The sequence below is a fragment of the Microbacterium sp. A93 genome, from assembly GCF_051842835.1.
This window is the reverse complement of sequence record NZ_JBPXMT010000013.1, coordinates 112726-170396: the sequence shown is the minus strand read 5'-3', so window position 1 is coordinate 170396 and position 57671 is coordinate 112726. Positions and strand designations below refer to the sequence as shown.

The following is a 57671-nucleotide window of genomic DNA, read 5'->3' as shown; positions in this document are numbered from 1 at the left end:
GATCGCCACTAACGGCACTGTCACGCTGAAGATGGCCGAGAACCTCAAGGACATCTTCACCGAGGTCATCGTCGCTCCGTCGTTCGAGCCGGCCGCGCTTGAGGTGTTCAAGGCGAAGAAGAACCTGCGTCTGCTACAGCTGCCGGATGACTGGCAGCAGGAGCCGATGGACGTACGCCTGGTCTCCGGCGGTCTGCTGCTGCAGGATGCCGATCGCTTCCCCGATGAGATCGGCTCTGTTGCGAAGAACTGGGAGCTCGTCACGGGTGATCGCCCCGACGAGTCCGAGATGGAGAACATGATCTTCGCGTGGAAGGCGTGCCGCGCGGTTAAATCCAACGCCATCGTGCTCGCCAAGGGCAATGCCACCGTCGGCGTCGGCATGGGCCAGGTCAACCGTGTCGACTCCTGCCGCCTCGCGGTGGAGCGTGCCGGCGTCCGTGCGGTCGGATCCGTCGCAGCATCCGATGCGTTCTTCCCGTTCGCGGATGGCGCTCAGGTGCTCATCGATGCCGGCGTCACCACGATCGTGCAGCCGGGTGGATCTGTGCGCGACGAGGAGGTCATCGCTGCGGCGAAGGCCGCGGGCGTGACGATGTTCTTCACCGGGGAGCGTCACTTCTTCCACTGAGTCAGGTGCCTCGCGACGGCCGGACTGGGCGCTTCACAGTCATGTCTGAATTCCGCTAGCCGGTCGTCGCAGCGCGTGTCAGAGTGGAGGCATGACCTTCCCGGCGATGAGCTTCGATGAGCGGTACCGTGCGATCGATGCGCGCGACACCCGCTTCGACGGCCAGTTCGTCACGGCGGTGCACTCGACGGGCATCTACTGCAGGCCGTCCTGCCCCGCGCGCACACCCAAGCCGGAGAACGTCAGCTTCTATCCGACCAGTGCCGCAGCGCACGAGGCCGGCTTCCGTGCGTGCAAGCGCTGCCTTCCCGAGGCGGCTCCTGGCTCGCCGGCATGGGACCTCCGCGGCGACACCGCTGCGCGCGCGATGCGCCTCATCGCCGACGGCGTCGTGGAACGCGAGGGCGTCCCCGGCCTTGCCATGCGCCTGGGCTACTCGTCGCGCCACCTCACCCGGCTACTCGCGACCGAGCTCGGCGCCGGCCCGCTCGCTCTTGCCCGCGCGCACCGTGCCCACAATGCGCGGATGCTGCTTGTCGGAACCGACCTTGCGATCGCTGACATCGCGTTCTCGGCCGGGTTCGCCAGCATCCGCCAGTGCAACGAGACGATCCGCGAGGTGTTCGGCCTGACCCCCACCGAGCTGCGCGCACGTCGCCGCATCTCCTCGATCGTCGTCCCGGGAACGATCGACCTGATCCTCCCGCACCGCGAGCCGATGGATGCCGCGGGCATCTTCGTCTGGATGGCCGCACGCGCCCTGCCCGGCGTGGAGAGCACGACGGAGAACTCGTTCGCCCGGCACGTGCGCATGCCGGGTGGAGCCGCGTGGTTCGAAGTGCGGCAGGACGAGAACGCCCGGCTTCGCCTACGCGCCCAGGTTACGCATCTCAGCGACCTCGCCCCGCTCGTCGCGACCGTACGTCGCATCTTCGATCTGGATGCTGACCCCATCGCCGTCGACGCCGCGTTGTCGTCGCATCCGGAGCTTTTGCCGCTGGTCGCGCGGATTCCCGGCATCCGTGTGCCTGGCGCCGCAGACCCGCACGAGATGCTCATCCGCGCGATGATCGGCCAGCAGATCACTGTTGCTGCCGCCCGAACGGCGCTCATGAAGCTCGCCGAGGCGTTGGGGGAGCCGACGCCTGACTCGGAGGGCCACCTGTTCCCGACGATGACGGCGATCGCCGAACACGGTACCGAAGTGCTCCGGGGGCCTGCGGCGCGGATAAGGGCCATCACCGGAGCAGCCGCAGCGCTGGCAGATGGTTCGCTGACGTTGACCGTCGGTGACGATCGCGTCGAGCAACGACAGGCACTCCTGGCTATGCCCGGCATCGGACCCTGGACCGCCGACTATGTGCGGATGCGCGTGCTCGGCGATCCGGATGTGTTCCTCCCCGGAGATGTCGCCGTGCGCGCCGGTGCCGCGGCCGCAGCCCTCCCCGCCGATCCCGCACCGCTTGCTGTCTGGTCAGAACGCACCGCCCCCTGGCGCAGTTACTTCACCGCCCACCTCTGGCGTGCCCCACGCCCCACCACCCCCACTACGTCCCGCGAGACTTCACGTGTGTCACTGAAAACCGCGATTTCTATGACACACGCGAAGTCTCGCGGAGGAAAGAGTGCATGAAAATGAGCATCATCCAGACCATCGACACTCCTGACGGTCCGTTCACGCTCCTCGTCGACAGCGAACAGCGAGTTCTCGCCTCCGGGTGGACCGCCGACCCCGATGCGATCGTCAATCGGCTCGCAGAGCGATTCCGCCCCACAGAGATCCGAGAAGGCGAGATCCGAGAGGGCGAGACGGATGCTGCGGCCGCCGTCCGTGCGTATTACGACGGCGACCTCGGTGCGATCGACACCGTCGCGGTGCACCAATTCGGCACTGAGATGCAACGGGCCGGCTGGGCGGCGCTGCGGCAGATAACGCCAGGGGAGCCGTTGACTTATACGTCTTTCGCCGCAGAGCTGGGCAATCCGAGCGCGGTGCGCGCTGCGGCATCCATCTGTGCACGCAACGCGCCTGCGCTCTTCGTGCCCTGCCATCGCGTGCTGCGCGCCGACGGGACGCTCGGCGGCTTTGCTTGGGGGCTGTCCGTGAAGGAATCGCTGCTCGCCAGGGAATCTGCGCTCTGAGATCCGCAGTCCTGGGCGCCGATCGGGAATAGCTCTTGCATTCAGCCTGTTCACAGCAATAGGCTGGAGGGCTGTCGCGCCGACCGGGCGACGAAGCCGAGCCTGAGGAGGACACCATGATTTTGATCGCCGTCGCGCAGATCACCGTTCTTGGCTCGAACCCGGCGGATCTTCACCGGTAGCGCCCGCCCCACTTTGCAACTTCCGGGGTCAGCGCCACAGGTGCGCCTCGTCAATTCCCTTCCGTAACGCAACTCATCTGAGAGTCATGTCTTCCTCGTCTTCATCGCAGAATTCGTCTGCTTCGCTGTCCACTCCCGCCGCACTGTGGCGCCTGAAGCCCTTCGTCAGGCCGGCCCTGGGGCGCATGATCGGCGGTGCCGCGAGCGCGCTCGCCGCAGCCATCATCGCCCTGATGATCCCCATCGTGCTCGAACAGATCATCGCCGGACCGGTGATGTCCGGTCAGGTCTCTGCGATCGTCTGGGGTGCGGTCGCCGTGCTTGCTCTTTCGCTCGGGGAAGCCGTGATGGTCTGGCTTCGTCGGTGGTTCATCTTGAAACCTTCCACCGAGATCGAGTACCGGATGCGTTCGGATCTGTACTCGCGCCTGCAGGCGCTGCCTGTTGCCTTCCATGACCGTTGGCAGTCCGGACAGCTGCTCAGCCGCATGATGCAGGACATCGGCCTCATCCGCCGATGGCTCGCCTTTGGCTTGATCCTGCTCGTCGTCAACATCCTCACGATCATGATCGGATCCGTGCTGCTGTTCCGCTGGCACTGGCTGCTGGGGGTCATCTTCCTCATCACAGGCATCCCACTGTGGATCCGCGGCTATCTTTTCGAGAAACGCTACGGCGTGCTCACGCGCCGTAGTCAGGACCAGGCGGGCGACCTCGCCACCAGCGTCGAGGAGAGCGTGCACGGCATCCGTGTGCTGAAGGCTTTCGGCCGCGGAAAGCACGCGCTCGGCCGCTTCAGCAACCAGGCCGAGACTCTGCGCCAGACCGAGCTGAGCAAGGCCCGTGCCGTCGGTTCGCTATGGTTCTTCCTCGACCTGATGCCGCAGATCGCCTTCGGGCTGAGCCTCATCAGCGGCATCTGGCTGATCTCCCAGGGTGCCATCTCGGTCGCCGAGCTGTTCGCATTCTTCGCGATGGCGACCGTGCTGCGCTGGCCGATCGAATCGATCGGCTTCCTGTTCTCGTTCGCTCTGGATGCGCGCACCGCGACCGACCGTGTGTTCGAGATCTTCTCTGAGACCAACACCATCACCGACCCGGAGAACCCGGTGCACATCAACCAGCCGCGCGGAGAGCTCGCTTTCGAGAACGCGCACTTCCGGTATCAGGACGCCGGGGCCTCCGAGCGTGACCTCCTGGACGGCATCGACCTGGTTCTGCGCCCAGGCGAGACCATGGCGCTGGTCGGTCTCACAGGCAGCGGCAAGACCACGCTGACCACTCTGCCGACGCGTCTGTACGACGTCACCGGAGGCAGAGTGACTCTGGACGGCGTCGATGTACGAGATTTGCCGGTGGCAGAGCTGCGCACACACATCGCGATGGCGTTTGAGGATGCCACGCTGTTCTCGGCATCCGTGCGAGAGAACGTGCTTCTGGGTCGCGCTGAGCTCGACATCCACAGCGACGAGGGCGAGCGCGTGCTGCGCGAGGCGCTCCAGATCGCGCAGGCCGAGTTCGTCGACGCACTGCCAGAAGGCGTCGAGACCGTCATCGGTGAGGAGGGGCTCAGCCTGTCCGGTGGGCAGCGCCAGCGTCTCGCACTGGCACGTGCCGTCGCCGCCAACCCCAAGGTTCTCGTGCTCGACGACCCCCTCTCCGCGCTGGATGTTGATACCGAGGCGCTGGTGGAGCGGGCGTTGCGCCGTGTGCTCGCCGACACCACCGCGCTGATCGTCGCACACCGTCCGTCGACCGTCGCGCTCGCTGACCGGGTGGCGCTGCTGGAGCGCGGCAGAATCACCGCCGTCGGCACACACTCCGAACTGCTGAAGACCAGTGCACACTACCGGCACGTGATCTCCAGCCTCGAGGCTGAGGAAGCCGCGCGCACCGGGGCGATCCCCATCATCCGCGAGGATGCCGCGACGGATGCCGCGACGGATGACTCCGCCACCGAAGACGATACGAACAACGCCAAGAAGGAGGTGCAGGCATGAGTGCAGCACTCACCGGAACCCAGGGCGAAGACCGCTCGAACTACACGCGCGAAGAGAGCAAGGCGATCCGCCAGCGCTCGATGCGTCTGCTCGGCTCTCTCGTTTCTCCGCTGCGGGCGCAGATCATCGTCGCGGCAGTATTGCTCGTGATCTCAACGGCTCTGCAAGTTGCGGGCCCCATCCTCATCAGCATCGGAATCGACCGGGCGCTGCCCGCTGTGCTCGACCACGCAAACTGGATGCCGACCTTCATGATCGGGCTCATCTACCTACTCGCGGGTGCGTTCGGTGCCGCGCTGATCGGCCTGTACGTCGTCGTCGCCGCGCGCATCACCCAGGCGGTGCTGATCGATCTGCGCAAGCGCATCTTCCTGCACACACAGCGGCTGAGCCTCGAATTCCATGAGACTTATACGTCAGGGCGCATCATCTCGCGTCAGACCAGCGACCTGGACTCGATCCGCGAACTCCTTGACGGCGGCCTCAACAACCTCGTCTCAGGCGTGCTGTTCGGTGTGTTCACCTTCATCACCCTGCTGGTGTGGGACTGGCAGTCGGGCGTCATCCTCGCGCTCGCACTCGTTCCGCTCTTCTTCCTGATGCGCTGGTTCTACTCGCGTTCTCAGCTCGTCTTCCGAGAGTCGCGTGTCATCAGCGCGAAGGTCATCGTGCAGTTCGTGGAGACCATGACCGGCATCCGTGCGGTCAAGGCATTCCGCAAGGAGCCGCGCAACGACGTCACCTTCCAGAAGGTCGCCGGTGACTACCGTGATGTGAACCGCCGCTCGATGCTGCTGTTCGGCACATTCGAGCCAGGGCTCATGGCTGTGGCCGCGTTCACTCTCGGGCTCGTCGTGCTGTGGGGTGGCATCCGCGTCTCGACAGGAGCACTGACTGTCGGAGTCCTGCTTTCTGCAGTGCTGTACGTGCGCAACTTCTTCGCGCCGATGCAGGAGATCGCGATGTTCTTGAACTCCTACCAGTCCGCGACTGCGGCGCTGGAGAAGGTGTCAGGTGTGCTGGACGAGGTGCCGACGGTTCCGGATCCCGAGAAGCCTGTCGACCTCTGGGAGTCGCACGGACACGTGAACTTCGACGAGGTCACGTTCGGCTACTCGGGGGAGAAGACGATTCTGCCGAACTTCTCGCTCGACATTCCAGCCGGGCAGACGATCGCCCTGGTGGGAACCACAGGTGCCGGAAAGTCGACGCTGGCGAAGCTCATCTCTCGGTTCTACGATCCTTCGCTCGGCCGAGTGATGCTGGACGGCGTGGATCTGCGTTCGCTGCATCCGAAGGACCTGCGGCGCGCGATCGTCATGGTCACGCAGGAGGCGTACCTGTTCAGTGGGACCGTCGCAGACAACATCGCGCTCGGTAAGCCGGATGCCACGATGGACGAGATTCAGTCTGCCGCTCGCGCGGTGGGGGCCGACGGGTTCATTTCGGCCCTGCCGGACGGCTACAACTCGGATGTGAACAAGCGCGGCGGGCGTGTGTCTGCAGGGCAGCGTCAGCTGATCTCGTTCGCACGTGCGTTCCTGGCGGATCCCGCGGTGCTCATCCTCGATGAGGCCACGGCATCCCTCGACATCCCGTCGGAGCGGCTCATCCAGGATGCGCTGCAGACACTGCTCGCCGACCGAACCGCCATCATCATCGCGCACCGGTTGTCGACGGTCGCGATCGCCGATCGGGTGCTCGTGATGGAGCACGGGAAGATCATCGAGGATGACACACCTGCGACCCTGATCAGCGGCACCGGCAAGTTCGCGCAGTTGCACGCGGCCTGGCAGCAGACGCTGGTCTAGGCGGTCCGGCCGCGCGCGGCCGGGTCGGGGCCGGGAGGAGGCGCGGGTTGCCGCATTGCGGTTGTTGATGCGGCAATCTGCGATGTGCGACCCCTGCGGATGCTGCAGGCCGGGCGCCCCGACAGCCCTAGCCTCGCTACCATGAAGGGGTGGACCCCCTCTTCTTTCTGGCGACCGAGTGGTGGTGGATCGCGCCGACCGCGGTCGGTGCAGGCGCCGTCACGGCGGTTGGTGTGCGTCACCGGAGCAGCACCAGCGGCCGCCGACTCGCATTCGACGCCGCGCGCGACGACCTGAAGGAAGCTCAGCATGAGCTTGGCGAGCGACGACGCGCCGTGAAGATCGCGCGCGCAGAGCATGCCCGCCTCGTCGCCGAGCGCACCGCATCGCGTGCCACGAGCGCCGACGTCGCGAGCGTGCGGCGCACACTGAAGCAGGCCGAGCAGAACGCCAAGGCCGCTGCGGCGGACGTCCGCGCTCGCCGCGTGCACCTGAATGTGGCTCGAGCCGAGATCCCCGCTGCATCCAAGCGCGAGCGGTTTCCGGTGGCGCGCTTGCATCGCGCGCACGACACGGTCACGGCGCGCTGGATGGATTACGAGACCGACCCCGCGAAGCTCATCGCCTATCCCACGATGAGTGATGCGAAGGACCCGGCGACAGCCGCCTTCCTGGGCGCGTCACGCCGCGCGCAGGAGCTGCGGCCGGTAACCGGGACACGCATCAAGACCGAAGAGTTCGCTGCGTATCGGGATGCCGTCGCGCACCTCGAACGCACATTCGATGTCGCCGAGTTCACGGCGAAGGCGCGCGCGAACGGTCTCGACCCGAACGCGGCGCCCGCATGGCAGGATACGGCGCAGCAGGTGTTCACTAGGTCGGCCGAGGCTTTGGATAAGGCTGCCGAGGCGGCGGCGTCCGCCTTCGCGTCATGGAGCTCCCGCCATCAGCCGAGCAAAAACGACGCCGCCGAAGAGCCGGAGACGAACGCGCCGAAGCCGGAGACGAACGCGCCAAAGCCGCCGTCGAGCAAGATCTGGCCGCCGCCGCGCCGCGACAACTCCTAGCGCTCACCCGGGCAGAGTGCGTGTCCGCACCAACTCCTGGTACCAGCGGCCGGAGTCCTTACCCGTCGGTGAACCTCACGGATGAACCTCCTCGGAGGGGAATGAACGGGCATCGAGGCGGGTGTCGTGCTCCGTATCGATGTGGACGGTGATCGTCTGGCCGCGCCAGCGCACCCGGTGCGATCCGACGGCGGCAGGATGCCGGGCGCGCAGGGTCGCGCTCAACAACTGCGCATCGCGCCACTCCAGCCCGACGATGACGCCGGGGCGGGCAACGAGCCCGGTGACGCTGCCCGTACCGAGCTCGGCGGGAAGGGCGGGAAGGAGATGAATGCCATCGACGGATTGCAGGAGCGCCTCGGAGAGCGCACCGACGATTCCTAGGTTTGCGTCGATCTGGAATGGCGGATGGGCGGCGAACAGGTTCGGGTACAGCCCGCCGGCCCAGGGACCGGAGACATCGTCCGCATTGCGAAGAGCGAGTTCCAGCAGGTCGGCGACCTTATCGGGGCGGTGCAGTCGCGCCCACAGCGCGAGCTTCCACACCAGCGACCAGCCGCTGGAATCGTCGCCTCGGCGCTCGAGCGTCGTCGTCGCGGCGGCGCGCCGCGACTCGTCCCAGTGCTCCGTTCCCGGAAACAGTCCGTACAGCGCACTGACGTGACGGTGGTGCGGGTCCTCCTCGGGGCGAGGAACGTCCCACTCAACGATCGTGCCGTCCGGGGTGAGCGCCGGTTGCTCGGGCAGTACGCAGAGCCGTTCGCCAGCGGCTTTCACGACATCGTCGTCGGCGCGGCCCAGAGCCTCGGCCGTCCGGACGGTCGCGGTGAACAGGTCGCGCAGCAGCGCGAGATCCATCGCTGTCGTCGCGGCGAGCGACCCCGATCTGCCGTCCGGTGTGAGGAATGCATTCTCCGGGGAGGTTGCGGGGGAGGTGTGCTCGTCGCGATGCCAGGCGAGCGCGAACTCGGCGGCGCCGCGAAGAGTGGGCCAGATGTTCTCGAGATCTTCGGCATCTGCCGCTCCGAACTCCCATGCCTGGGAGAGGAGACTGGCGAGCCACGCGCCGCCCAGCGGCCAGAAAGCCCACCGAGGGTCGCCCGCCCCGCGGCCGGGAGCGGTGGCATACAACCAGGCGTCACTGTTGTGATGCACCGTCCACCCCGGGGTGCCGTACAGCCGACGGGTGTGCGAGGCTGCGGCATCGGCGATCGCGACTGTGAAATCGGCCAGCGGCTGCGCCCGTGCGCTGAGGTCGGTAACGTGCGCACCCCAGTAGTTCATCTCGGTGTTGATGTTGAGCGTGTAGCCGCTGCCCCACGGCGGGCGAAGCTCGGCGTTCCAGATCCCCTGCAGGTTGGCCGGGAGACCGCCGGGCCGGGAGGAGGAAACGAGCAGATAGCGACCGTAGTCGAAGAGCAGCGCAGCAAGGCCCGGATCGCTTGTCAGCACGCCACGGGGATCGGCGCGCGCGGCAGCGAAGCGCGCGGCGGTGTCTCGAGCTCCTGGGGCTGCGGCGACGGCAGACGGCGATCCGAGTGACAGCGTCACGGTGCCCAGAAGAGCGCCCATCGCCCGCTCGGTTTCGCTGCACAGCGCGTCGACGCCGATCTCCGTTGCGCGTTCGATGCGTTCGAGCGCATCGGCCAACGCATCGGATGCCGTGCCGACCGGAGTCTTCCCGAGGCCGGCGAACGTGGTGGCAGCGGCGACGAGAATGACGGTCCGCCCGGACTCCTGGATGACCCGCGCACCGATCGCGGCGCGAAGAGCAGCCCCGGGGGTCGTGTCCCAGAGCGCGCCAGGCAGATCCGGTTCATGACCGGGTGCGACATCGCTGGGCAGGCGCAGGAGGAGCCCGACGGTGTCGGCACCGATCGAGTGCTGCTCGGGGTTATCGCCATCAGGGGAGCGCAACGGGGAGTGCAGGCTGACGATGGCCGGCGCAGCAGGCTCGATCACGTGTACGAGCACGCTCTGCTCTGCGGCGATGAACGTCGTCGTGCGCATCGATCCCGCAACAGAACGATGGACGCCGGTGGCCAGATCGAGCTCGCGGGTGAGCGCAGCATTCGGGTCTGCACCCGCGACGTCGATCACGACGTCCCCTAGGGGTACATACGACTGCGCGTAGCGGGTCTGCATCGCCCGCAGCGGCGCCTCAGCCCCGACATGGTCGCCGGCAGCGATGGCGGCGCGGGACGCTGCGAGCAGGCGCGCAGATTCCGCAGCATCCGTCAGAGGATCCACCGCCTCGCTTGCCGGCGACCCCGACCATGCGGTGGCATCGTTCAGGTGCAGGGTGGTCGTAGCCACACCGCCATCGCTCATGGCGCCCAACCGGCCGTCGCCGAGCGGCAGGCACTCCAGCCAGGATTCGGCTGTCCCGGTGAATCGGATCGTACTCATTGCTTAGCCGCGGCTGACGCGGTCGCCGTTGACGAAGGTTGTACGGGGAGACCAAAGATCGACAGATTCCCGTCCTTCCCGAGAGTCGTTCTCGCGATTTTGTTGCATCATGCAACGAAATACTAGGTCGTCATCAAGGAGAAGGCGACGGGGCCTCGGTGGGGGAGGGGATCCGAAGCCCCGCCGCCGCTATTAGGGCGCGAGGCGAATCTCTGCGATGACCTCTGCATACTCCGTTTCGCCGACCGGGGTGAAGCCCACTCGGCGGAAGAATGCCTCAGGTCCGCCGTCGCCGGCTTCGTAGATCACGACGACACGATCCATATTGCGGGTGCGCGCCTCAGCTAGGAGGCCAGCTACCGCGAAGCGACCGAGGCCGCGGCGCTGGTCGTTCGCGTCGACGTTGATGCGCCACAGTACAGAGCGGAAGTGCTCTTCCGGGGCGTCAACGTCGAAGTTGGCGCTGACGAAGCCCACGACTTCGTCGCCGTCGAGGATTACACGCTGCCACGACGTCTGAGGATTGATCACGGTGGCAGCGATGCCGTAGGAGACCGGGGCGAGGTACTGTTCCTGACCCGGTTTGAGGGACAGGTTGTTCACTGCGACGATCGTCGCAGCAGAGAGTTCCACCATGCGCAGTTCCGACATAAGCCCAGGGTAACCTCTCGAACCAGATCGCGGGCGGAAAGATGTCTGCGAACGTCATCGAGGGCACTCAGGTATCTTGGTATCGAGACAAATTTGACTCGTGAACGGAGAATCTCCCGGTGACCGACGACGCCATCATCTACACGCACACGGACGAGGCACCGGCTCTGGCCACTGCATCGTTCCTTCCGATCGTCCAGGCCTTTGCGGGCCAGGCCGGAATCGAGATCGAGACCCGCGACATTTCGCTCGCCGCACGCATCCTCGCCGCGTTCCCGCAGCGACTGAGCGCGGACCAGGAAGTGTCCGATGCGCTCGCTGAGCTCGGCGGTCTTGCCACGCTCCCCGAGGCCAACATCATCAAGCTGCCGAACATTTCGGCATCCATTCCTCAGCTCAAGGCGGCCATCGCCGAGCTGCAGGGCCAGGGCTACGACATCCCGAGCTTCCCGGATGAGCCGTCCTCTCTGGAGGAGAAGGACATCCGCGCCCGGTACGACCGCATCAAGGGGTCGGCGGTGAACCCGGTGCTGCGCGAGGGCAACAGTGATCGTCGCGCGCCACTTGCGGTGAAGAACTACGCGAAGAAGCACCCGCACACGAACAAGCCGTTCGCTGAGGGTTCGAAGACCCGCGTCGCCACCATGACCCAGGACGACTTCAAGCACAACGAGAAGAGCTGGATCGCCGCTCACGACGACGTCCTCACGATTCGTCACACTGCGCAAGACGGCACCGTCACGGTACTCAAGGACAATCTCAAGGTGCTGCCGCGCGAGATCATCGACGCGACATTCCTCTCGGCATCCGCTCTTGACGCATTCCTCGCCGAGACACTGGAAATGGCGAAGTCCGATGACGTGCTGTACTCGGTGCATCTGAAGGCGACGATGATGAAGGTCTCCGACCCGATCATCTTCGGTCACGCAGTGAAGGCTTTCTTCGCCGACGTGTTCGCTCGATTCGGCGACGAGCTGGCTGCTGCCGGCCTCAGCGCCAACGACGGACTGGGCTCGATCCTCTCCGGCCTTGCCGACGTCGAGGGTGGTGCAGAGATCGCTCAGGAGTTCGCGAAGGCGATCGGCAACGGCCCGCGCCTGTCGTACGTCAACTCCGACAAGGGCACCACGAACCTGCACGTGCCTTCTGACGTGATCGTGGATGCTTCGATGCCAGCGCTCATCCGTAACGGCGGCAAGCTGTGGGGCGTCGACGGGGGCGAAGACGACACGCTCGCTGTCATCCCAGACTCCTCCTACGCAGGCGTCTACCAGGCAGTCCTCGACGACGTGATCGCGAACGGGCCGCTCAACCCGGCAACGATCGGCACTGTGCCTAACGTGGGCCTGATGGCTCAGGCCGCTGAGGAATACGGCAGCCACGACAAGACCTTCGAGATCGCGACCGCTGGCCGCGTCGAGGTCGTCGACGGTGAGGGCACCGTGGTCATCGAACACGAGGTCGGCGCCGGCGACATCTGGCGTGCGACGCAGACCAAGCACATCCCGGTCATCGACTGGGTGCGCCTTGCCGTCTCGCGGGCGCAGGCGACTGGCGTTCCAACCGTGTTCTGGCTTGACCTGAACCGTGCACACGACGCGCAGCTCATCGCCAAGGTGCACCAGGCGCTCGCAACGCTCGACACGAAGGGCGCACAGATCTCGATCCTCGCCCCCGAGGAGGCGACGCGCTACACGCTGGCACGTCTCCGCCACGGGCTCGACACCATCTCGGTGACCGGCAACGTGCTGCGCGACTACCTGACCGACCTGTTCCCGATCCTCGAGGTCGGAACGAGCGCCAAGATGCTCTCGATCGTCCCGCTGCTCGCTGGCGGTGGTCTGTTCGAGACCGGTGCGGGTGGTTCTGCTCCGAAGCACGTGCAGCAGCTGGTCGAGGAGAACTACCTGCGTTGGGACTCGCTGGGCGAGTTCTTCGCGCTGGCAGCCTCACTCGAGCACTTCGCCGACCGCACCGGAAACGAGAAGGCGCGCGTTCTCGCGGCGACTCTGGATGCTGCGACCGGAACGTTCCTCGAAGAGGACCGCTCGCCGGGACGCAAGCTCGGCACGATCGACAACCGCGGCAGCCACTTCTACCTGGGCCTGTACTGGGCACAGGAGCTGGCCGCACAGACGAAGGACGCCGAACTCGCAGCGGCCTTCGCTCCGATCGCCGCAGACCTCGCTGGCAAGGAGCAGGAGATCATCGCCGAGCTCGCCGCAGCCCAGGGCAGCGCGGTCGACATCGGTGGGTACTACCGTCCTGATGTTGCCAAGGTCGCGAAGATCATGCGTCCGTCGACGACTCTGAACGGGATCATCGACGCGCTGTAGGCGCTGAACGACGAATGGGGCGGATGCTACGGCATCCGCCCCATTCTCGTTTCATGGCTTAGTCGCGGGGCACTGCTCACCAGTGAACGGCGACCTGGGTTCCCATAGCAGTCCACTCGTAGACGTACTCGGCCTGCCACACCGGCATATTCACGCAGCCGTGGCTCATCTGCTGGCCGAAGTTTTCGTGCCAGTACGCGCCGTGGAAGGCGATGTCGGGGGCGAACCAGGTGTTCCACGGTACGTCCGGGGTGACGTAGTCGTTTCCGACCATGTCCTGGATGCTCGTGTAGCCGAAGACAGTGAAGTTCCCCGTCGGGGTCGGCGTGTTCGGCAGTCCAGTCGAAACCGGCCAACGCTCTATCACGGTTTCGTTCTCGTACAGCGTTACCGTCTGCGTGCTGAGGTTGAGATCGACGCGGCGGAACAGGGCTGTCGTCTCAAACGCGGTCTCGTTGACGTTGAGCTCGTACACGGCGTTGCCGTTCTCGAGCTGCTGGGCGAAGTCGGATGCCGCATTGCTGACGTCGCCGACCTCACGCCCGGTGGCGCCCTCGGTGAGAGTGCGCAGCACGTCGCCGGAGGAGTTGGTGACGACCTCGGCGTTGACGGCGGCGCGGTTCACGGCGGCGGGGAGCGTGTCGACGACGCCCTGGATCGCGGATGCATCGGCGGTGATGGTCAGAGCGCCGTTCTCGTCGACGACCTCGAGCCACGTCGCGGCCACGTCTGGAGCGACCGGAACCGTGCGCTCTTCGCCGACGTAGAAGCCGATGGAGCCGAGCATGGTGTTCAGCGATTCAGCGGTGCTTGCCGCCTCGTCGTCGCTGACCGCGGCGGGGGCCTCAGCGGGCGCGCCGGAGTAGTTCAGAGTGCTGTCGCCATCCGCAAGGGCCGTCGTCACAGCGGTGGTCAGGTCTTCGAGGTTGATGCCGGTTCCAGCAACAGCGGGGGTCGTCACATATGCAGCGGTGGCTGCATCGAAGACGACCTCTGCGTCGATGGCATCCGTAAAGCTGGCAGGAATCAGCGCGCGCAATGTGTCACCGGCGAGCACAGTGTCGAGGGTGATCGCGCCGGTGATCGGCTCAGGCATCCAGCTGCCGAGGTTCCACATCGGATGTGACGTGAACGCTTCATCGGCGAGCGTACGCGCGTCGATCGAGGCGCCGAGATCGGCACCGGTAATGACCTGTTCATCGCCAATATCAGTGATCGTGATCTGAAGGTTTGCGAGATGCGAGCTGACAACATCGGCGGCGGCGCCGGGCGTGAGCCCGCCGACCTGAACTCCGGCGATCGACGTTCCAGGTGCGATGAGGAGCACGGATGCAGCACCGGCAGCGAGCAACAGCACACCGGTTCCGAGGCCGACCCAAAGTCCCACGTGGCGCTTCTTAGGAGCGGGCTCGCGCGGAGCCCATTCGACAGGACGTCCGCCATCGTTCGGCGGCAGTGCTGCTGCGACGACCGTGGTCTGGGCAGTGTCTGCACCAGGTGCAGCAATGAGATCAGTCACGAATTCACCCCCCGGAGATATCAACGCGACATACCTATTTATCATACGGGCTCTCGGGTAACAGCGCGGCAACGGTTTGACGCGGCTCCAGACAGACGAAGACCCCGCGGCCGGTCAGCCACGGGGTCTTCGAAGAAATGGAGGAAACTCAGCTGCACAGTTCCTGCAGTACGGTCGCCGACTCGGTCATATCGGTGGTGATGGTGCCGAGGTCGGAGGTTGCCGTGAGGTCCTGGTCGACCAGGACCTTCGACATGACCTCGCTGAGCGCCGCGAAGTCGTCGTATACCGCGGTCGTGGCATCCTTGACCTCGGTGTTGGAGACCTTATCGATGGTTCCGCCGAGCGTCTCGACGAAAGTGTTGAACTGGTCGACGGCGGCCTGAGGGTCTGCGCCTGCGGCAGTCGGGTCGATTTCACCCATTGCGGTGCTGGCCTCTGTCAACTCAGGGATGACGATGGCGCAGGCGTCCGCGACCGACTGATTGGGCTGTGCCTGCTCTGCGGCTGCACCATCTCCGGATGCGTCACCAGAGCCGCTGGGTGAGCCAGAGCAGGCGGTCAGGCCCAGCACGGCGACGGTAGCGATGGTCAATGCCGCGATACGACGGTTCATATAATTTCCCCTCAATGACGGCACCACAAACTGCGGTGCGATTCTCCGGTCGGCGATAAGTTAACCACACGCCGGGGACTCTCCCCATGGGGAGAACGACCCATGCGCGCGGGACGACTCCAGCGTCAATCCGCGATGATGGCGACCCCGTCGATCTCGACGAGCATCTCCGCACGGGGCAGACCGGTGAAGACCGTAGTGCGCGCGGGCAGCACGCCGCTGGAGGTGTGCGCGCTGACGAACTCGCCGTATGCGTCGTTCATGCTCGCGAAGTCCGATCGCTGCGTGAGGTAGACACGCAACATCACGACGTCATCGAAAGTTGCGCCGGATGCCTCGATGATCGCCTTGACGTTCTCCAGGGTGCGAGTGGTCTGGGCGGCGACATCACCGGGAAAGAGATACTCACCTGACACCGGGTCGACCGGGCCCTGACCGGATACCTGGACGAACGGGCCCTTGCGGACGCCCTGCGAGAAAGTGTGCGCGGGGGCCGGCGCAGCATCGGTTGTGACTCGGGTTTTCAGGCTCATGCGACCAGGTTAGTAGCCTGGTCAGATGCCGCTAAGAATTCCGAATCCCGTTCTCGGGCCGTGGGCGAAGGCCTTTCCTGCTCGCTCGCACGGTCTCCGCCTCTCCGATGTGCCTGCGGCAGGATTGCGGCTCTCGGAATTCAGCACACCCGTGATGACCGTGCACGAGGACGCGCTCGCACACAATGAACGCGTCGTCTTCGACTGGGCGGCCGCGCAGGGTGTGGTGATGGCCCCGCATGGCAAGACCACGATGGCTCCGGCTCTGTGGCAGCGGCTGCTCGACGACGGGGCGTGGGCGATCACCGTCGCCACGGCGTGGCAGGCATCCGTCGCGATCGACGCCGGGGTGAGCCGCGTGCTGATCGCGAATGCCGTGACGGATGCCGCTGCCGCCGCCCGTCTCGGCGAGCAGCTCGCAGCATCCGCTGACCTGCAGGTGCTGACCTGGGTCGATGCGGTCGACTCCGTAGAACTGCTTGCGCGCGCGGTCACCGACCCGCAGCATCCGCTCGACGTTCTTGTCGAACTGGGCGGAATCGGCGGACGAACGGGAGCGCGCACCATCGAGGAGGGCGAGCGGATCGCTCAGGCCATCTCCGCGGCGCCTGGCCTCCGTCTCGCCGGCGTCGGCGGCTATGAAGGCCCGTTCGGCCCCGACCGCAGCGAGAACTCGGTGCGCGCCGTGGATGCCTACTTGAGCACGATCGTCGAGTTACATCATCGGCTGTCGTATCCGGCAGGAGTTCGTCCGGTGCTCACTGCCGGGGGCAGCTCTTTTCCCGACCGCGCAGCCGCCGTGCTCGCGCCGCTCCGAGACGAGGCCGAGATCGTGCTGCGATCAGGGGCGTTCCAGATCCACGATGACGGCTTCTACTCGAGGATGTCGCCCTTCGGGCAGGTCACCGGCACCGCGCCGCTTCGATCCGCCATGCACGCCTGGGCGCGTGTTGTCTCACAGCCGGAGGACGGCCTTGCGCTGCTGGATGCAGGTCGGCGTGACGTGCCTTTCGACCTCGGACTCCCCATCCCGCAGACGGTCGAGGGCGAGATCACCGCGCTGAACGACCAGCATGCGTTCCTGAAGTTCGCGCCGGGCGCGCAGGTGCACCTGGGCGATGTCGTGCGCCTCGGGCTTTCGCACCCCTGTACGGCATTCGACAAGTGGCGGGCCATCCCACTGATCGACGATCCTGACGCGGATGATCCGCGCGTGATCGGCGCGGTGGCGACATGCTTCTGAGCGCCGAGCATGCCGCCGACGGACGTGTACGCGTCTACCGCGGCGCCACCGTCGTAGACGGCACTGGCGCGCCGCGATACGACGCAGATGTCGCAGTCGAGGGGGCGCGGATCGCCTTGATCCTCAGTCCGGAAGACGAGCGAATCCTGGAACTGCCGGAGGGGGCGGTCGAGGTGGATGCGCGGGGACTCATCCTCGCGCCGGGATTCATCGACATGCACGCGCACAGCGATCTGGCAGTGCTGGAGGGCGCCGCACACCTGGCCAAGATTCGACAGGGCGTGACGACCGAGGTCATCGGGCAGGACGGGCTGGGCTACGCGCCGTTGGATGATGCCACGGCATCCGTCATCCCGGCGCAGATCGCGGGCTGGAACGGCCTGCCGCACGACACCCCATGGCGCACGATGGACGATCTTCTCGTGGCCATTGACGCGGCCACAGCCGCACACGTGGCGGTGCTCGTGCCGCAGGGGAACCTCCGCATGATGACCGTCGGTCACGAGAACCGGGCGGCGACCCGTGCCGAAATGAGGCAGATGGTCACGCTGCTCGGCGCTGCCCTCGACGCGGGCGCCTTCGGCATGTCGAGCGGACTCACCTACACACCGGGCATGTATGCCTCCACGGCCGAACTTGAGGCGCTCTGCCGTGTCGTGGCCGAGCGCGGCGGATACTGGGCTCCGCACACTCGCAGCTATGGCGGGGGAGCGCTGCAGGCGTACCGGGAGGTGCTCGATATCGGACGACGCACCGGATGCCCCATCCATCTCACGCACGCCACCATGAACTTCGCACCCAATCGGGGACGCGCAGCAGATCTTCTTGCGCTCATCGATGAAGCCGTCGCCGACGGCGTCGATGTCACGCTCGACACCTACCCCTACCTGCCCGGTGCGACCACGCTGGCTGCGCTGCTGCCGAGCAGTCTTGCCGAGGGTGGCGACCTCATCGCCACCATCCGCACCCTTGACGCCGATGCTCGCGAACGGGTGCGCGTTGAGCTTGAGGATGTCGGCTGTGACGGCTTCCACGGCGAACGCGCGGACTGGTCGACGATCGAGATCGTTGGCACTGCGAACTCCGCGCTCGCCTCTCTCATCGGACGGACGGTCGCTCAGATCGCCGAGGACGAGGGCAAAGGCGCGATCGACGTCGTGCTCGACACGATCATCGCGGATGCCGGAGCCACCGGCATCCTGATGCACATCGGCGACGAGGACAACGTACGCGCGATTATGCAACATGAGCGACACACCGGTGGCAGCGACGGCATCCTCGTTGGCGCGAAGCCGCATCCGCGCGGCTTCGGCGCGTTCGCCCACTATCTCGGCCACTACGTGCGCGAGCTCGGCATCCTCACACTCGAGGACGCCGTTCGCCATCTCTCCGGCACACCCGCTGCTCGCCTTGGCCTGAACCGTGGCGACGCACCCCGTGGCGTAATCCGTGAGGGGGCCATCGCCGATCTGGTGCTGTTCGACGCCGAACGGGTGGCCGCCGGCGCGACGTTCGACGCACCGCGCGCCGGACCGGTCGGCATCGTTGAGGTGCTCGTCGCCGGTACCCCGGTGATCGAGTCGGGTGCGGTCACCGGGGCGACTCCCGGGCATGCCCTGCGGATGCCGCCACCGGCCCACCGGGCGACGGTGCCGCTGATCGAAGGACAAATCGACGCTGCCGCGGAGCCATTCGTCTGGACGTCGGCGACCGCCGTTCACGCGCCGGACGAGCTCGCTGCGATCGCGGTATCGCTGCACGGAGCGGTTTCAGTGCACGGAGGTGAGGCATCCACCGCACCGGCGATCACCCTCACGCTCGATGCCGAGGTCGGTTCTGATGCCGATGCTGAGGGTCGGGTGGGCGCCGAGGCGTTCCGCATCACGGTCGCGGCCACCGGTGTCGAGGTGCGTGCAGCGAGCCAGGAAGGCGTCTTCCGCGGCGTCACCGCGCTGCGGCAGCTGCGCCCGCCGGAAAACGTCTCGGATGAGGGCGTCTCGGATGAGGGCGTCGTCCGGATGCCTGCGGGTGGATGGCACGGCGCACCCGCGTACGAATGGCGTGGTGTGATGCTCGACGTGGCTCGCCACTTCCGTCCGGCCGAGGACATCCGTCGCCTGATCGATCTGCTCGCGCTGCACCAGTTGAACGTGCTGCATCTGCATCTCACAGACGATCAGGGCTGGCGCTTCGAGGTTCCCGAATATCCGCGGCTCACCGAAGTCGGTGCCCGCCGGGAGGCCACGCAGCGCGGTCATGGCCCGCTCGCAACCGTCGAACCCGGCGTGCATGAGGGGTTCTATACCGCGGCCGAGCTGCGATCACTGGTCGAGTATGCGGCCGCGCGCTTCATCACGCTGGTGCCAGAGGTCGAGCTGCCCGGTCATGTGCAGGCAGCGCTCGCCGCATACCCCGAGCTTAGCAACACCGACGCTTCGGAGCCGGTGACGTCGTCGTGGGAGCGCTTCGGTGTGAACTCGCGCACGCTTGCACCCACGGAGGCCTCACTCGCCTTCGGACGTGCGGCGATCGATGCCCTGTGCGACATCTTCCCGTCGCCGTGGATCGGTATCGGGGGCGACGAGGTTCCGGTCACGGAGTGGGCTGAGAGCCCGGCTGCGGCCGCGCAGATGCAGCGACTCGAGCTCGACTTACCGCACGACGTGCAGCCATGGTTCACTGGCCAGTTCGTGGAGCACGTCCGTTTGCGCGGGCGCACGGCGCTCGCCTGGGACGAGGTGCTCGAGGCCGAGGTGCCCGACGGCGTGCGCATCCTCGCCTGGCGCGGGCCGGTCGCGCTCCGGGAGGCCATCCGGCGGGGCATCCCCGTTGTGGGGTGCCCTGATCTTGAGACCTATCTGGATTACCGGCAATCCGAATCGGCCGATGAGCCGGTCCCGGTGGGACCGCCGCTGACGGTCGAGCATGCGTACACGCTGCGCCTGCCGGATGGCGTCGTGGGCGGTCAGGCGAACGTCTGGACCGAGCATCTGCCCACCCGTGATCGGGTGGACTTCGCGATGTTCCCGCGGCTCAGCGCGATCGCCGAACGACTCTGGGCGGGCGGCGAGCCGGGGGAGACCGATTCATTTCTGCGCCGGCTCGGCGTGCACCTGCGGCGGCTCGGTGAGGCGGGGGTGCGGTATCGTCCAATCGATGGGCCTGCGCCTGATCAACGCCGACCAGGCATCCCCGGAAAACCGATGACGACCCAGGCTCGCGAACAGATCGTGGCTGCACTCGTCGAGGGGCTTCCTGCTCCTTCGCGGGAGCCGAGGAATCACCGCGAAAGCTAATGTAACGTTTCGGTAACCCTCCCGCTCATGTGGTGGAGCAAAGGTTGCGGAATTTTTGTTCGTAAGGTCTACTAACAAATATGTCCGATTCGGATGAGCTGTATCAATCGACACCGGCCGGCTACACCGGCGTCAATTCGCATGGGTTCGGACCGGCCCGCCAGCTCCGTTCGCGGACCAAAGTTCTTCCCGAACAGGCCCGTGGCCACAACCGAGCGCTCGTGCTGCAGACGCTGTACCACGCCGGCTCGATGAGCAGAGCCGACCTTTCACGCGAAACCGGCCTCACCCGTGTGACGATCTCGGATCTTGTCGCAGAGTTCATCGCCGACGGCATCGTCATCGAACTCGGCGTGCGCGAGAGCTCCGGTCCTGGCAAACCAGCCATTCTCGTCGACATCGACCGGCTGGGCCATCAGATCGTCGGCCTTGATCTCTCTGACACCGAAGTGTTCCACGGTGCCGTGCTCAGCCTCGACGGTGATGTGCTGGAACGGCGCGAGATCGCACGCCCCGCGCAGCCCGACGGCGAGGCGGCATACTCCGCTGTCCTTGCGCTCAGCCGCGAGCTCGTCGCGGCATCCACCGCAACCTTGCTGGGTGTCGGCGTTGGCACGCCGGGTGTCGTGCGCCCGGATGGTGTTGTGCTGAACTCTCCGAACCTCGGCTGGACCGACTTTCCTCTTGAAACGATGCTCGGTCGCGACCTCGACCTGCCCGTACTTGCACGAAATGACGCGAATGCTGCCACGCTTGCCGAGTACACCTTTGGTGAGGCCAGAGCGGACTTCATGCTGATCAAGATCGGTGTCGGTGTTGGTGCTGGTCTCATTTCCGGAAGTCAGCCGATGCTCGGCAGCCGCTTCGCCGCGGGGGAGATCGGTCACGTCGTGGTGGGTAACGACGGCGGACCACGCTGTGCCTGCGGCAAGGACGGCTGCCTGGAAGCATGGCTGAGCGTCCCCCGTCTGCGTGACGAGATCGACGCGCGCCCCCATGCACGGGAGGAGATCCTGCGCGACGCGGGAACTCGCTTGGCAATCGCGAGCGCGCCGATCGTCACCGCGCTCGACCTGTCGGAGGTTGTACTCTCCGGGCCTGGTGATCTGCTCGAGGGCACTTTCGTCGATGCTGCCACTGAGACACTTCGCCAGCGGACTCTTGAGGGAGTCTTCGATGACGTGGTGATCCGACTCACACGCCAAAACGACATCGTGCTGCGCGGAACCGCGGTCATGGTGCTGTCTGGCCAGCTGGGAGTTTCATAGTGGCATCAGTGACTCCGGCCGGCCTGGCTGGCCGGTCCATTCGTGTGGGCCTGGACATCGGCGGAACCAAGACGGATGCCGTCGCAGTGACCGTCGCCGGCGAGATCGTCGGTCGCATCCGCCGCGACTCAGGGCAGGGCGATGACGCAGTCGTCGCCGGTGTCGTGGACAGCGTGCACGCGCTGCAGGCAGAGGTCGGATTCGACAATGCCGACGTGCTCAGCGTGGGCGTGGGAATCCCCGGTCTCGTCGATATCGTGAGCGGCCGGGTGTTGCATGCGGTGAATCTCGGTGTCGAATCGCTCGATCTTGCCTCGCGGGCCGCTGAACTGCTTGGTGTGCCCGTCGCGGTGGAGAACGATGTGAAGGCAGCGGCGCTCGGCGCCGCCGCGATCCGTGGAAACCTCGGCGACGGATCGATGGCCTACTTGAATCTCGGCACCGGCGTCGCTGCCGGCATCGTGATCGACGGTGCGCTCTGGCGTGGCGCGCGCGGCACCGCCGGGGAGGTCGGGCACATCTCGGTCGACCCGAACGGACGCGTGTGTGGCTGTGGTCAGCGCGGCTGCATCGAGACGCTCTGCGGCGGTGGGGCACTTGCCCGAGCCTGGGGTCGTCCCGGAGCCCGGCCCGTACGCGACATCTTCGACGCCGCAGACCTGGGCGACACTCACGCGCTGCTGCTGCGTGCCGACCTTGCTCGCGGTGCTGCTGCCGCGGTGCGCATTCTTGTGCTGGGTACCGACGTGGAAACGGTCGTTATCGGGGGCGGTCTCACCGCGCTCGGAGACCGCCTCAGCGACGGCATCCGCACCGCTCTCATCGCAGACGCGAGCGCATCGTCGTTCCTTCGCTCCCTGCACCTCGATGAGAGAATTGAACTGCTTCCTTCCGGTTCCCCTGCGGCTGCTCTCGGCGCCGCGCTGGTTGGAATGTACGTCCCTGAAGAGGAGATCGCCATCCATGGCTGAAGTCGTCATCGTCGAGAATGCCGCCGCCGCAGGTGCACTGGTTGCGGATGAGATCGTGCAGCTCATCGCGAGTCGTCCCGATGCCGTGCTGGGCCTTGCCACTGGCTCGACACCGCTGCCGGTTTACCAGGCGCTGCACGGGCGTCTGGCCGGGACTGATGTTTCACGGGTGCGTGCCTTCGCGCTCGATGAGTATGTGGGCATCGACCCGAATCATCCGGAGAGCTATCGCTCGGTGATCACGCGCGAGGTCGTCGAGCCGCTGGGGCTGAACCCCGAGCTGATCCGGACGCCGAATGGTGCAGTCGATGGCGTTGAGCACGCCGGCGCCGATTACGAAGCGGCGATCGAGGCCGCAGGTGGAGTGGACCTGCAGATCCTCGGTATCGGTACCGACGGGCACATCGGCTTCAACGAGCAGGGATCGTCGTTCGCCTCGCGCACCCGTGTCAAGACGCTCACCGAGCAGACGCGCAAGGACAATGCACGCTTCTTCGACTCGATCGATGAGGTACCCGTGCACTGCATCACGCAGGGACTTGGCACGATCCTGCGCGCACGGCACCTGGTGCTTCTCGCGTTCGGCGAGGGCAAGGCCCAGGCTGTCGCAGCTGCCCTCGAAGGCCCCATCAGCGCGATTCTGCCAGGCTCAGCGATTCAGCTGCACGAGCACGTCACGGTCGTTGTCGACGAGGCTGCGGCTTCGAAGCTGAAGCTTGCCGACTACTACCGCTACGCCTTCGCCAACAAGCCCGAGTGGCAGGGCCTCTAGCCCCGCTTCCCCGCTTGCGAGCGGGCAGTTGTGGCTCGAAATTTCGCGATTTCTGAGCCACAACTGCACACTCGCAGACGCGCTACGGGGTGCTGGTGGTGGCGGGCCACGCCAGGGGGAGCAAGTGCTCCAGGCTGAGCGGGGCCAGCTCTAGCGTGCCGATGTCTGCTGGCGTGATCCAGCGCAGCTCGGCGATCTCGGCCTGCACAGCCACAGCATCCGCCTCAATCGTGAGGGCGAAGGCGTCGGCGACCACTCGGTGACCGGGCTCGTTCGCGGCGGCGGAGATGAACCTGCCCAGTGGACGCAACGCGTCTTCATCCACCTTGAGGCCCAGTTCTTCATCGAGTTCGCGGGCGAGTGTCTCTGCGGCGTTCTCGCCGGCCTCCGGCTTGCCGCCGGGCTGCATAAAGGCGGTGGTGCCCTGCTTGCGTACGACGAGCACGCGGCCCTCGGCATCGTGGATGATGGCGGCGCTCACATGGATGTCAGGCAACGGAGAACACCTTTCCGGGGTTGAGGATGCCGAGCGGATCGAACACGCCCTTGATCTGTCGCTGCAACTCCCACTGGTCGTCGCCCAGCTCTTCGGCGAGCCAGCGGCTCTTGAGCATGCCAATGCCGTGCTCGCCGGTCAACGTGCCACCGAGGCGGATTGCGGCACGGAACAGCTCGTCAGCGGCTTCCCACACGTGATCGGGAACCTCTGCGCCCTCGAAGATGAAGTTCGGGTGCAGATTGCCGTCACCGGCGTGCGCGACGGTCGGGATCGTGAGGCCGTACTGATTCTCGATGCGGGCGATCTCATCGAACATTGCGGGCAGGGCGCTTCGAGGAACGGAGACGTCTTCGATCAGAGTGGTGCCGAGGGCCGCGAGCGCCGCGTGGATCGAACGACGGATCGCCAGCAACCGCTCGCCTTCTTCGCGGTCGTAGGTCAGCGTCACCTCGCCGCCGCTGTCGCGAAGCACCGCGGCGATGTGATCGGCTTCTGCCCGGGCTGCGGGACCATCGGTCTGGATCGTCAGTTGGGATGCCCCGGCTGCCGGAACGGACAGCTTCAGAAGAGCGTGCACCGCAGCGAGGCTGGTCGCGTCGATCAGCTCCATGATCGCGGGCTGGGTACCGGATGCCGTGACCGCCGCCGATCCGGATGCCGCAGCGCGCACGGTGGGGAACAGGGCAGTGATCGTGCAGATCTCGCCCTCGACGATGCGCCGCAGCTTCAGCGTGGCTCCGACGACGACTCCGAGTGTTCCCTCCGAGCCGATCACGAGGGAGGTGAGATCCAGCCCGGTGACGCCCTTGACGCTGCGATGACCGAGGTGCAGGAGGCGTCCGTCGGCGAGCACGATGTCGATCGCCAAGACGGCGTCACGTACCACTCCGTACTTGGCGCACAGCAATCCGCCCGCGCCTGTGGCGATATTGCCGCCGACGGTGGAGATGTCGCGGCTGGCGGGGTCGGGCGGCCACCACAAGCCCTGTTCGGCGAGAAGGCCGTTCAGGTCCGCGTTGAGGATGCCGGGCTCGACGACCGCGAACAGATCGTCGGAGCGCACTTCGAGCACACGGTTCATGCGCAGGGTCGACAGCACGATTTCGCCGGGGCCCGCGTTAGCTGCGCCCGCAAGCCCGGTGCCGGCGCCGCGCACCACGACGGGAGTGCGGGATGCCGTGGCGATCCGCATCGTCTGCTGAACATGCGCGACTGTTTCGGCGTGCACGACAGCGAGTGGACGGCCCGGTGAGGAGTGTCCTGAGCGATCAGCTCGTGCGGCCTCAAGGGATTCTTCGGTGATATCGACGATGTCACCGAGAGCGTCCCGCAGGGCCGCTGCGACGGTCACTGCAGGTTTCTCCGCCCGGCGAAGAGACCAGCGGTGACGGCGACGACTGCGAAGCCGAGGCCGACCCAGGCCTGATCCATCGACCACCATGCGAGGGTCACACCCACGTAGATCAGCAGCTCAACGGCTGCGCGCACGAATGGATGCAGGCTCAGCACGGGGCGAGGGGAGAGGAAAAGTGCCCAGACGAGCAGCACGATCAGCGGTGCGCCAATGCCGAGGACGAGATTCCAGGGGAACGGCCACATCGCGAAGCCCCACAGCGCCAGCGAAGCGATCGCGGCGATCAGGACGACAGCCCGGACGATGTCGAGCGGAGCAAGATTCGGACGGTTGACACCGGGAACAGCATCGGAGGCTTCGGACATGCTCCCAGTCTATTCGGCGGGGGTGGTGTCCTCGGTCAGGACGGAAGGCGCGGTGTCCACGGGGTCGGACGGGACCGGAACTATGGTGACGTCGGGGGGCGTCTCGATTGTGTCATCGAGCGCCGGCTCTTCGACGGGGGCAGGAACTTCTGCGGGGGCTTCCGTGGGCACGTCCGCGGGGGCTTCCGTGGGCACGTCCGCGGGGGCATTCGGCTCAACGAGCGACGGATCTTCTTCGACCGGTGTTTCTTCGACTGGTGCGAGGCTTTCGGGTGGCAGAGCGGAACCATCGAGCAGCCCAGAGAGCGTTGTTTCGGTCGCGGGGCCGGTGAGGCTGCCGTAAACGTACTGGAATGTGACGTCGGAATCGAAGAGGATCTGATCCAGCTTCGGGCGCAGGTCGATTGTGCCGTTGCCGTTCTCATCCAGCACGATCTCGTCTGCGCCGTCGCTGCTTCCGTCGATCAGCGCGCGAACGGTCGCCCCCGGGGCACCGGTGACAGGTACCGAGTAGTGCGTCTTCCAGGTCGACAAATCGAAGGTGGTCGAAGCTAGGCCGAACGTCGGCGCTCCATCCGGGAGGCCAGCGGGTTCTGTGGGCTCGGGTGTTGGAGCGGGTTCTGTGGGCTCGGGAGTTGGAGCGGGCTCTGTGGGCTCGGGTGTTGGAGCGGGTTCTGTGGGCTCGGGCTCGGGCGCTGGTTCGGGACTCGGTGATGGCTCGGGTGCCGGTGTCGGCTCGGGAGCCGGTGTCGGGACCGGTGTCGGGACCGGTGTCGGCTCGGGCGCGGGAATCGTCGGCTCGGGGCTCGGTGATGGCTCTGGGGCCGGAGTAGGAATCGGTTCGGGCGTTGGCCGCGGCGCGGCCGGCTGCTCGGGCTCGGGCGCGGGTGTAGGAGCAGGCTCCGGCGCCACTGGAATCTCCGGCACCACTGGAATCTCCGGCACCTCAGGCTCTTCGGGTTCACTAGGAGGGACGGTGTTGCCGCCTTCGCCACCGTCATCCGGAGCAGACGGAGCAGACGGAGCAGACGGAGCAGACGGAGCAGCGGGCACCGCAGGAGCCACAGGCTGCACCGCAGGCACGTCAGCTTCGACCGGAGCATCCGCCTTGGGCGCCGTCTTCGGGGCATCCTCAGCGATTTCGAGGATGTACTTCTCGTCTGCGTCGAGCGCGTCGTCTGCGGCGAGCTCTGAACTGATCGATGAGTTGTTCGCGTCGCCCGCGTTCGGCAGCGATGTCACGGGGCTCGCAACCACGAGACCGGGCACGATCGTGGCGGCGGCCACGACCCCGGCGACGAGGAGCGCAGCGGATCCCGCGCCTACCAGGGCGCCGATTCCGGTGATCGCTCCGCCAGACACTCCGGCTCCGCCCGCGGCGCCCCCGATTGATCCAGCGCCCCCGGCTGGTCCAGCGCCCCCGGCACCTCCGGCTGAGCCGCCCTTACCACTGAGCGTGCTGACACTTCCGACAGCACTTCCGCTCGTGGCAGCACCGCCAACGGTGACTGCGCCCCCCATCACCGAGGATGGCATTGCGGCCAGCGCCACGAGCGGGGCGCCGCCACCCTGGAGCATCGCGGTGTAACCGGCTGCCCCGGCGACACCGAGTACGAGCGGAAGCAGCACGAGCGCAAGACGGTTCGAGACGTCCTTCGCCTCGGCGGCGACGATCATGCATCGGGCACACTCTTCGAGGTGTAGATCGAGGCGCTTCTGATCTCGGGTGCTGAGGTTGCCGCGTGAATAGGCACCGAGATGCTCGATGCTCCAGTGACATTCCGATCCGGCCGTGGCGCTGCGCAGGTGCGCCTGAATCCAGGCCTCCCGCAGACCCTCACGAGCGCGGAATGCAAGCTGCGAGACTCCACCGGCCTTCATACCCAGCAGAGGAGCGACCTCGGCAGGCTTCATACGCTCGATCTCGGTGTACCAGAGCACCTCCTGCCAGCGGGTGGGAAGGCTGCGAAATGCCTGGGCGGTCAGGCCACGGTCAAGCGCTTCATTCGTGGCCTGCTCTGAGCTGTCCGGATCAGCGACAGCATCCAGCTCATCCATCGTCGTCTCGCGCCGCGAGCGACCCCACGCGGCTGCGGTATTGCGGATGCTGGTGAACAAGTACGCGCGGAACGATCCGTTCGGTCCGCCGCCCTTGATGATCGCCTGAAAGATGCGTGTGTACGACTCCTGCACGAGATCGTCAGGGTCGATGCTGGATGTGACGGAACGTGCAACCGTCATCCCCGAGGGGTAGTGGCGTCGCCAGAGTTCACCGAACGCGTCCTTGTCACCCGAACGGGTACGAAGGATCAGGTCGGCATCGGCTGCCGCGTGTGATTCGGAAAGTTCGTCGTTCTGCACTGTCATCCATCGTTCGTGGGGCGCCGGTTGTGCTCCCACATGAAGAGACGCGTGAACCGGTCAATCTTCACGCGACTGAGCCATTCTCTCCCGAAACTCCCAGCCTGGCCACCCCTGTTGATAACTCGGAGGCAACTCTCAAAAAAGATTTCTCGCATTTCGCGTAATGAATCCGCTGCCTCGTCGTCTCATCAAACAGAGATAGCCATCAGAACTCCACCGGGGGGCGGAGTTCGGCGCCAGTGCGGGGGAATGCACTGGTGGGTGGACTCGGGCACCTCGGGGGAGGAGTCCTCGGGTCCACCCGTTCTCATGTCTGGGGAGACGGGGTCGCCGCGGGGGAGCGGCGACCACCCCCTCCCACTCAGTACAGAGGTCCGCCGGTCTGCACGTGCGCCACCTGCAGGTTCTCATCGAGTAGCACTGCATCGCCCAGATATCCGGGTGCCAGTCGTCCGAGTTGGTTGCCGAATCCGATCGCCGCAGCGGGAGTCTCGGTGAGTGCGCGCACTGCCTCCACTAGCGAGGCACCGGCCTGCACAGCGCGCTGCAGCGCGACATCTTGCGTGAGAGTGGAACCGGCGATCGAACCGGTGTCGTCGGCCCGCGCGACGCCGTCCTTCACCGTCACCTTGACGGCGCCCAGGTCGTAACTGCCGTCGGCGCTGCCAGCCGCAGCCATGGCATCCGTCACCAGCGCGACACGGCCGGGAGCCGAGTCGAAGATCAACTTGATCACCTGCGGATCGAGGTGCACGTTGTCTGCGATCGCTTCCAGAACGACCCGATGATCGGCGGCCGCCGCGAGTACGGGTCCTGGTGCGCGGTGATGGATGCCTGGCATTGCATTGAACGCATGCGTGAGGATGGTGGCCCCGGCCTCGAACGCGGCAACGGCCTGCGCGGCGTCCGCGCTCGTGTGGCCGACGGCTGCAGCGGAGCCCGCGGCGACGATCAGTCGGATGGCTTCGATGCCGCCGGGAAGCTCCGGAGCGATTGTCACCTGGCGAACGGTACCGCGGCCCGCGTCGAGCAGGCGCTGCACATCGGCGGCGACCGGATCGCGCAGCAGCGAGGGCTCGTGGGCTCCGTGGTGTGCGGGGTCGAGGAACGGACCTTCCAAATGAGACCCGAGGATGTCAGCATCTGTCTGCATGAGATCGGCGATCCCACCGACGCGACGCACGAGGTCATCGATCGGCGCCGTCACGAGCGAGACGACAGCGCGCGTCGTGCCGTGCGCACGGTGCAGATCGCGTGCGGTGCGGATCGCATCGTCGCCGTCATCGAAGGATGCTCCGGCGCCACCGTGTCCGTGGATGTCGATGAATCCGGGTGTGAGGATCGCACCCGGGCCCGCGACGGAGGCCCCGTCGATCACGGTGTTGGCAGCCGTCCAATCGGCGCCTGTGCCGGTCGCCGTCACGCGGCCATCTTCGAAACGCACCCATGAATCAGGAGTCTCGATGCCATCGGTGATGAGACGGACGGAATGGATCAGTGTCGCGGGCATCAGTTGCTCCAGACGATCTCGGCAGGACGGTGGCCTCCCCATCCTGCGGCATTCCACACACTGCCGAGCGTCCCGACGCGCTCACGGAACGAAGACCAGTCGCGGTCCTCAGCCTGTGACCACGCCACCTCGGCGATCGCGGCCGCACGAGGGAAGACAAGTTGATCGATGTCGTCCAGCGTCTCCAGCGTCTCTGACCACAGCGGCGCTTCGACGCCGAGAATCGCCTCCGCAGGCAGATCATCGACGATCGCGGTCGGCTCCCAGTCGTACGCGGTCTCAAGGTTGATGAGCGCAGCCCAGTCCAAACCGAGCGGGAACTCAGCGTCGTATTTCTGGTCGAGGTACGCAGTGGTCGATGGCGACATGATGACCGAGCCTCCGCGCGCAGCGAAGCGGCGCGCCGCGTCGGCGTGCGCGTCGCCGGGCTCAGTGTTGCCCCAGTACTGCCCAACGGTGCCCTCCGCGACCTGCGCGGAACCGGCTTCGTGCCAGGCAACCGGAGTCTTGCCCAGCTCAGTGGTCAACGCGGTGACGCGCTCGATGAACGCGTCGAAATCGGCCTGCGGGGTGCCGAGCGCTTCGTCTCCACCCACGTGCAGGTACGGCCCGGGTGTGAGCTCAGCCAGCTCAGTGAGAACATCGCGGAGGAACTCCCAGGTGGCCTCGCTGTGGATCTTCATCGAGGAGTGCCCGACGCCCCAGCCGAGATATGGCTCACCGGCGACGGGCAGCGGCTGGCCGAGCGCGCTCGACTGCGCGAGAAGGTTGTCGTTCATGACCGGGTCTTCGACGAGCTCGGGATACGCGAGGCCGATGGCATGTGTGTGGCCGGGCAGGTCGATCTCAGGTACGACGACCATGTGGCGGGCCGCGGCGTACTGCACGATCTCGCGGAAGTCATCTTTTGTATAGAGGCCGCCTGGTCGGCCGAGCGCGGCCGTCGTCGAGCTGCGCTCGGTCAGCAACGGACGACTGTCGATCTGCAGGCGCCAGCCCTGGTCGTCGGTCAGGTGCAGGTGGAGGTGGTTGAACTTGAGAGATGCCGCCCGGTCGATGAACGCCTTCACCGTGTCGACGCCGAAGAAGGTGCGCGCAACGTCGAGCATCAGGCCGCGATATACGAAGCGTGGGGTGTCGTCGATGTCGACGTGGGGCAGCAACCAGTCGTCCCCGTCGGTGGTGAGCAGTTGGCGCAGGGTCTGGATGCCGTAGAAGAGGCCAGCCTCCGAACCATCGATGCGCACGTCACTACCGATCCGCAGGGCGTAGTGCTCGCCCTGGCGTGCCGTGCGATGCAGGACGATATCGCCCTGCGCAGCGGCGTCCGTGGTGATGTCAAGGCGGAGCCCGGTGCGCTCGGCGATCACATTCGCGAGTACGGATGCCGTGGCATCCGCATCATTGTTCACCACGATGCGCGTGCTCGAAGCAAGGCGGAACGTGCCAGGGGACTCCGTGAAGGAGGAGGGGAGCGGAACAACTGGAAGGACCATGAACAAAACCTACCCGCTGGGTGCGTTCGTGACCAGGTGTCGCGGCTATTCTGGGCGTGGCGAGTTCCGCTATGCTCGAACTGTCGCGACTGGCGTCTGGGTGGGTCACCACCGGGGAGCGACTGTTACGGAATTCGACCGCGCGCCTGGGCCGATGACACCTATTCCGCAACGAAAGAAGTCGAAATGACCGATCAGTATTTCAACGCCCCGCTGTCCGAGGTTGATCCTGAGATCGCCGAGGTGCTCGAGCGCGAGCTGAACCGCCAGCGCACATTCCTCGAGATGATCGCCTCCGAGAACTTCGTGCCCGTCTCGGTGCTGCAGTCGCAGGGATCCGTACTCACGAACAAGTACGCCGAGGGTTACCCCGGTCGCCGTTACTACGGTGGCTGTGAAGAGGTCGACGTCGCCGAGTCTCTCGCTATCGAGCGGGTCAAGTCCCTGTTCGGCTCTGAGTTCGCCAACGTTCAGCCGCACTCCGGCGCCACCGCTAACGCGGCCGTGCTGCACGCTATTGCTCGCCCCGGCGACACCCTGCTGGGTCTGTCGCTTGACCACGGTGGCCACCTCACGCACGGCATGAAGATCAACTTCTCCGGCCGTCTGTACAACATCGTCGCCTATGGCGTGAACCCGGAGACCTCGCTCGTCGACATGGACGAGGTACGTCGCCTGGCCATCGAGCACAAGCCGAAGGTCATCGTCGCTGGCTGGTCGGCATACCCCCGCCACCTCGACTTCGCGAAGTTCCGTGAGATCGCTGACGAGGTCGGCGCGCTGCTCTGGGTCGACATGGCACACTTCGCCGGACTCGTCGCCGCAGGCGTGCACCCGAACCCGGTCCCTCACGCGCACGTCGTCTCCTCGACCGTGCACAAGACCATCGGTGGCCCTCGCTCCGGCTTCATCCTCACCAATGACGCCGATCTCGCCAAGAAGATCAACTCGGCTGTCTTCCCCGGTCAGCAGGGCGGCCCGCTCATGCACGTGATCGCAGCCAAGGCGACCGCGTTCAAGCTCGCGGCAACGCCGGAGTTCAAGGACCGTCAGGTGCGTACCGTCAGCGGCGCCCAGATCCTCGCAGACCGCCTCACCCAGTCCGATGTCGCGGATGCTCAGATCAAGGTTCGCTCTGGCGGCACCGACGTGCACCTCGTGCTCGTCGACCTGCGTGACGCCGCGGTCGATGGCAAGCAGGCCGAAGACCTGCTGCATGACATCCACATCACGGTGAACCGCAACGCTGTTCCGAACGACCCTCGCCCGCCGATGGTCACCTCGGGGCTGCGCATCGGCACCTCGGCTCTGGCCACGCGCGGATTCGGCGATGCCGAGTTCACCGAGGTCGCCGACGTCATCGCCCTGGCACTTCAGCCCGGTGCAGATGTCGCAGCACTCAAGGCTCGCGTCGACGCGCTCGCCGGTGCATTCCCGCTCTACCCGGGCCTGCAGCAGTAACACTCCGCGTTCGCTGAGACACCATCTCCAGCATCCGGCAACACGCACGGCGTGAGACACCACCTCAGATGTGGTGTCTCACGCCGGAACTGATGTCGCGCGGAGCAGATGGTGTTTCGCTCAGGAAAGGAACTTGACGATGACTGCGAAAGTACTCGACGGAAAGGTCGCCTCGGCGGCCATCAAGAGCGAACTGACCGAGCGCGTCGCCGCGCTGCGCGCGCGGGGGATCACCCCTGGCATCGCCACGGTGCTCGTGGGTGCCGACCCGGCGTCCCAGCTGTACGTGGGGATGAAGCATAAGCAGTCCGAGGCGATCGGAATGAACTCGATCCAGCGCGAGCTGCCAGCGGATGCCACGCAGGAACAGGTCGAAGCGCTGATCGACGAACTCAACGCCGACGACAGCTGCCACGGATACATCGTGCAGTTGCCGCTGCCGAAGCACATTGACACCGATGCGATTCTTGAGCGCATCGACCCGAACAAGGATGCTGACGGCCTGCACCCGACGAACCTCGGTCGTCTCGTGCTGAATGTCAACGCGCCGATCCACACGCCGTTGCCGTGCACGCCGCGAGGAGTAATCGAGCTGCTGCTGCGCAACGACTACGACTTCAAGGGCAAGCACGTCGTCGTCGTCGGCCGCGGTGTCACGATCGGTCGCTCGATCGGGCTGCTGCTCACTCGTCGCGACCTCAATGCCACGGTGACGCTCACGCACACCGGCACGGTCGATATGTCCAAGTACCTGAAGGATGCCGATGTCATCGTTGCCGCGGCAGGGGTCAAGCACCTCATCCGCGCCGAAGACGTGAAGCCCGGCGCAGCGGTGCTTGATGTGGGCGTCACGCGCGAGATCGACCCGGAGACCGGTAAGAACAAGGTCTACGGAGACGTGCATCCTGATGTCGCCGAAGTTGCCGGATTCATCTCGCCGAACCCGGGTGGGGTCGGTCCGATGACGGTCGCACTGCTGATGACGAACGTCGTCGAAGCCGCGGAGCGACTCGTCGGCTGAAGCTGAGCAGGCTCGAGCTACAGCTCGTCCAGCATCCGTCGCTGTTCGGTGGTGAGCCCGTCTCGGAGCTCATCCTGACCGGCGGCGGTTGCATTCTGGGATCCGGCGTCTGCCGGGGTAGGCGCGCCACCCGATGAGCGGCGGCCGGTCATCTTCGACTGCACCGAGCCGATCACTTGACCGGTCTTCGCCTCGATCCGATCATCGATCTGGTCGTAGATCACCCAGGCGATGAGGAGGTACACCGGGGGAAGAACATAGCCCCAGAACCAGCCGTGCACGTTGACGCCGCTGAACCATACGGTCAGTACCCACACGATCAACTCCACGATGAATACCAGGGCGTACTGGACGGTCTTCTCACCGATCTTCGTCCTGGACTCGGCCGACTTCGCCGCCGTGCCGCGGAAAAACTTCAACAGCACCGGTTTGAGCGCGAGCGTCGCCACGGTCAAGATGACGGCCGCCCACAGCGCGTTCCAGCCGACCTGGACGCTGCGCATGAGCAGTCCGATCAGCAGCAGCGCCGCCACGTTGAACACGTACAGGGAGACGGCGCGCACGAGCCACTTATTCATGTGGACAGTTTTTCACAGCAGCGCGGGAAGCGCACGCCTGACGTCTGCGGCGGAGAAGTGAATCAGGCGCCGAGCGTGCTTTCGATGCCGCTGACGCGGGCCTGCTCGTCGAAGCGGAAGGTTGCCTCGCCGGAAGCGTCGGTGACGATGGCTCCGGAGTATGCCTCATCGGTCCACTGCATGCTCCAACCCGCCAGGCGAGCCGTGTCCCACACCGCGGAGCGCGCGTCACTGAGGTTGAGCCCGGCCAACACGCGAGGCGCGGCAATGACGGCGTCCTGCACGGTCAGAGGTGCGATCGGCGCGTCGAGGACGAAGACCGCACGAGTGCCGCCGTCGATCGGAGCAGAGTAATACGGTGAGCGTCCGGTGATCTCGACGGCGACCGTGCCGATCTGGTGTGCGGCCTGGGCGATCCACTCGTCGAGGTCGTCACCGGTGTCATCCGGGAAGGCGATCTCGGGCTGAGACAGCTCTGCGATGCCGTACTGGGAGCCGTAGTCGCGCAACTGTGCCGCGACGCCGCCCACGTCGCCCTGCGGGTGTGCCCATGCCCACAGCAGGGAGCGCGGTCCCGGTGCGATGGTCGCGATCAGGTGTGGCGTGGTCACCAGCTGCTGCTCGGGGTTCGCCGTCGCGCTGAATGTGAGCGTGCTGGCCGCCATGTCAGCATCCCAACGGTGCTCGCCAAGCGCGTCGACAGCGGCAGTGAACGACTCCTGGCGAAGGGTGGTGAACAGGGCGGCGCGGTCGGCGAGGGAGCGAAGTGCGGCGAAGGTCATGACTCCAGTGTGGTGCCAGATCCTATGAGTTCGCCACTTTCGGTGCGGAAACGACCAGCACTGTGGCGATCAGGTGAGCTCGCCCACCCGTTGCTGACCCGGTACGAAACGGGGTGACTTGTGTCAGCGACGGGCGGGCGAGTGATCAGGGGAGGCGAGCGGCGTACTGGGCTCGGATGGCGGGCCGCTCGTCGGCCTCGAAGCGCGCGGTGATCTCGACTGGCCAAGCCGGAGCCGTGCCGCGCAGACCCCACGCGGCTTGAACTGCGGCGCCCATGGCAACGTACTCTCCGGGCGCCGGCACCACCACGGGCGCGTCGAACACCTGAGCGGCGATTCGCGCGACCGCCTCATTCTGCGCCGCTCCGCCGACAAGCAGAATGCGATCGACGCTGACGCCGCGGCTGCGGATGCGGTCGAGGCCATCAGCCAGACCGCACAGCACGCCTTCGATCGCCGCACGCGCGAGGTTCTCTCGGCTGGTCGAACCCAGCGTCATCCCAAAAAGGGTGGCTGTGGCATCGGGCAGGTTCGGGGTTCGTTCGCCCTCAAACCAGGGCTGCAGCACGAGCCCGCCGGAACCGGGTGCTGCCGAGAGCGCGAGCCGGGCGAACTCGTCGTGGTCTACTCCGAGAAGGGATGCCGTGGCATCCAGCACGCGCGCCGCGTTGAGCGTTGCGACCAGCGGGAGGAACCCGCCGGCGGCATCGGCGAAGCCCGCGACCGTACCGGAGGCGTCGGCGACAGCGACGTCAGTCACGGCGAACACTGTGCCGCTGGTGCCGATCGAGACGCCGATGTCGCCGCTGCCGGCGCCCATCCCGAGTGCTGCGGCGGCATTGTCGCCTGCACCACCGGTGACGAGGATGCCGTTTTGCCCGAGCACGTGCTCGGACGGACCCAGCACGCGGGGCAGCACGATGTCAGTAGCATCGCGACGCAACGCGATCGACAGCAACTCCCGGTCGTATTCGTTTCGTGCCGGATCGAAGTACGCGGTGCCACTGGCATCCGATCGATCCGTGATGAGTTCCTCGAGGATCGGACCGAGCGGCGAATTCTCTGCAGGGCCGTAGCCGCGCAGACGCCAGGTCAGCCAGTCGTGGGGGAGCGCGATCGCGGCGATGCGGGCTGCGTTCGCGGGTTCCGCATCCGCCACCCAACGCACCTTGCTGACCGTGAAGGATGCGACCGGCACGACGCCCGTACGGCGGGCGTATTCCTCCGCACCGACCTCGGCGGTCAGCGCGGTCGCGGCATCCGCTGACCGGGTGTCGTTCCAGAGCAGGGACGGACGGATGACGTGGCCGGCGGCGTCGAGCGCCACCAGTCCGTGTTGCTGGCCGCCGACGCCGATGGCTGCGACGTCGTCAAGCCCGCCGGCATCCGCGATCGCGCTCTGCAGCGCGTCCCACCAGGCAGCGGGGTCGACCTCGGTGCCGTCTGGATGCCCGGCTCGGCCGGAACGGACGACAGCACCGGAGTCGACATCGCGGATGACGACCTTGCAGCTTTGCGTCGAGGAATCGACGCCGGCGACCAGCGTCACGATCAGCGTGCGCCGAGCAGGTGCTCGGTGGCGAGCTGCTGCAGGCGAACGAAGCCGAAGCCCTTGCCGCCAAGGTAGGCGTCGGTGTCGAAGTCCTCGTAGGCGCTGCGGTCAGCGAGGAAGTCGTCGTACGACTCGCCGGGGTTCAGCGTCGGCGTGGAGAGCTCGGCGACCTTGGCCGCAGCCAGTGCCTCCTGCACCTCGGGGTCTGCGCGGAATGCGGCCGCGCGCTCCTTGAGGAGCAGATAGGTGCGCATGTTCGCCGCGGCGGAGTCCCAGACGCCGGTCTCGTCTTCGGTGCGCGAGGGCTTGTAGTCGAAGTGGCGAGGGCCGTCGTATGCGGGAACGCCACCGGGGCCGCCGTTTTCCAGCAGGTCGACGAGCGAGAACGCGTTGTGCAGATCGCCGTGGCCGAACACGAGGTCCTGGTCGTACTTGATTCCACGCTGACCGTTGAGGTCGATGTGGAAGAGCTTGCCGTGGAACAGCGCCTGGGCGATGCCGGCCGTGAAGTTCAGGCCCGCCATCTGCTCGTGGCCGACCTCGGGGTTGACGCCGACGAGCTCGGGGCGTGCAAGCGAATCGATGAACGCGATCGCGTGGCCGAGGGTCGGCAGCAGGATGTCGCCGCGCGGTTCGTTCGGCTTGGGCTCGATCGCGAAGCGGATGTCGTAGCCCTTGTCGGTGACATAGTCGCCGAGCAGGTTGACGGCTTCGCGGTAGCGTTCGAGTGCCTGGCGGACGTCCTTGGCGGAGTCGTACTCTGCGCCTTCGCGGCCGCCCCACATCACGAACGTCTTCGCACCGAGCTCGGCGCCGAGGTCGAGCTGACGGAATACCTTGCGCAGCGCGAAACGGCGGACATCGCGGTCGTTCGACGTGAAGCCGCCGTCCTTGAAGACCGGTGCGCTGAAGAGGTTGGTGGTGACCATCGGGACGATGAGGCCGGTGTCGGCCAGAGCGCCCTTGAGACGGTCGATCTGCGTCTGACGCTCAGCATCGGTCGAACCGAATGCGAACAGATCATCATCGTGGAATGTGAGACCGTAGGCGCCGAGTTCGGCGAGCTTCTCGACCGCGTGCACGACGTCGAGTGCCGGGCGCGTCGGGCCGCCGAACGGATCGGATCCGTTGTATCCGACGGTCCAGAGACCGAAGGAGAACTTGTCTTCGCGGGTGGGGGTGACCATGACGGCTCCTTCTTGCGACGCGTCGTCGCGTACGTAAATTGTTGCTGTTCACAACCTATAGCAGGATGGGCGCCTACGTCCAGTGTTCCCGGCGCTTGAAAGCTGCTCGATGGGCGTTCGCCGGAGTTTCGAAACTTTCGCTGGAATGCTCGCGCGGCGCGCGGTTTGTGGTCGTCGACCCCGCGGGAGGTCCGGCGCTGGGCGCTGCGGATGGATCTCGCCACGCACCTCGTGGCGCGCGGAAGTGCGTCGATGTGGGCATCCTGAATCGCGTTCGAAACTTTCGAGAGAAGTTTCGTAACTTTTCGATCACAGGTTGACACGCGCTGCTGTTTACTCCTTATGTTTGGGCCAACGACAAATCATCTGCGCAAAGGAGCGCCCCGTGCGACGTCGATCAACCCTGCTGGCATTCTCCGCCGCCGCTGCAATCATCGCGGCCCCACTTATCCCTATCTCCGCTGCTGCGGCAGATCCTGAGATCATCTCGAGCGTCGATTTCGAGGACGGTACGACCGGCGACTGGTTCGCCAGCGGCGACCCAACCCTCACTGTCACCGCCGACCCGAACGGAGGTGCGGGTCAGGTACTGAGCGTGGCCGACCGCACCGAGACGTGGCACACGTTGCAGAGCCCTGAGGGCCTATTCGCCGAGGGCGTGACGTATACGCTCTCGGCGCGAGTGCTGGTACAGGATGCCGCCGCGCAGGCCCGCTTCCTCGTCAAGGATGGCTATCACTGGGTCGCCGACAAGGCGATCCCCGCGGGGGAGTGGACCACGATCTCCGGCACGTTGACCGCAGACGCGGATGACACGCAGGTCTACATCGAGGTGGACCCGGCGACATCATCGTTCTATCTTGACGATGTGCTCATCACGCGTGCCCCCGCTCCAGGCGGAGGAGATTCCGACGTCGCCCCTGGCGGCGCCGTCGACCCGACAACCACACCGGTCAGTCTCGCCTCCGGTAGCGGGAACGTCTCCGCCCTCACATTCGATGACGGACCCAACGGTGCCACCACCGCGGCGCTGCTCGACTATCTGAAGACCAACGACATCCATGCGGTGTTCTGCGTCATCGGCCAGAACATCACCGCGCCCGGCGGTGCCGATCTGCTCAGGCGCACCGTCGCCGAGGGGCACACGCTGTGCAACCACACCACGAGCTACACGGATATGGGCTCCTGGGATGCCGACAGCATCCGCACCGATCTCGTCGAGAATCTGCGCATCATTCGTGAGGCGCTCGGCGACCCTGACGCACAGGTGCCGTTCTTCCGCGCGCCCAACGGCAGCTGGGGTGCCACTGCCGCCGTCGCTGTCTCGCTCGGCATGCAGCCGCTGGCCGTCACCAACACGATCAACGACTGGGCAGAGACCGACCCGGCCGTACTCACCGAGAATCTGCGCACCGCGATGAAGCCCGGCGAGATCGTGCTCGTGCATGACGGCGGCGGTGACCGCGAACCGTCGCTGCAGGCGCTCGCGACCGTCGTCGACGAGCGGCTGGCCGACGGCTGGGTCTTCACCCTCCCGCTCGGCACTCCCGCCCCGCAGCAGACGGGCGCACTCATCGACACGAGCTTCGACGATGGCGAGCTGGACGGATGGTTCGCCCGCTCCGGATCGGGAGAATCGGCACCGACCATCTCAGTCGTGCCAGGCGGTGCCGACGACTCGGCATTCGCCGCGCAGGTCTCCGACCGCACGCACGAGGGCGACGGCATCCAGTTCGACGTCGTCGACGTGTTACTGCCAGGGAGCACCTACCTGATCGAGGCCGCTGTGCGCTTCGCCGAGGGCGCAGACGTCGGACAGGGGCTGAGCATCTCGATGCGTACCGTCACCGGCGAGTCCGCCTCGTACGCCAACCTGCACCAGATCGAGGATGCCAGCGCCGAGGGGTGGACCACCGTGTCCGGTGAGTTCACGGTGCCCGCCTACGACACCGCCGCCGAACTCTATGTCGAAGCTCGCTACAACAGTGGCAACACCTCGGCCTTCCTGGTCGATCAGCTGCGCGTGAGCGTGCCGGAGCCGAACCCGGTCGACACCAGCCTGGTGCCGATCAAGGACACCGTGGACTTCCCGGTCGGCGTCGCGATCGATTCTCGCGAGACGAGCGGAGCCGCAGCCGACCTGCTGCTGCACCACTTCGACCAGATCACGCCCGAGAACCACATGAAGGTGGAGGCCTGGTACGACGAGAACGGTGACTTCCAGCGCAACGCCGAGGCGACCGCTCTGCTCGACTTCTCACAGCAGAACGACCTGCGAATGTACGGACACGTGCTGCTGTGGCACTCGCAAACGCCGGACTGGTTCTTCCAGGACGACTCCGGACGCGAACTGACCGACACCGATGCTGACAAGCAGATCCTCCGAGACCGTCTTGCGACCCACATTGACAACGTGGCCCGATCGATTTCTGATGACTACGGCCTGTACGGCTCATCGACCAATCCGATTGTCGCTTGGGACGTCGTCAACGAGGTGGTGGCGGATCAGAGCACTGACGATGGGCTGCGCACGAGCCGCTGGTATCAAGTGCTGGGCGAGGAGTACATCCCGCTCGCTTTCGAGCTCGCGGAGGAGGCCTTCAACAATACGTACGCCGCGTCAGGCACCGATCGCCCGGTGATGCTCTTCATCAACGACTACAACACCGAGCAAGACCGTAAGGGCGCGCAGTATGAGGCCCTCGTGAAGAGACTGTTGGCAGCTGGAGTGCCGTTGGATGGCGTTGGGCACCAGTTCCACGTCTCGATCAACACCACGATCGCGTCGCTGCAGGGCGCGCTCGACCGATTCGGCGGACTCGGCTTGCTGCAGGAAGTCACTGAGCTCGACGTCACGATTAACCCAGCCACCGAGGCGAACCGGATCAGGCAGGGATACTTCTATCGCGATGTGTTCCGGCTGCTGCGCTCCTATGACGCGGCGGCACCGGATGCGGAGAAGGTGTTCGCCGCCACGATCTGGGGTCTCACCGACAACCGCTCATGGCGATCTGAGCAGGAACCGCTGGTGTTCAGTGCCGGTCTGCAGGCCAAGCCTGCGTATTACGGAGTCATCGATGACCCGGATGGCCTGCCGGCGCTGATCACCACCGCGAACGTGTTCGCCGGTGACATCGCGCTGGCCGACGGATTCGCGGACGCGATCGAATGGCAGAACCTGCCAGAGAACGTGCTGACCGGAGACGTGGGAGGGTTCCAATCGCGCTGGAGCGATGACCACCTGACCGTTCTGGTTCGTAGCACGGTCGCCCCAGACCGCGTCGAGTTCACCTATGGCGACCAAGAGTTCGTCTACCAGAAGGATGCCCCGGACTCTGTCCCGGGTATCGAGACGGTTGTTGGGGGCGAGCATCTCATTGCGGTGCACCTGCCGCACAGCGAGGTCGTCGAGGGCTCCTCGGCGAAATTCGATGTGCGTGTCATCGTCAACGACTCGGTCGCCGGCGCTTGGAATTCGCCCGGTGAGACGGGCCGGCTCACATTCTTGGAGCCGCTGTCCTACCTGGAGATCCCGGAGCTGCCAGCCCCGACGGTCGATGGCATCGTCGACGAGGTGTGGGCGGATGCCGCCGTGGCGCAGACGGCGAGGACTGTCGAGGGTGATGCGAGCGGCGCCCAGGCGCAGGTGCGCACGCTCTGGCAGGGGAACCAGCTCTACGTGCTGTACGAGGTGACCGATCCGGTCGTCGACAACAGCAACAGCGACGCGTGGAACCGCGATTCCGTTGAGGTGTTTCTCGATCTGGGCAACACGAAGGCCGGGACGTACGGCCCGAACGACACGCAGATCCGGATCACGACCGACGGGGACCTGTCGTTCGGCACGGGCGATGCCGTGCTGCAGCAAGCACGTGTGGCCAGTAGCGCGACGGCTCTGACCGAAACCGGATATGTCGTGGAGGTCGCGATCGACCTCCTCGGCGAGTCTGGCGGTCAGAGCGACGTTCCACTCGGCGGCCTCGACACCTTCCATGGACTGGATTTCCAGGTCAATGATGGACGAGACGGCGCCCGCTTCGCCGTGCACACCTGGGCGGAGCCGACCGGCACTGGCTACCAGAACACGGCACGCTGGGGCGTCGCACGCCTGGTGTCGGCCGAAGAACCGGGCGAGCCGACGGAGCCGACTGAACCGACTGAGCCGGCTGAACCCGGGACGCCGACGGAACCGACGGAACCCGGGACGCCGACGGAACCGACGGAACCCGGGACGCCGACGGAACCGACGGAACCAGGAGATCCGGGCGACGGCGAAGTGGTCGCCTGGGCGACGGTCGACGTCGGCGACGGCCGCGTGGAGCAGGGCGGAGCCCTGCCTGTGACCGTGTCGGGGCTGGAACCCGGTCAGCAGATCACGGCGACGCTGTTCAGTGATCCGATCGAGATCGCCGGTATCTCCGCGGCTGATGCCTCAGGTCGGGTGGCCTTCGAAGTGTCGATCCCTGCGGATCTGCCGCTCGGTGCACACACCCTGGTCATCGTGTCCGGAGAGCTCGACCCGATCAGTGCGGAGGTCACGGTCGTTGCGCCCGGGCAGCTGGCCGTCACCGGTGCGCAGCTGCCGTGGGGCATCGCACTGGCAGTCGTCGTGCTGCTCGTGATCGGTGGGATGCTGGTGGCCATGCGCCCGGCCAGGCTGGGGCGTCGATGACGCCGAGGCGGAGGTGGGGAATCAGCGCACGCTCGGCGGTGCGGCGACGCTCTCCCGCACGGTGAGCGTCGCCGGCAGTCGAAGGTGTTGCTCTTCGACAGCATCGCCGGCGAGCAGTGAGATCAGGATGCGCAGCGCATCGGCGCCCATCTGCTGCAGCGGCTGCGTGACAGTCGTCAGTGGGGGAGAGCTGATGGATGACTCAGGAATGTCGTCGAAGCCGACGACGGACAGGTCTTGCGGCACGCGCAGACCCAGTTCGCGTGCGACCTCGATGACGTGCAGGGCGGAAAGGTCGTTGGCCGCGAAGATCGCGGTGGGGCGAACACCTGCGGGCAGTCGGAGCAGCTCGTGGGCAGGGGCGTCGGTGAGGTCCGCACGATAACCGCCGATGCGGTCAAGTGCGGGGTCGACCTCGATGCCGGCGCCCTTGAGTGCCTCCGCGTAGCCTTCTCGTCGCAGGCGAGAGGACTCGAGCCCTGGCCGTCCGCCGAGGTGCGCGATGCGGCGGTGGCCCAATCCGATCAGCAGGTCGGTGGCGGCGCGGGCACCCGCGACATTGTCGCCGTCCACGGTGGGCACGCTTTCGATGCCGGTGTGCGGATCGATGGCCACGACGGGGATGCTCGTGCCGTTCGTCATCGACATGGTGGGTGCGACCACGACTGCGCCATCGATGAGCGTGCCGCCAAGTCGAGAAAGTGAGCGTCGCTCCCAGTTCGAGCGTTTTCCATCATCATTGCCTCCTGCGTAGGCGAGCAGCTCGTAGCTGGTCTCCTCGGCTGCGCGAGAAATTCCCTTGAGGAGCTCTGTCGAATACGGCTCGAAGTCGGCGAGCAGCACTCCGATCACGCCCGTCCGGCTACGACGCAGACTGCTCGCCACGATGGATGTTTCGTAGCCGAGCTCTTCGACGACGGAGAGCACACGCGCGGCGGTTGCGGCAGCGATGCCGTCGCGTCCGTTGACCACCTTCGACACGGTCGATACGGAGACGCCGGCGATTCGCGCGACGTCCGTGATGGTTGCGCGGCTGGGGCGAGTGGTGAGGGTCACATCGCGATCGTAGCCCCGACTGCGTCGCAACAGTGTTATTTCGAAGCGTTTGGAAAACGTTATCGATATCGTTTGACTAAATACCCAGCTGTCTGCCATTCTCAGTACACGAACCGCTGGGAGCGGTTGCATGATCTGTCAATGACGACGAAAGGGTTGATGATGACACGCAAGATGCGAGGTGCGGCGTGGGTCGCGCTGGGGGCCAGCATGGCATTGTTGCTGTCCGGCTGTTCCGGTTCCGGCGGCGGTGGCGGTGAGGAAGCTGGTGGCGACACCACCCTCACGATGTGGCACAACTCCACGACCGGTGACGGCAAGCAGTACTGGGAAGACGCCGCGGCGGCCTTCCACGAGGAAAACCCTGAGGTGACGGTCAAGGTCACTTCGATCCAGAACGAAGACATGGACGGCAAGCTGCAGACCGCCGTCAACTCCGGAGACATGCCGGACATCTTCATGGCGCGCGGTGGCGGCAAGCTGGCCGACATCGTCGAGGCGGGCAAGGTCAAGGACCTCACCAGCCTCATTGACGCAGATGTGAAGTCGGCGCTGGGAGATGCGCCATTCAGCGCGTTCACCATCGACGGCAAGATTTACGGTGTGCCGACGGCAGTGCTCCCCGGCGGCATCTTCTACAGCAAGGACCTGTTCGAACAGGCAGGCATCAGCTCGGAGCCGACGTCGATCGATGAGCTCGAGGCAGCCGTGCAGAAGCTGAAGGATGCGGGCATCGATCCGATCGCTCTCGGTGCGAAGGATGCCTGGCCGGCAGCGCACTGGTACTACTTCTTCGCTGTGCGAGCGTGCGGCCAGGACGTCATCGAGAGCCTGTCCACGGCTCCTGACTTCACCGATCAGTGCTGGTTGGATGCTGCCGAGAACCTCAGCGACTTCGCAGCGACCGAGCCCTTCAACAATGGCTTCCTGACGACATCAGCCCAGCAGGGTGCGAACTCGTCCGCGGGCCTCGTCGCTAACCACAAGGCAGCCATGGAACTCATGGGTGCCTGGAACGTCGGTGTGATCGCGAGCCTCACGCCCGACGAGCAGCCGCTGGCTGATCTGGGATGGTTCCCATTCCCCGAGGTGTCAGGTGGCGACGGCACACCCGGCGCGATGATGGGCGGCGTTGACGGATACTCGTGCTCGGTCGACTCCCCGGCAGCGTGTGAGCAGTTCCTCAACTTCGTCTCCTCGAAGAAGTGGCAGGAAGGCTACGCCACGGCATACCAGACGATCCCCGCCAACCAGGATGCACAGGGTGCTGTCACCGACCCGTCGCTGATTCCGCTGATGGCGGCGTACAGCAAGGCTCCGTACGTTTCGCTTTGGCTGGACACGGCGCTCGGACAGAACGTCGGAAACGCGCTGAACACCGGCATCGTCGAGTTGCTCGCAGGTCAGGGCAACCCGCAGAAGCTCGTCGACAGCATCGCGAACGCCGCGGCAAGGGGCTGAGAGTAGCAAAATGACCGATTCACAGGCGCTGATGGCATCCACTGCGCCTGCGAGGAGCAACCGTGTCGGGAGCGATCATGCATCGGTCCCGACACGGGCGCCGCGGCGCCCTGACTGGCGCAAGCGCGGCGAGATCACGCTCCTGGCAGGTCCGGCTCTGCTGGTCTTCCTCGGCTTCGTCATCTTCCCGGTGATGATGGCCGCGTTCTACGGCTTCTTCAAATGGAACGGCTACGGCTGGCCCACCGAGTTCGTCGGACTCAACAACTACGTCCTCATGCTGCAGGACGACACGTTCCGTGAGGCGATAGGGCACAACTTCGCGATCGTGGTGCTCTCGCTGCTGATGCAGGGGCCCATCGCGATCCTGTTCGCGTTGCTCTTGAACCAGAAGATCCGCGGTCGCTCGGTGATCCGCGTTCTGATCTTCGCTCCGTACGTCATCGCAGAAGTAGTCGTCGGCACAGGCTGGAGCCTGATGCTGCAAGATTCCGGTGCGCTGAACTCCCTGCTGGAGAAGTGGGGCCTCGGCGCACTGCAGAACTCGTGGCTCGCTGATCCGGCTATCGCGTTGTGGTCGCTGATGATCATCATCACGTGGAAGTACATCGGCTTCGCTGTGATCCTCATGCTCGCCGGCATGCAGTCAATCCCCGAAGAGCTCTACGAAGCGGCGGCCATCGACGGCGCCGGCTTCTGGAAGACGCAGTGGAGCATCACGCTTCCGCTGCTCGCACCGACCATCCGCATCTGGGCATTCCTGTCGATCATCGGCTCGCTGCAGCTGTTCGACCTCGTCAACATCATCTGGGGTCAGTACATCGCGGCCACCGCAGGTACCTCGACGATGGCCACCTACATGTATCAGAACGGGCATCTGGCCGGCAATTACGGCTACGGCAACGCGGTTGCAGTGATGCTCTTCCTCATCTCCCTCGTCATCGCCCTCGTGTACCAGCGGTTCGTTCTTCGCCGCGACACCGAGGGTGCGCTGACGGGCGAAAGCCGAAAGGGGCGCCGGCGATGACCGACACTCTGAAGACGTCGGTGGCCATCCAGGCGATCGGCCGCAGCGGGCGTCGCCGTGCGCCATCCGGTGTTCGTTGGGGGAGCCCCGGCGTGTATCTGCTCGCGGTGATCCTGATCACGATCTGCATCACTCCGATTCTGTACATCATCGTCGGAGGGTTCCGAACGAACTCGCAGATCACCAACGACCCGTCTGGATGGCCGGCGCCGTGGGAGATCGCGAACTACACCGACGTCCTCGCCAGCAGCGAGTTCTGGACGGCAATGGTGAACTCGACCATCTCCGCGGTCGGCACCACACTCGGCGCTGTCACGCTCGGCGTTATGGCCAGCTATGTGATCGCTCGCTACGAGTTCTCCGGCAAGGTCATCATGTATTCCGTGTTCGCCGCTGGGCTCATGTTCCCGATCACCGTTGCGATCACGCCGCTGTATCTGCTGATCCGCAATCTGGGTCTGGTCAACAGCTTGGCCGGCATCATCCTGCCGCAGATCGCGTTTGCCCTGCCCACCACGATCATCATCCTGGTGCCGTTCCTGCGGGCGATCCCGAAGGAACTGGAAGAGGCGGCGTCGATCGACGGGGCATCCCGTCTCGGCTTCTTCTGGCGCATGGTGATCCCGCTCAGCCTGCCCGGGGTCATCACCGTCGGCATCCTTGCCTTCATCGGATCGTGGAACGGCTACATACTGCCGCTGTTCATCCTCAACGACTCCAGTCTGTTTACGCTTCCGCTTGGCGTGCAGAACTTCGCATCGCAGTACTCGGTCGATACCGCGAGAGTGCTCGCATATACCTCGCTATCGATGCTGCCCGCGTTGTTTTTCTTCTCCATATTCGAGCGCCGCATCGTCGGTGGCCTCACCGGAGCGGTCAAGGGCTGAGCACAATGAAAGAGAAGATCGTGTCGAAATTGACCGCGGAGATTCCCGCTATGCCCACAGTGTCTGAGCGAGTGCGAGCGTTGCACGCGCAGATGACTCTGGAGGAGAAGCTCGCCCAGATCGTTGGGTATTGGCTTGACCAGAACGGCGTCGTCGCCCCCATGCAGTCGGAGATGGCCTCTGGACAGCAGGATGCCGGACACCTGATTGATGTGACCAGGAACGGCCTGGGGCAATACACCCGTGTGTATGGCACGCGGCCTGTCGATCCGGTGGAGCGTGCCGCTTGGCTGTGGGATGAGCAGCGTCGACTGAAGCGCGAGACGCGACTGGGGATTCCCGCGCTCGTACACGAAGAGTGCCTGACGGGACTTGCCGCCTGGAAAGCTGCGACGTTCCCGACACCCCTGGCATGGGGCGCATCGTTCAACCCGGACCTCGTGCGCGACATGGCTGAGGCGATCGGCGGATCGATGCGGGAGCTGGGCATCCACCAGGGGCTCGCCCCAGTGCTCGATGTGATCCGAGACCCGCGCTGGGGGCGTGTGGATGAATGCATCGCCGAAGATCCGTACGTGGTCGGAGTGATCGGCAGCTCGTACGTCACCGGTTTGCAGTCGGCCGGCGTTCACGCCACACTCAAGCACTTCGTCGGGTACTCGGCCTCGCGCGCCGGGCGCAACCACGCCCCGGTCTCTGCGGGGCCGCGTGAGATCGCCGATGTCTTCCTGCCGCCGTTCGAGATGGCGCTGCTTGATGGCGGCGCACGTTCGGTGATGAACTCCTATGCAGAGATCGACGGTGTACCGCTCGGCTCCAGCGAGGAGTATCTGACGGGGCTGCTTCGTGAGCGCTGGGGATTCGACGGCGTGGTTGTCGCAGACTACTTCGCCGTCGCCTTCCTCGAAGTGACGCATGCGATCGCCGCCGACCGTGGTGCGGCGGCGGCTGCCGCGCTGACAGCGGGCATCGATGTCGAACTGCCCACGGGGGACGCTTACCTCGTCCCGCTCGCAGAGCGAATTCGTGCCGGCGAGTTCGATGAGGCGTACGTGGACCGCGCAGTCCTTCGTGCACTCGCCCAGAAGGAAGAGCTCGGACTGCTCGAGCCCGACGTATTCGAAGACGAGGCTCCGACCAGCGTCGACCTGGATTCGCCGCGGCATCGTGAACTTGCGCGACGTCTCGCGGAGGAGTCCGTGGTGCTGCTCTCCAACGACGGCATCCTTCCGCTGTCGATCTCGGATGACCGACCCTCGCGGATCGCGGTCATCGGCCCGAATGCTCATCGTGCGGAAGCGCTGATGGGATGCTATTCGTTCGCCAACCACGTGCTCGCCCATCACCCCGAATTCCCGATCGGCTTCGAAATCCCGACCTTCCTGGAAGGACTGACTGCAGAGCTAGGCACGGACGCGGAACTGGTCTACGCCGAGGGCGCCGCAGTAGAAGGGGACGACCGCTCGGGTTTCGACGAGGCTGTCACAGCCGCGGTCGATGCTGATGTGGCAGTCGTCGTCGTCGGAGACCAAGCGGGCCTCTTCGGGCGCGGCACGGTCGGTGAGGGCAACGATTCTGAGAGTCTGGAGCTGCCGGGTGTGCAACGCGAGCTTGTCGAAGCCGTCATCGCGACAGGGACCCCAGTGGTGATGATCATGCTGACGGGGCGGCCCTACGCGGTCAGCTGGGCGCTGGACGACGAGCGGCGACCGGCAGCGGTGCTGCAGTCATTCTTCCCCGGTGAGGAAGGTGCATCCGCGCTCGCCGGAGTGGTCTCGGGCCGAGTCAATCCCTCCGGGCGGCTGCCGGTATCTATGCCGCGATCGGCTGGGGCGCAACCCTTCACCTACCTGCATCCGCCCCTGGGTGGAGCCTCGGAAGTCACCGCCACAGACCCGACGCCGGTGCGTCCGTTCGGTTTCGGGCTTTCCTACTCGCAGTTCGAGTACAGCGGATTGACCGTCGACAGCGAGGTGGCCGCGGGCGGGACGTTCACTGCTTCGGTGACCGTCACGAACACGGGCGCTCGTGTAGCGAATGATGTGGTGCAGCTGTATGGGCACGACGTCGCCGCGTCGGTCACGCGTCCTGTCGTGCAGCTGCTGGGCTTCCAGCGGGTGGCCGTGGAGGCGGGGCAGTCGGTGACCGTGTCGTTCTCGGTGCCGACGCAACGATTCGCATTCAGCGACCGTTCGATGACGCGCATTGTCGAGCCGGGCGCCGTGCAGATCTGGGTCGGTGCACATGCGTCCGCGACAGCGGAATCGGCATCCGCAACGGTACGAAAGACGATGACGATCACCGGGGAGGCGCATGTGGTCGTGCCGAGCGATCGTCGCCTTGTCACGGCAGAAATCTCGCGCCTGTTCAGCGCAGTCGCGACCTGATCACGAGGAACTGATCCACTCGCCACGCTGAGCGCTGACACTTCGGAACGCGACTCTTGCCGATATCGTGACAGAGGCAACATATATCGCGCAGCGAGGGAGCAGCATGGCGGATCGGTCATCCGGAGTGGAAGGCGTGCGCAGGAAGAATCTCGGTGAGGTGCTGCGTCTCGTCCACCAGGAGGGCTCCCGCTCACGCGCGCGCATCACGGCGGAGACCGGTCTCAACCGTTCGACAGTTGCCGATCTTGTCACCGGGCTGGTCACCGCAGGTCTCGTGCGTGAGCAGAGCCCCGATCCCACGAGGCGGGTCGGACGCCCGAGCCCCGTGGTTTCCGCGAATCCGGATATCGTCGCCATCGGCGTCAACCCGGAAGTCGACGCGATCGAGATCGGCGCGGTCAGTTTCGGGGGAGGACTGCGCGAGCGCACCAGGGTTGCTCTTGACAACGTCCCGAGCGCTGCGGATGCCGTGGCCATAGTCGCGCGCGTCGTGCAGCAATGGCAACAGGATGCGCTGAAAGACTGTCGAATCGTCGGCGTCGGTGTTGCCGTGCCGGGCCTCGTGCGTGCGCTCGACGGTGTCGTGCGGCTTGCACCGCACCTCGGCTGGCGTGACGAGGACATCGCCACCCCGCTCGCTGATGCACTGGGATTGCCCGTCGCAGTCGACAATGATGCCTCGCTGGGCGCGCGTGCTGAGCGACTGTTCGGTGCGGCACGGGAGCACCGTGATGTGGTCTATCTCAACGGCGGTGCCAGCGGTATCGGTGGCGGACTCATCCTCGACGGGAATCTGATCGGGGGAGCCGGAGGGTACGCCGGTGAATGGGGCCAGACTCGTCCTGGCATCACCGCGAATGCTGATCGCGCCACGGACGACGGCGTGCTGGAGGACGAGGTCAACCGTGCCCGACTGCTGCGGGCCGCAGGCCTCGGTGCGGCTGACGACGCGGTTCTTACCGCCGCGCTGATCGGCTCCGAAGACATCGATGTACGTGCCGAGGTCGGCCGGCAACGTCGCATCCTCACCGCGTCACTCGGCAACGCGGTGAACGTGCTCAACCCATCGGCTGTCGTGCTCGGAGGGTTCCTCTCCATTCTGCGTGAGTATGACGCTCAATCCTTCGACGCCGAAGTGCGCGAGCGCTCTCTGGCCGCTGCCGCCGAACAGGTCGAGATCCAGTCAGCCGCACTCGGTCGTGACCGACTGTTGATCGGCGCAGCGGAAGCGGCGTTCGCACCGTTGCTCGCCGCTCCGCTCGCGTGACCTCGCCTGCCCGCGCCAGCCGCCAGCGCCAGCCCCACGGGTCTAGCGCAGCAGCAGCTGCCCGTCGACGCGGCGGGGGATGCCGAGCGGGTTCTCCTCGCGTAGCGCGAGCGGCAGCAGGTCGGCCGGTGCATCCTGGAACGCGATCGGTCGTTGAAAGCGTCGAACTGCGGTCGCACCGACCGACGTGAACTGCGTGTTCGTCGACGGCCACGGCCCGCCGTGGTGCTGAGCCCAGCTCACCGCGACACCGGTCGGCCAGCCGCCGAAGAGCACGCGGCCCGCGAAGCCCGACATCGTGGCGACCAGATTTTCGACGTTCTCTCCGGGCTCGTGGTGCAGCGTGGCGGTGAGCGCGCCCGGCAGTGAGCGCAGGGCGGTAGTGAGTGTCTCCGGGGCATCGACGCGTACCAGCAGCGTGAAGGGGCCGAAGACCTCCTCGAGTAGCACGTCAGCGTGCGCGAGCAGCGTCGCGGCATCCACCACGGCGACCGTCGGGCCGGTGGCCTCTGATGCCAGGACCTCCACGCCGGGTACGGCCGTGACGCGCTGCACGCCACGGGCGAAGCCCTCGGCGATTGTGGAGGTGAGCATCCGCGGCTGCGCACGAAGCAGCGCCGGCAGGTGCCGTTCGACCGTTGAACCCAGCGGCACGAACACGAGTCCTGGTTTGGTGCAGAACTGCCCGACACCCAGCTGGAATGACGCAGCAAGCCCGGCCGCATGCTCATCGCCGCGGGCAGCATCCGACGCAGGCGTGATGATGACCGGATTGACCGCTCCCAGCTCGCCATAGAACGGGATCGGATCCGGACGCGCCGTGACGCGGTCGAGCAGTGCCCGACCTCCCGGCACGGAGCCGGTGAAGGCGACAGCCCGGACTCCGGAGTGATCCACCAGAGCGAGCCCCGCGTCGAAGCCGGAGACGAGCGCGAATGCGCTGGCGGGCGCGCCCGCGTCGACAAGTGCATCCGTCACGACGCTCGCGGTGGCTTTCGAGGTCAGCGGATGCCCCGGATGCGCCTTGACGATCACCGGGCAACCCACGGCGAGAGCCGAGGCGGTGTCGCCGCCGGCGACGGAGAACGCGAACGGGAAATTGGATGCGGCGAACACAGCAACCGGACCGATCGGTCGCAGGACGCGGCGGAGATCAGGGATGGGAGGTGTGGCATCCGGGTTCGGATGATCGATCGTCGCCTCGAGGTATGAGCCCTCGTCGAGCACGCGGGCGAACAGTCGCAGCTGCGCGGTGGTGCGGGCGAACTCGCCGGTCAATCGGGGCAACCCGAGTGCGGTCTCCTCATCGGCGATCTCGATCAGCTTGTCGGCTCGTGCGTCGAGTCGGTCGGCGATGGTCCTCAGCCACGAAGCCCGGATCGATTCGTCGGTGCGGGAAGTGGTCTCGAATGCCTCGGCAGCTGCCCTGACGGCACGATCAACCTCGTCGGTGGTGCTGTCAGCAGCGGGAGTCAGTGCGGTCATCATCATGTTCGCCTCAATTCTTGAAGATCATTCCGAGACCGAGTGAAGGGCCACCGGCGGCCCATCCCTCGGTCACGTGCAGGCCGGTCTGCTCGGTCAGTGCGCCGAGTGCGGCGAATCCGGCATCTTCAACGTCCTCCACCCAACAAGTTTGCGGCAGCGCGAACGCGAGCTGAGCGGAAAGCTCCGGCAGCAGGTGCGGAGCCAGCTGTGCACCGCGTTCACGCACCAGCTCGGCGATACGCAGAAACGGAGTGATTCCGCCCACTCGAATGATGTTCGGCTGTGCAATGTCGATGACGCCGGCGTCGAGGAAATCGCGGAACCTGTACAGGGTGTGCAGATTCTCACCCAGAGCGATGGGGACATCGATCCGCTGTCGCAGCTCGATATACCCGGCCAGATCATCGGCGCGGAGCGGCTCTTCGATCCAGCCGATGTCATATGCGCTCAGCGCAGGGATCGCCCGACTGGCGGTATCAAGGTCCCAGCGTTGATTGGCATCGATGAACAGCCGGCGGCCGGGCCCGAGCGTGTCGCGTACTGCGGCGACGCGGTCGAGATCCTCGCCGAGATCGGGCCCTCCGACTTTGATCTTCACCGCCGAGTAGCCGGCATCGATCCATCGCTGTACCTGGGCGACCAGGTCGTCGTGAGAATAATGCAGGTTGACGCCGCTGGCGTAGGCGGCGAGTTTGTCATGTCGACGTCCGAGCAGATCGGTCACGGACGTCTCGGCGGTGCGTGCACGAAGATCCCACAGTGCGAGATCAACCCCGGCGAGAGCGATGGTGGTCACACCGCCGCCACCCGCTTCGTGCAGATGCGCCCAGGCCTCGTCCCACACCGACGGCGTGGCTGGTCGTCCGAGCAGGAACGGTGTGAGGTCGTCATCGATCATCGCCTGAACGGCGGTGCTGCCGATGGACGGGGTCCAGGAGAACCCGTGCCCCACGAGTCCGTCGCTCGCCTGCACGGTGACGGTGATCACGCAGATCTCGGTGACATCTGCGCCCCACGGCCGCCGCAGCGGAATCCTCAGCAGGCGCGTATCGACGCGTTGGATCGACGCCTGATCGGTCACGCGATCAGCTCACGTCCGGTCTCGAGGAGACGCTCCAAACGGTCGGTCTGCTCGGCGGTCGGATCGACCAACGGTGCGCGCACGCCGCCCACCGGCAGCCCGCCGAGGCGGACGCCGGCCTTGACGAGAGCGACAGCGAAGCCGGGTGTCTCGTCGCGCAGCTCGATCAGCGGTGCGAAGAAGTTGTCGAGCAGTACGTGCTGCTTCGCCGTGTCGCCGCCGCGCAGCGCTTGGAAGAAGGCGACCGAGATATCCGGCGCCATCGCGAACACCGCGGAAGAGTAAAGGGGCACCCCGATGGCACTGTAAGCTGCCTGCGTCATCTCGGCGGTAAGTAGCCCGTTGAAGAAGAGCGACTCACCGGGGAGGGCCGCGGCGTCGCGGACGAAGCGCTGCGCGAGGGCGAGGTCGCCGACACCATCCTTGACGCCGATGACGCGGTCGTTGCGCAGCAGAGTCTCGATCGACGCCGGCGTGAACTGCGCAGCACCACGGTGGTACACGATCAGTGGCAGTTCCGTCGCCTCAGCGATCCGCTCCACATACGCGACGAGTCCGGCCTGTGGGCCCTGCACCAGATAGGGAGGCATGACCAGGAGTCCGTCTGCGCCGGCCTCCTGCGCGCTGCGCGCACAGTCGATGGCATGTCCCAGCGGACCGCCGCTGCCGGCGAGAACGGGAACACGCCCCGCCGCGCCGCGAACGGCGGCGGCGACAGTCACCGCGTACTCGGCCGCGGACAGCGCGTGGAACTCACCGGTGCCGCACGCGGAGAACACCGCGCCGGGCTGATGTTCGACACGCTCAGAGACGTGCTGTTCGACCAGGTCAACATCGATGCGATCTGCGGCATCGAATGCGGTGACGGGAAAGAACAGCACGCGGTCGGGGATGGTCAGTTCAGGCACGAGAAGCCTCCTGGTCGTCAATGGGGGAAGCAGTGATGAGTTCGGTACGCCAGCTGCGCGTCGCGGTCCAGCCCAACAGCTGTTCGGCGCGGCGGCCGGAGAACGCCCCGCTGTTGCCTGCCACGGATGCCGCGGCATCCGCTGTACTCGGCACCAGCCGCGCCAGCGACGAGGCCGTCGACTCCAGCACGAGAGCATCGGATGCGGTCACGAAGAACACTTCACCGTTGGGGACGTCTGCGCAGTGCTGCAGCCATGCGCGCACGAAGTCGCCCGCATCTCGTGCGTCGACGTAGTTGAACAGTGCGACTGCGGACAACCGAGGATCGGAGAGCCGTTCGGCGACGGTGTGCCCCTGCTGGGTGCGCGCGCCGTGCCATTCCTCGGGTGCGATGACGTAACAGGGGCGGAAGAGGCCAAATCGCACGCGCTCGCCGTATCGCCGGACGGCCATCTGCACGATCTCTTCGACCGCGGCCTTCGATACCGCATAGCCGTTCCACGGTGCGATCGGGTGGTCCTCGTCGAGCGGAAGATACGTCGGCTGCCACCCGCCGGGGGCGCCGTAGCCGATTACCGTTGGACTTGAGGCCACGAGCAGCGCACCGACTTCCGCGGCGACGGCGGCCTCGAGCACGCTCCAGGCCAGCTGGGTGTTGATCTGGAACACGTCGGCGTCCGGAAGTGCACCAGGCACGGCGATCGCGGCAAGATGCACGACGGCATCCGGAGCGATCTCGATGAACGCCTCTCGAGTCGCGGCGGTATCGAGAAGATCGAGATCGATCTGACGCACGTCACGCACGGCGGTGTGGGCACGATCGACGGAGACGACCTCGTAGCCCGCACTCATGAGCTCATTCACGACGCTGCGCCCCAGCCGCCCGGCGCCGCCGGTGACGAGGACTCTGGAGCCGGGATGCACGCCGGCGGTCACGGTGGCACTCATGCCTTCACACCTGCGGCGACCGCACCAGCGGGGCCGAGTTCGAGATCGGAGATGCGCACGGCGCGGTCTTCCGCGAGCGAGCGGTTTCCGGCCAGGCCGACCACCATGCTGCGCACTCCGTCCGTCCAATCCGCTGTGCGCCCGAGTGGGTCAGGTTGAGCGCCGAGGAACACATCGCGCAGCAGCATTGCATCGCCGCCGCCGTGGCCGCCGGCGGCTTCGGGGATAGGGATCTCGCGCGCCGACTCGAAGTGGCGCTGCACGTTCAGATGCTCCGAGGCTGGGCGTGCGGGCTCGGAGCCGACCAGATCAGGACGTGCACTGGGGTCGACGACGGTGCGGCCCTGCTCATCGATGAGGACGGCGCCGCGTTCGACCACGTTCAGCTCAGCCCGTCCGAGCGTGCCATTGATGGCAACCGTGTACCCTTCCCACGGCGCGTGTGCGTTCAGCGAGTACGACATCGTGCTGCCGGCGGCGTAGTCCACGACGAGAGACAGATTGTCCTCGATGGTGATGCCGGCATCGAAGACATCTCGGTCGCGCAGGTAGCCGTCGTACTGCTCCTGATCGAGGTAGAGCCCGGTCCACGTCGGGTCCGTCCGCAGATCGAGGCTGAAGCGATCTCGCAGTGGCGAGTCGGTCGTGCCTCGTTCCGGCCGCGGGCCCAGACCGCGCAGTGCGGCGTTATCGGCGCCGTAGAAGCGCAGACCACCAGAAGCGAAGACGCGGGTAGGGACGTCGCTGATCCACCAGTTCACCAGGTCGAAGTGATGGCTCGCCTTGTGGATCAGCAGCCCGCCCGAGCGATCCTTGTCGCGGTGCCAGCGTCGGAAGTAGTCAGCACCGTGCGCGGTGTCGAGCACCCATTCGAAGTGCACACTGGTGACCTCGCCGATCTCGCCGGAGTCGATCAACTGTTTCAACGCGCTGTTGCGCGGCGAGTATCGGTAGTTGAACGTGATCGTCACGTTGCGCCCGGTGCGCTCCGTGGCCTCGGCGATGCGGCGGACGCCCTCTTCGCTGATCGTGAGCGGCTTCTCGACCACGACATCAGCGCCGGCATCCAGCGCGGTGACGATGTGATCGGCGTGCGTGAAATCAGGCGAGGTGATGATCACGCGATCGACGTGATGCTCGCGTACGGCTTCTGCCAGGGCATCCGGCGCGAACGACGCGGGGGTGCCAAGGCCGGGGTGCTGGGTGAGAGACCATTCCTGACGACCAGGGTTTGTATCGGTCCAGGCGACGAGCTCGGCGACGTCGGCATGTGTTGTCGCGATTGCATCGAGATACATCTGCGCGCGGGAGCCGGTGCCCACGAGGGCGTAACGGAGACGGGTCATCTGCTGATCCTTTCGATCACTTGATGCCTGAGGTTGCGGCGCCCTTGATGAGGAACCGCTGCCCGAACAGGAAGATGAGGAACAGAGGAATGAGGGAGACGACGCTCATCGCGAACATTGAGCCGTAATCCGAGCTCGATTGCGCATCCAGGAATCCCTTCAGCGCGAGTGACGCCGGGAACAGCTCAGGCAGGCGCACATAGATCAATGGCCCGAAGAAGTCGCCCCACGTCCAGATGAACGTGAAGATCGCGGTTGTCGCGAGCGAGGGCACGATCAGCGGGAGCGTGATCTGGAAGTAACTGCGGAAGTGTCCTGCGCCATCCACTCGGGCGGCCTCGAATAGCTCCTTCGGGAGCCCTCGGATGAACTGCACCATGAGGAAGATGAAGAACGCCTCCGTCGCCAGAAACTTCGGTGCGATCAGGGGGAGGAAGGTGTTCAACCAGCCGAGCTCCTTGAAGATCACGAACTGGGGAACGAGCAAAACCTGGAACGGCAGCATGATCGAGCCGAGCATCAGGATGAACGCGAAGTTGCGTCCGCGGAATCGCAGCCGAGCGAAGGCGTATGCGGCCATCGAGCATGACAGCAGGTTCCCGAGGATGGCGCCGAAGGCGATGATCGAGGAGTTGAGCAGGAACACACCGAACGGATGCTGGAGATCGGTCCAGCCGTTCTGATAGTTCTCGAAGGTCAGATCCGCCGTGAAGATGCTCAGATCGCGGAAGATCTGATCGTTGGGCTTCAGGCTCGACACGACCAGCCAGATCAGCGGATAGAGCAGCAACACCGAGAAGGCGATGAGCATCAGGTGCTTACCCAGTGCTCGTAGCGATTGGGTGCGGTTGCGACGCCGTCCGGCGGTCTCACGGCGCCGTCGCGGCGCATTGGAGGGACGCAGCAGGGTCTCAGTTTCAGTCGTCATAGAACACCCAATACTTCGAAAGCCAGAAGTTGAACGCGGTGAAGGCCGCGATCACGACGAGGAGGAACCAGGACATCGCCGAGGCGTATCCCATGTTGAGCTCGGTGAACGCTTCCTTGTACAGCAGCAGCGTGAAGAACATCGTTGAGTCGCTCGGGCCGCCTGTGCCGCCCGAGACGACATAGGCCTGCGTGAACGACTGGAACGAGAAGATGATCTGCAGCACCAGGTTGAAGAAGATCACCGGCGTGAGCAACGGGAAGGTGATGGAGAAGAACTGCCGGATCCTGCCAGCGCCGTCCATCGAGGCTGCCTCGTAGTACATCTCCGGGATCTGCCGGAGGCCGGCAAGAAAGATCACCATGGGGGAGCCGAATGTCCAGATGTTCAGGACGATGAGGGTGCCCAGCGCGAAGTCGGGGTGCCCGATCCAGCCGGGGCCATCGATGCCGAACCAGGCGAGGAAGCCGTTGACGATGCCGTCTTTACCGAACACCTGGCGCCACAGAATGGCAACGGCGACGGAACCGCCGAGCAGCGAGGGTAGATAGAAGATCGAGCGATAAAACGACAGGCCGCGCAGGCCCTTGTCGAG

At 65.7% G+C, this 57671-nt stretch carries 43 protein-coding genes and 1 riboswitch (2 of these 44 only partly in view); of the genes, 20 read left to right on the top strand and 23 right to left on the bottom strand.

The genetic code is table 11. From position 1 onward, the window contains the following. From purH to ACSU1G_RS28220, 6 genes are all read left to right on the top strand, one after another. On the top strand, nucleotides 1–631 hold the final stretch of the coding sequence (purH, locus tag ACSU1G_RS28245) for a bifunctional phosphoribosylaminoimidazolecarboxamide formyltransferase/IMP cyclohydrolase (protein ID WP_439283912.1). 977 nt of this gene lie to the left of the window's left edge; the window shows 631 of its 1608 coding nt (coding positions 978–1608); its start codon lies beyond the left edge, outside the window; its stop codon occupies nucleotides 629–631. A 91-nt stretch (nucleotides 632–722) separates the two neighbouring features. After that, nucleotides 723–2264 (top strand): DNA-3-methyladenine glycosylase 2 family protein, encoded by a 1542-nt coding sequence (locus ACSU1G_RS28240; protein WP_439283910.1) that lies wholly within the window; start codon nucleotides 723–725, stop codon nucleotides 2262–2264. Then, complete coding sequence (locus tag ACSU1G_RS28235) at nucleotides 2261–2773, top strand: methylated-DNA--[protein]-cysteine S-methyltransferase (protein WP_439283908.1); 513 nt, start codon at nucleotides 2261–2263, stop codon at nucleotides 2771–2773. The genes ACSU1G_RS28240 and ACSU1G_RS28235 overlap by 4 nt, the downstream gene beginning before the upstream one ends. A gap of 268 nt (nucleotides 2774–3041) precedes the next feature. Further along, complete coding sequence (locus ACSU1G_RS28230) at nucleotides 3042–4955, top strand: ABC transporter ATP-binding protein (protein ID WP_439283906.1); 1914 nt, start codon at nucleotides 3042–3044, stop codon at nucleotides 4953–4955. Beyond that, nucleotides 4952–6766 carry an ABC transporter ATP-binding protein gene (locus ACSU1G_RS28225; RefSeq protein WP_439283905.1) on the top strand — a complete coding sequence of 605 codons (1815 nt, stop codon included), beginning with the start codon at nucleotides 4952–4954 and terminating at the stop codon, nucleotides 6764–6766. Before ACSU1G_RS28230 ends, ACSU1G_RS28225 begins: the two co-directional genes overlap by 4 nt. A 149-nt stretch (nucleotides 6767–6915) precedes the next feature. Beyond that, complete coding sequence (locus ACSU1G_RS28220; protein WP_439283903.1) at nucleotides 6916–7833, top strand: hypothetical protein; 918 nt, start codon at nucleotides 6916–6918, stop codon at nucleotides 7831–7833. A 75-nt stretch (nucleotides 7834–7908) separates the two neighbouring features. On the opposite strand, the gene ACSU1G_RS28215 is transcribed toward ACSU1G_RS28220, so the two are convergent. After that, complete coding sequence (locus tag ACSU1G_RS28215) at nucleotides 7909–10242, bottom strand: glycosyl hydrolase family 95 catalytic domain-containing protein (RefSeq protein WP_439283901.1); 2334 nt, start codon at nucleotides 10240–10242, stop codon at nucleotides 7909–7911. A 192-nt stretch (nucleotides 10243–10434) separates the two neighbouring features. Beyond that, nucleotides 10435–10893 carry a GNAT family N-acetyltransferase gene (locus ACSU1G_RS28210; protein ID WP_439283899.1) on the bottom strand — a complete coding sequence of 153 codons (459 nt, stop codon included), beginning with the start codon at nucleotides 10891–10893 and terminating at the stop codon, nucleotides 10435–10437. Nucleotides 10894–11012: 119 nt separating this feature from the next. Here ACSU1G_RS28210 and ACSU1G_RS28205 point away from each other — a divergent pair, with 119 nt between their 5' ends. Continuing rightward, nucleotides 11013–13229: an NADP-dependent isocitrate dehydrogenase gene (locus tag ACSU1G_RS28205; RefSeq protein WP_439283897.1), complete on the top strand. Its 2217-nt coding sequence runs from the start codon at nucleotides 11013–11015 to the stop codon at nucleotides 13227–13229. A gap of 76 nt (nucleotides 13230–13305) precedes the next feature. Here the strand turns inward: ACSU1G_RS28205 and ACSU1G_RS28200 are convergent, their stop codons facing one another. From ACSU1G_RS28200 to ACSU1G_RS28190, 3 genes are all read right to left on the bottom strand, one after another. Beyond that, nucleotides 13306–14748, bottom strand: coding sequence for a L,D-transpeptidase (locus ACSU1G_RS28200; RefSeq protein ID WP_439283895.1), 1443 nt, complete (start codon nucleotides 14746–14748; stop codon nucleotides 13306–13308). A gap of 148 nt (nucleotides 14749–14896) precedes the next feature. Continuing rightward, nucleotides 14897–15364 (bottom strand): hypothetical protein, encoded by a 468-nt coding sequence (locus ACSU1G_RS28195; RefSeq protein WP_439283894.1) that lies wholly within the window; start codon nucleotides 15362–15364, stop codon nucleotides 14897–14899. A gap of 125 nt (nucleotides 15365–15489) precedes the next feature. Further along, nucleotides 15490–15897 (bottom strand): RidA family protein, encoded by a 408-nt coding sequence (locus tag ACSU1G_RS28190; protein ID WP_439283892.1) that lies wholly within the window; start codon nucleotides 15895–15897, stop codon nucleotides 15490–15492. 25 nt (nucleotides 15898–15922) lie between these two features. Here ACSU1G_RS28190 and ACSU1G_RS28185 point away from each other — a divergent pair, with 25 nt between their 5' ends. The 5 genes from ACSU1G_RS28185 (at nucleotide 15923) to nagB (ending at nucleotide 23447) form a co-directional block, all read left to right on the top strand. After that, nucleotides 15923–17140, top strand: a complete 1218-nt coding sequence (locus tag ACSU1G_RS28185) for an alanine racemase (RefSeq protein WP_439283890.1) — start codon at nucleotides 15923–15925, stop codon at nucleotides 17138–17140. Continuing rightward, nucleotides 17131–20436: a family 20 glycosylhydrolase gene (locus ACSU1G_RS28180; RefSeq protein ID WP_439283888.1), complete on the top strand. Its 3306-nt coding sequence runs from the start codon at nucleotides 17131–17133 to the stop codon at nucleotides 20434–20436. Before ACSU1G_RS28185 ends, ACSU1G_RS28180 begins: the two co-directional genes overlap by 10 nt. 80 nt (nucleotides 20437–20516) lie before the next feature. Beyond that, on the top strand, nucleotides 20517–21704 hold the full coding sequence (locus ACSU1G_RS28175) for an ROK family transcriptional regulator (RefSeq protein ID WP_439283886.1): 1188 nt from the start codon (nucleotides 20517–20519) through the stop codon (nucleotides 21702–21704). A gap of 38 nt (nucleotides 21705–21742) precedes the next feature. Beyond that, nucleotides 21743–22675, top strand: coding sequence for an ROK family protein (locus tag ACSU1G_RS28170; protein ID WP_439284014.1), 933 nt, complete (start codon nucleotides 21743–21745; stop codon nucleotides 22673–22675). Further along, nucleotides 22668–23447, top strand: coding sequence for a glucosamine-6-phosphate deaminase (nagB, locus tag ACSU1G_RS28165; RefSeq protein ID WP_439283884.1), 780 nt, complete (start codon nucleotides 22668–22670; stop codon nucleotides 23445–23447). The genes ACSU1G_RS28170 and nagB overlap by 8 nt, the downstream gene beginning before the upstream one ends. A gap of 82 nt (nucleotides 23448–23529) precedes the next feature. Here nagB and ACSU1G_RS28160 read toward each other — a convergent pair whose 3' ends face one another. The 6 genes from ACSU1G_RS28160 to ACSU1G_RS28135 all read right to left on the bottom strand — a co-directional run bounded on the left by ACSU1G_RS28160 (nucleotide 23530) and on the right by ACSU1G_RS28135 (nucleotide 31035). Beyond that, the gene (locus tag ACSU1G_RS28160) at nucleotides 23530–23943 is read right to left on the bottom strand and encodes an NUDIX hydrolase (RefSeq protein WP_439283882.1); all 414 of its coding nucleotides are present in this window, start codon (nucleotides 23941–23943) and stop codon (nucleotides 23530–23532) included. Further along, nucleotides 23936–25297 carry an FAD-binding oxidoreductase gene (locus ACSU1G_RS28155; protein WP_439283880.1) on the bottom strand — a complete coding sequence of 454 codons (1362 nt, stop codon included), beginning with the start codon at nucleotides 25295–25297 and terminating at the stop codon, nucleotides 23936–23938. Before ACSU1G_RS28155 ends, ACSU1G_RS28160 begins: the two co-directional genes overlap by 8 nt. Beyond that, a complete protein-coding gene (locus ACSU1G_RS28150) occupies nucleotides 25294–25665 on the bottom strand; it encodes a YrdB family protein (RefSeq protein ID WP_439283878.1) in 372 nt (123 codons plus the stop codon). The genes ACSU1G_RS28155 and ACSU1G_RS28150 overlap by 4 nt, the downstream gene beginning before the upstream one ends. Before the next feature lie 9 nt (nucleotides 25666–25674). Then, a complete protein-coding gene (locus ACSU1G_RS28145) occupies nucleotides 25675–28032 on the bottom strand; it encodes a sigma-70 family RNA polymerase sigma factor (RefSeq protein ID WP_439283876.1) in 2358 nt (785 codons plus the stop codon). A gap of 358 nt (nucleotides 28033–28390) precedes the next feature. Beyond that, nucleotides 28391–29539: an N-acetylglucosamine-6-phosphate deacetylase gene (gene nagA, locus ACSU1G_RS28140; RefSeq protein WP_439283874.1), complete on the bottom strand. Its 1149-nt coding sequence runs from the start codon at nucleotides 29537–29539 to the stop codon at nucleotides 28391–28393. Next, nucleotides 29539–31035 (bottom strand): beta-N-acetylhexosaminidase, encoded by a 1497-nt coding sequence (locus ACSU1G_RS28135; RefSeq protein ID WP_439283872.1) that lies wholly within the window; start codon nucleotides 31033–31035, stop codon nucleotides 29539–29541. Before ACSU1G_RS28135 ends, nagA begins: the two co-directional genes overlap by 1 nt. A 75-nt stretch (nucleotides 31036–31110) precedes the next feature. Next, a riboswitch (ZMP/ZTP riboswitch) is annotated at nucleotides 31111–31194 on the top strand. Between the two features lie 27 nt (nucleotides 31195–31221). On the opposite strand from ACSU1G_RS28135, the gene glyA reads away from it, so the two are divergent. Both glyA and ACSU1G_RS28125 read left to right on the top strand, forming a co-directional pair. Further along, nucleotides 31222–32496 (top strand): serine hydroxymethyltransferase, encoded by a 1275-nt coding sequence (glyA, locus tag ACSU1G_RS28130; RefSeq protein WP_439283870.1) that lies wholly within the window; start codon nucleotides 31222–31224, stop codon nucleotides 32494–32496. Nucleotides 32497–32635: 139 nt separating this feature from the next. Continuing rightward, on the top strand, nucleotides 32636–33517 hold the full coding sequence (locus ACSU1G_RS28125) for a bifunctional methylenetetrahydrofolate dehydrogenase/methenyltetrahydrofolate cyclohydrolase (RefSeq protein WP_439283868.1): 882 nt from the start codon (nucleotides 32636–32638) through the stop codon (nucleotides 33515–33517). A gap of 17 nt (nucleotides 33518–33534) precedes the next feature. Here the strand turns inward: ACSU1G_RS28125 and ACSU1G_RS28120 are convergent, their stop codons facing one another. The 4 genes from ACSU1G_RS28120 to xylA all read right to left on the bottom strand — a co-directional run bounded on the left by ACSU1G_RS28120 (nucleotide 33535) and on the right by xylA (nucleotide 37616). Continuing rightward, nucleotides 33535–34095, bottom strand: coding sequence for a hypothetical protein (locus tag ACSU1G_RS28120; protein ID WP_439283866.1), 561 nt, complete (start codon nucleotides 34093–34095; stop codon nucleotides 33535–33537). Between the two features lie 62 nt (nucleotides 34096–34157). Then, entirely contained in the window at nucleotides 34158–34877 is a 720-nt protein-coding gene (locus ACSU1G_RS28115) for a DUF6882 domain-containing protein (protein WP_439283864.1), read from the bottom strand. Nucleotides 34878–35022: 145 nt separating this feature from the next. Then, complete coding sequence (gene xylB, locus ACSU1G_RS28110) at nucleotides 35023–36426, bottom strand: xylulokinase (RefSeq protein ID WP_439283862.1); 1404 nt, start codon at nucleotides 36424–36426, stop codon at nucleotides 35023–35025. Between the two features lie 2 nt (nucleotides 36427–36428). Further along, entirely contained in the window at nucleotides 36429–37616 is a 1188-nt protein-coding gene (gene xylA, locus ACSU1G_RS28105) for a xylose isomerase (RefSeq protein ID WP_439283860.1), read from the bottom strand. A gap of 385 nt (nucleotides 37617–38001) precedes the next feature. Between xylA and ACSU1G_RS28100 the strand changes: the two genes are divergently transcribed. Further along, nucleotides 38002–42288 (top strand): endo-1,4-beta-xylanase, encoded by a 4287-nt coding sequence (locus ACSU1G_RS28100; RefSeq protein WP_439283858.1) that lies wholly within the window; start codon nucleotides 38002–38004, stop codon nucleotides 42286–42288. 21 nt (nucleotides 42289–42309) lie between these two features. Here ACSU1G_RS28100 and ACSU1G_RS28095 read toward each other — a convergent pair whose 3' ends face one another. Next, a complete protein-coding gene (locus ACSU1G_RS28095) occupies nucleotides 42310–43344 on the bottom strand; it encodes a LacI family DNA-binding transcriptional regulator (protein WP_439283856.1) in 1035 nt (344 codons plus the stop codon). A 141-nt stretch (nucleotides 43345–43485) separates the two neighbouring features. Between ACSU1G_RS28095 and ACSU1G_RS28090 the strand changes: the two genes are divergently transcribed. The 5 genes from ACSU1G_RS28090 (at nucleotide 43486) to ACSU1G_RS28070 (ending at nucleotide 50376) form a co-directional block, all read left to right on the top strand. Beyond that, the gene (locus ACSU1G_RS28090; protein WP_439283854.1) at nucleotides 43486–44805 is read left to right on the top strand and encodes an extracellular solute-binding protein; all 1320 of its coding nucleotides are present in this window, start codon (nucleotides 43486–43488) and stop codon (nucleotides 44803–44805) included. Nucleotides 44806–44815: 10 nt separating this feature from the next. After that, a complete protein-coding gene (locus ACSU1G_RS28085) occupies nucleotides 44816–45832 on the top strand; it encodes a carbohydrate ABC transporter permease (RefSeq protein ID WP_439283852.1) in 1017 nt (338 codons plus the stop codon). Beyond that, nucleotides 45829–46719: a carbohydrate ABC transporter permease gene (locus tag ACSU1G_RS28080; protein ID WP_439283850.1), complete on the top strand. Its 891-nt coding sequence runs from the start codon at nucleotides 45829–45831 to the stop codon at nucleotides 46717–46719. The genes ACSU1G_RS28085 and ACSU1G_RS28080 overlap by 4 nt, the downstream gene beginning before the upstream one ends. A gap of 50 nt (nucleotides 46720–46769) precedes the next feature. Further along, nucleotides 46770–49106 (top strand): glycoside hydrolase family 3 N-terminal domain-containing protein, encoded by a 2337-nt coding sequence (locus tag ACSU1G_RS28075; protein ID WP_439283848.1) that lies wholly within the window; start codon nucleotides 46770–46772, stop codon nucleotides 49104–49106. A 106-nt stretch (nucleotides 49107–49212) separates the two neighbouring features. Further along, nucleotides 49213–50376, top strand: a complete 1164-nt coding sequence (locus ACSU1G_RS28070; protein ID WP_439283846.1) for an ROK family transcriptional regulator — start codon at nucleotides 49213–49215, stop codon at nucleotides 50374–50376. Nucleotides 50377–50418: 42 nt separating this feature from the next. Here ACSU1G_RS28070 and ACSU1G_RS28065 read toward each other — a convergent pair whose 3' ends face one another. The 7 genes in view from ACSU1G_RS28065 to ACSU1G_RS28035 are tightly spaced (at most 16 nt apart) and all read right to left on the bottom strand, a layout consistent with a single transcriptional unit that may run on beyond the window. Then, complete coding sequence (locus ACSU1G_RS28065) at nucleotides 50419–51861, bottom strand: aldehyde dehydrogenase (NADP(+)) (RefSeq protein ID WP_439284012.1); 1443 nt, start codon at nucleotides 51859–51861, stop codon at nucleotides 50419–50421. Between the two features lie 13 nt (nucleotides 51862–51874). Next, nucleotides 51875–52945 carry a mandelate racemase/muconate lactonizing enzyme family protein gene (locus ACSU1G_RS28060; RefSeq protein WP_439283844.1) on the bottom strand — a complete coding sequence of 357 codons (1071 nt, stop codon included), beginning with the start codon at nucleotides 52943–52945 and terminating at the stop codon, nucleotides 51875–51877. Beyond that, on the bottom strand, nucleotides 52942–53853 hold the full coding sequence (locus ACSU1G_RS28055) for a 5-dehydro-4-deoxyglucarate dehydratase (protein WP_439283842.1): 912 nt from the start codon (nucleotides 53851–53853) through the stop codon (nucleotides 52942–52944). The genes ACSU1G_RS28060 and ACSU1G_RS28055 overlap by 4 nt, the downstream gene beginning before the upstream one ends. Further along, complete coding sequence (locus ACSU1G_RS28050) at nucleotides 53846–54802, bottom strand: NAD-dependent epimerase/dehydratase family protein (protein WP_439283840.1); 957 nt, start codon at nucleotides 54800–54802, stop codon at nucleotides 53846–53848. The genes ACSU1G_RS28055 and ACSU1G_RS28050 overlap by 8 nt, the downstream gene beginning before the upstream one ends. Next, nucleotides 54799–56148, bottom strand: coding sequence for a Gfo/Idh/MocA family protein (locus ACSU1G_RS28045; RefSeq protein WP_439283838.1), 1350 nt, complete (start codon nucleotides 56146–56148; stop codon nucleotides 54799–54801). The genes ACSU1G_RS28050 and ACSU1G_RS28045 overlap by 4 nt, the downstream gene beginning before the upstream one ends. Before the next feature lie 16 nt (nucleotides 56149–56164). Beyond that, the gene (locus ACSU1G_RS28040; protein WP_439283836.1) at nucleotides 56165–57076 is read right to left on the bottom strand and encodes a carbohydrate ABC transporter permease; all 912 of its coding nucleotides are present in this window, start codon (nucleotides 57074–57076) and stop codon (nucleotides 56165–56167) included. Next, a protein-coding gene (locus tag ACSU1G_RS28035) for a carbohydrate ABC transporter permease (protein ID WP_439283835.1) crosses the window boundary here: on the bottom strand, nucleotides 57066–57671 show its 3' portion. 336 nt of this gene lie beyond the right edge of the window; 606 of the gene's 942 nt are visible here — the last part of the coding sequence; its start codon lies off the right edge, out of view; its stop codon occupies nucleotides 57066–57068. Before ACSU1G_RS28035 ends, ACSU1G_RS28040 begins: the two co-directional genes overlap by 11 nt.

Coding starts and splice junctions, on each gene's coding strand:
- ACSU1G_RS28090 (WP_439283854.1), top strand. CDS start 43,486: ATGACGACGAAAGGGTTGATGATGACACGCAAGATGCGAGGTGCGGCG.
- ACSU1G_RS28050 (WP_439283840.1), bottom strand. CDS start 54,802: ATGAGTGCCACCGTGACCGCCGGCGTGCATCCCGGCTCCAGAGTCCTC.
- ACSU1G_RS28230 (WP_439283906.1), top strand. CDS start 3,042: ATGTCTTCCTCGTCTTCATCGCAGAATTCGTCTGCTTCGCTGTCCACT.
- ACSU1G_RS28085 (WP_439283852.1), top strand. CDS start 44,816: ATGACCGATTCACAGGCGCTGATGGCATCCACTGCGCCTGCGAGGAGC.
- ACSU1G_RS28145 (WP_439283876.1), bottom strand. CDS start 28,032: ATGACAGTGCAGAACGACGAACTTTCCGAATCACACGCGGCAGCCGAT.
- nagA (WP_439283874.1), bottom strand. CDS start 29,539: ATGCCCGCGACACTGATCCATTCCGTCCGTCTCATCACCGATGGCATC.
- ACSU1G_RS28215 (WP_439283901.1), bottom strand. CDS start 10,242: ATGAGTACGATCCGATTCACCGGGACAGCCGAATCCTGGCTGGAGTGC.
- ACSU1G_RS28190 (WP_439283892.1), bottom strand. CDS start 15,897: ATGAGCCTGAAAACCCGAGTCACAACCGATGCTGCGCCGGCCCCCGCG.
- ACSU1G_RS28125 (WP_439283868.1), top strand. CDS start 32,636: ATGACTGCGAAAGTACTCGACGGAAAGGTCGCCTCGGCGGCCATCAAG.
- ACSU1G_RS28070 (WP_439283846.1), top strand. CDS start 49,213: ATGGCGGATCGGTCATCCGGAGTGGAAGGCGTGCGCAGGAAGAATCTC.
- ACSU1G_RS28080 (WP_439283850.1), top strand. CDS start 45,829: ATGACCGACACTCTGAAGACGTCGGTGGCCATCCAGGCGATCGGCCGC.
- ACSU1G_RS28185 (WP_439283890.1), top strand. CDS start 15,923: ATGCCGCTAAGAATTCCGAATCCCGTTCTCGGGCCGTGGGCGAAGGCC.
- ACSU1G_RS28240 (WP_439283910.1), top strand. CDS start 723: ATGACCTTCCCGGCGATGAGCTTCGATGAGCGGTACCGTGCGATCGAT.
- ACSU1G_RS28175 (WP_439283886.1), top strand. CDS start 20,517: ATGTCCGATTCGGATGAGCTGTATCAATCGACACCGGCCGGCTACACC.
- ACSU1G_RS28045 (WP_439283838.1), bottom strand. CDS start 56,148: ATGACCCGTCTCCGTTACGCCCTCGTGGGCACCGGCTCCCGCGCGCAG.
- xylA (WP_439283860.1), bottom strand. CDS start 37,616: ATGGTCACCCCCACCCGCGAAGACAAGTTCTCCTTCGGTCTCTGGACC.
- ACSU1G_RS28210 (WP_439283899.1), bottom strand. CDS start 10,893: ATGTCGGAACTGCGCATGGTGGAACTCTCTGCTGCGACGATCGTCGCA.
- ACSU1G_RS28040 (WP_439283836.1), bottom strand. CDS start 57,076: ATGACGACTGAAACTGAGACCCTGCTGCGTCCCTCCAATGCGCCGCGA.
- ACSU1G_RS28120 (WP_439283866.1), bottom strand. CDS start 34,095: ATGAATAAGTGGCTCGTGCGCGCCGTCTCCCTGTACGTGTTCAACGTG.
- ACSU1G_RS28065 (WP_439284012.1), bottom strand. CDS start 51,861: ATGACCGCACTGACTCCCGCTGCTGACAGCACCACCGACGAGGTTGAT.
- ACSU1G_RS28075 (WP_439283848.1), top strand. CDS start 46,770: ATGCCCACAGTGTCTGAGCGAGTGCGAGCGTTGCACGCGCAGATGACT.
- glyA (WP_439283870.1), top strand. CDS start 31,222: ATGACCGATCAGTATTTCAACGCCCCGCTGTCCGAGGTTGATCCTGAG.
- ACSU1G_RS28180 (WP_439283888.1), top strand. CDS start 17,131: ATGCTTCTGAGCGCCGAGCATGCCGCCGACGGACGTGTACGCGTCTAC.
- ACSU1G_RS28235 (WP_439283908.1), top strand. CDS start 2,261: ATGAAAATGAGCATCATCCAGACCATCGACACTCCTGACGGTCCGTTC.
- ACSU1G_RS28150 (WP_439283878.1), bottom strand. CDS start 25,665: ATGTCCGAAGCCTCCGATGCTGTTCCCGGTGTCAACCGTCCGAATCTT.
- ACSU1G_RS28135 (WP_439283872.1), bottom strand. CDS start 31,035: ATGGTCCTTCCAGTTGTTCCGCTCCCCTCCTCCTTCACGGAGTCCCCT.
- ACSU1G_RS28115 (WP_439283864.1), bottom strand. CDS start 34,877: ATGACCTTCGCCGCACTTCGCTCCCTCGCCGACCGCGCCGCCCTGTTC.
- nagB (WP_439283884.1), top strand. CDS start 22,668: ATGGCTGAAGTCGTCATCGTCGAGAATGCCGCCGCCGCAGGTGCACTG.
- ACSU1G_RS28195 (WP_439283894.1), bottom strand. CDS start 15,364: ATGAACCGTCGTATCGCGGCATTGACCATCGCTACCGTCGCCGTGCTG.
- ACSU1G_RS28225 (WP_439283905.1), top strand. CDS start 4,952: ATGAGTGCAGCACTCACCGGAACCCAGGGCGAAGACCGCTCGAACTAC.